Source organism: Deltaproteobacteria bacterium, from assembly GCA_016235345.1.
Lineage (GTDB): Bacteria > Desulfobacterota > Desulfobacteria > Desulfobacterales > Desulfatibacillaceae > JACRLG01.
Genome location: JACRLG010000014.1, coordinates 1 through 57,671 on the forward strand (window position 1 = coordinate 1; position 57,671 = coordinate 57,671).

A 57,671-nucleotide genomic window follows, 5' to 3' on the forward strand; every position below is an offset into this window, starting at 1 on the left:
GGACATGGAGGCCGACCTTGGAATCGACTCGATAAAGCGCGTGGAAATCCTGGGAGCCATGCGGGAGCGCTTCCCCCACCTTCCGGAGTTGGAAGCGGCCGAGCTTGCCGAGTTGAAGACTTTGGGGCAGGTTGCGTCAAGGCTTTCGGGCGGCGTAACGGACGCGCCGGGGAAACTTTCCGTTCCCACGCCATCGCCTGCGCCATCTGAAATGAAATCCGCAAGCCTTCCGGAAAATCTGGTCTCCGTGGCAGTCGCGCGTGAGCTTCCCTCGCCTGACCGGATTTTTCCCGATTTTCCCCAGGGCGGAATCGTCATCGTAAGCGACGACGGAACCGGGCTCGCCGGAGCCTTGGGGGCGTCCCTTGAAGGGCTTGGCCTTGCCCCGGTGATCCTCTCATGCGCCCCGCCGGTCAACGGAAAGCGCCGGATTGAATGGAACGGCGAATCCGAAGACGACCTTGCGCAAATCATCGCCGGTCTTGCCGGAAACGGCGGGATAATCTCCGGCTGCGTGTTCGCCATGCCGCCAGACCGAGCAAAATCAACCTATGGCCCCATGTCGGCCTTTCTCCTGGCCAAGCACCTTGCGCCTTTCCTCAATATTAAGGACACGGCGGGCAGGCGCTTTTTCGTGACGGTGAGCCGCATGGACGGCTGCCTTGGAACAGGCGGTGCGGACTTCGATTCCATCCACGGCTGCCTTTCCGGCCTTGCCAAGACGGCGGGCCTGGAGTGGGAAAACGTGTTCTGCAGGGCCATCGACATCGAACCGGGGCTTGACCTGTCCCTTGAAGCAGAATTCATCTCCGGGGAAATCCTGGACCCCGACCTTCGGATAACGGAAACCGGACGCGGAACACGCGGGCGGATGACCCTGGATTTCCGCCCGGCGGTTCTTTCCGACACGGCCTCGATGCCCGCTCCCGAAAACCCTGTGTTTTTGGTTTCAGGCGGGGCGCGGGGGGTGACGGCGGCCTGCGTCACCGCCCTGGCGCAAAAATGGGGCGGGCGCTACATACTGGCCGGGCGCTCGCAACATTTTACGACCGAGCCTGACTGGGCGCAAAACGCATCAAGTGAAGGGCAACTGAAGGAAGCCGCCGTCCGCCACCTTCAAGGCACGGGTGAAAAGCCCTCCCCCAAGGCGGTAACGGCCCTGGTTCGCGAGGTTTCAGCCTCCCGCGAGATAAGCCGCACCCTTTCCGAAATCAGACGGGCAGGAGGCGAGGCTATCTATATCAAGGCCGACGCAACCGATCCAGCCGCGCTCGCCTCCGCACTGGCCCCCATAACAGCAGAAACCGGCCCCATTACAGGGCTGATTCACGGAGCGGGCGTTATCCACGACAAGCCCTTGCACCAGAAGGACGCCGCCGATTTCATCAAGGTTTTCAAAACCAAGACCGACGGCCTTGCCGCGCTGATGAACTGCGTGGACCCCGCCAGTCTGAAGCATCTTGTAACGTTCTCGTCCGCAGCGGGCTTTTTCGGCAACCCCGGCCAGTGCGATTATTCAATGGCCAACGAGGCCCTGAACAAGGCTGCTCTCGCCTTTTCCAAAAAACATCCCGGCTGCCGCGTGGTCTCCTTCAACTGGGGGCCGATAGACGGCGGCATGGTGGGTCCCGAACTCAAGAGCCACTTTGAAAAGCGCGGCGTTGATGTGGTTCCTCTGGCCCATTGCACCGAAATCTTCACCCGCGCGCTTTCGGGCGGAAACGAAACCGGAATCCAGCTTTTGGTTGGAAGCTCCATGCAGGAGGCCGATTCAAACCGCGAAATCGTGGGAGAACACCGGGCAGTGGCGACCTTTGGCCTTGCAGCAGCACCCTTTCTGGCCGACCATGCCATAGGCGAAAAGCCGGTGCTTCCCACGGTGTGCGCCATATCGGTTCTGGCCGAGGCCTGCGAGCGGCTTTACCCCGGCTTCCACGCGGCGAAGGTCTCGGACTACCGTCTGTTTACGGGAGTCACGCTTGACCCGTCCAAAAACTCCGCCCTGGAAGTGTCCGTGCGGCAGACATCCAAAAACGGCAACGGGCTTGCCTTTGACGTCTCCGTAACAGGAACCAACGGGAAAAAAGGCGTTAACCATTACGGGGCCACGGTAAAACTGCTTCCAGGCCGCCCGGAGCCGCCCACGTACCTGCATTTCGTGAGCATTCCTCAAAACGCAGAGAACGGAACGGTTTTCTACCAGGATAAAACCCTTTTCCACGGCCCGCGCTTCCGGGTGGTGGAAAAGGTCATCCACCGCAGCGAAAAAAAACTCACCGCCCTGTGCCGGGCTCCCAGGGTCTGCGCTTCCGAGCTTGGCCGGTTTGCAACGGATTCCATGAACCCCTTTGCGGCGGACGCCCTTTTGCAATGCCTTCTTGTATGGATAAGGCGCACCCTTTCCCTTCCAAGCCTTCCAACCGCAGCGGCCTGCGTGGAAAACTTCCGGCCCGTAAAACCCGGCGACGCCTTTTACGTGTCCTTGGACGTCACCCGCGCCGAGCTTCCCACGGTCACCGCCGACATAACAGCCCACGACGAGGACGGCCTCGTGCTATTCCGCATTTCGGGCGCGCAGGCCACGGCTTCCGAAAGCCTGAACAAGCATTTTTAGATGAATGGGGAAAGGCTTTGCGGGGGAGGGAGGGGAAACCTTTTGTTCACAAAAGGTTTCCCCTCCCTCCCCTTCCAAAAAACTTTATGACTTTTATTTTTTATCTTATAATTACAAATAATTATACTTTTAAACCACCCGAACCGGCCAACCCGCGTGACTGAATCTATGGAACGAATTGCTATAGTTGGCCTCTCCTGCCTGCTTCCCGGAGCGCGGACCCCCGATGAGTTGTGGGACGCCCTCGAAAACGGCAAAGACCTGCGCCGGAAGGCGACCCTCGAAGAAATGGGGGCCAGCCCCGAAGATTATTTCAGCCCGGAAAAAGGCGTGGCCGACACCTGGTATGATTATCGTGGCGGCTACGTCGGGGAATTTTCCCCGGATTTGTCCGGCCTTCCGGTTCCCGAAAACGAGCTGAAAGGCCTCGACCCCGTGGCTCTGTGGCCCCTTCACGCCGCGAAAAACGCCCTTTTTGACGCGGGGATCAGGCCTGGCGACCCGGCGCTATCCCGATGCGGCTTCGTGTGCGGCAACCTGTCCTTTCCCACCCGCTCGTCCAACCGCATTTTCCTGCCCATGTATCACAAAGCCGTTGAAGAAGGCTTGAGACGCGGCACGGACTCGCCGGATTTCAGGCTTCCACCCTTTTCACAATCACTTGAAACAAGCTGGGAAAACGGAATCATTTCAAGCCTTCCCGCAATGGTGGCGACCCGCGCTCTGGGGCTCTCCGGCCCCTGCCTTTGTCTCGACGCCGCCTGCGCCTCCACCCACTACGCAATAGCCTTGGGCTCCCTTTTTCTTCAAACCGGCAGGGCCAACATGGTTCTTGCTGGCGGGGTGAGCGCGGCGGACCCATTTTTCGTCACAATGGGCTTTTCCATTTTCCAGGCCCTTCCCGGCCTCAAAAAATCCTGCCTGCCCTTTTCAAAAAAATCCGGCGGGCTTTTTCCGGGCGAGGGCGCTGGATTTTTCGTGCTTAAACGCCTTTCCGACGCAAAAAGGGACGGCGACCGGATTCACGCGGTGATCGAAGGCGCGGGGCTGTCCAACGACGGCAGGGGTTCCTCCGTTCTAAGCCCCAACACGAGGGGACAGGCGCTGGCCCTCAAACGCGCCTGGGAGGCGGGCTGCGTAAACCCGCACGAAATCTCTTTCATTGAGTGTCACGCCACAGGCACCCCCCTTGGGGACAGGGTGGAGCTTGAAACCATCGATCGCTTGTACCGGGGGCAGGAGGAACGGCCCCTTCTGGGTTCCGCCAAGTCCAACTTCGGCCACCTTTTGACTGCGGCGGGCGTTCCGGGAGTTATGAAGGCGGTTTTTGCCATGCGAAAGGGCGAAATTCCAGGAACCTTCGGCCTGAATGAACCCGCCGACGGCCTTTTTGGGCCGGATCGTTTTCCCGCCAAAACCGTCCCCTGGCCGGAGCGGGGCAGGGAAAGGCTTGCGGGCGTCTCAGCCTTCGGTTTCGGCGGAACCGACGCCCACCTTGTGCTCTCGCTTTCCGGCAACACAACGAAAAAAGAGGATGCCCTCCCCGCGCGTGAGCCGCTGGCCATAGTTGGCATGGACGTCCACTTCGGCCCGGCCCAAAATCTTGGCGAATTTCTGCGAATGCTCGAAACCGGGAGCCAGTGCTTCACCCCGCTCCCCAAGGGCCGCTGGAAGGGCCTGGAAAACAACTTGGCCCTTATGAATGAAATCGGCCCTGACGGGCCGGAGTCCGTCAAAGGCTCTTTCATCACCGATTTTGATGCCGATTTTCTTCGCTACAAGATTCCGCCCAACCCCGACGACCGGCTCATCTGCCAGCAGGTCCTGGCCATGAAAACGGCGGATGGAGCGCTATCGGACGCAGGGGTCAAAGAAGGATCGAACACGGCGGTAATCATCGGCATGGAGACCGAGCTTTCCATCCACCGTTTCCGGGGACGGGTGAACCTTAAAACTCAGCTCGCCGGAAACGGCGAGGAACTGCCCGACGGCCTTGTGGCGGCATCGAAGGACTCGATCCACAACGCCGCAGGCGTCAACCAGTACACCAGTTTCATCGGAAACATAATGGCGGCCCGTGTGGCGGCGCTTTGGGACTTTTCCGGCCCCGCCTTCACCGTGTCCGCCGGGGAGAACTCCTTTTTCCGGGCCCTTGAAACAGCCTGGGCCATCCTTTCGGACAAGTCCGTGACAGCGGCCTGCGTGGGCGCGGTGGACCTTGCCGCAGGGCCGGAGCACGTGCTCTGGCGGGCGCAGAAAAATCCCGTCAACAAAGGGGCGGCCACGCTGTCGTTTGATGAATCCGTAAACGGCTGGATTCCCGGCGAAGGGGCCGGGGCCGTGGTGGTGAAAAGGCTGTCGGACGCGGTGAAGGCCGGGGACCGCATTTACTCCGTGATGGAGGCCGTGGAATTTTTCAGGGGGACCGATTCGGGCGCGGTGGCGGAGGCCGCCCGGAAAGCCCTCGACGCGGCGGGAGCCTCGCCCGAAAAAATCGGCGCGGTTGAAGCCTTCGCAAGCGGAATCGCGCAGGAGGACCAAGAGGAAACCAAGGGGCTTTTTGACGCCTATAGAGGGGCCGGAAGCCTTGAAATCTCCATTTCGGGAGCAAAGGCCAACATTGGCCACACCTTTGCGGCAAGCGGTGCGGCGGGTCTCGTAAAATCGGCACTGGGCCTTTTTCACCGGGCCTTTTACGGCGCGCCCAACTGGAAGGAGCCTAAGGAGCCCGAAGCCTGGAAGGGCTCGCCCTTTTTCATCCCCACCCAAACCCGGCCCTGGTTTTCCTCGTCGGAAAACCCCGTCCGCCGGGCCGCTATAAGCGGCATGGGGCTTGATGGATTTTCCTGCCACGCGGTTTTAAGGGAGCCTTTGGAATCCGAAAGAAACCCGGCGGGAAAAATGAGGGGAAAAACCCTTTCTCACCGCAGGCGGCCCCTTGAAACCGGCGTTTTCCTGATCCCCCTGTGCGGAAACGACGCAAAAGATGTGCTTTCGGCGCTTTCGGCCTTCAAAAAGGCCCTTTTGGACGGCGGTGAGCTTAAAAAGCTGGCGCGGGAGGCGTTTGAAACAAGCCGCAAGACCCCTGATGCGGACTTCGCCCTGGTGCTGGCCGGAAAAAGCCGGGAGGAACTCGCCTCACAGGCCCAAGCCGCAAAAAGCGCCGTGGAGCGGGCCTTTATAAGCGGGCTTGACTGGGCATCCCCCCAGGGCTCGTGCTTTTCCTCAAGGCCCGTGGGTCGCACCGGAAAGACCGCCATAGTCTTTCCGGGCGCGTTCAATTCCTATCCGGCAATGGGCGGGGACCTCTTCAATCTTCACCCGCAGCTTTTCGAGGACTTGATTTACCCGAAAGAAAGGCTTGGCGAGCTTTTCGCTGACCGGCTTGTATATCCCCGAAGCGTGGCCGCATTATCGGAAAAAGAACTTGCCAACGGACTTTCCGCCTTTCTGGAAAACCCCATCTCCGCCTTTGAAAGCGGAATCCTTTTCGGCATGGCAGCAACCGACGTTCTGCGAAATCGCCTTGGGGTGAAGCCCTCGGTGGCCCTTGGCTACAGCATGGGCGAGGTCACCATGATGTACGCCTTTTCTGTCTGGGAAAGAGGTTGCGCCATGAGCGACAGGCTCAGGGTATCCACGGTTTTCCGCACCGATCTCGCCGGCCCCATGACCACCATAAGGCGTGCCTTCGGCCTTGGCCCCGAAAAATCGACCGGGGAAAAAATCTGGTCCGCCTTCAATTTAAAAGCCACCGCCTCCGATCTTCTGGCCGCCATAGGGGAGGCGAATTTCGCTCCCGGCGCGCCCGCCTGCTTTCACACCTTCACCAATACCCCTTATGAGACGGCCATAGCGGGGCATCCTTTGGCCTGCGAAAAGATCATTCGGCGGCTTGGGTGCGAGGCTTTCGAGTCCCCCATGGGCGACGCCCTCCACTGCGAGCCGGTGCGGGCTGATTTTGACGAGATGACAAGGCTGCACACCCTTGCCGTGCGACCGGTCGAAGGCGTCACCTTCTACACGGCCACCACCTTTTCGCCCCTTGCGCTGGAGTCGGAAGCCATAGCCCGCAACATCGCCGAAATTTACTGCCGCGCGGTTGATTTCGTGCGCCTTGTGGAAAAGGCCTATGACGACGGTGTGCGGGTTTTCATCGAAACAGGCCCGCGCGAAAATCTGACCGGCCACATTCGGGAGATTCTCGGCCCCCGCCCCCACCTTGCCGTGAACCTGGACCGCAAGGGCGCGGATTTCGGGGCGAGCCTCGCCAAGGCCAGCGCCCGTCTCTTTTCCCACAGGGCGGAAATCGACCTTTCGGCTTTTTTCGGCGAGGCTCCGGCCCCTTCATCCAAAAAGAGTCTTGTGCTCTCTTTGACCACCACAGGAGCCGACATAAGCGAAACCGTGGAAAAGGCCGCGCGGGCGATGATCCCCGAAAAACCCGCGCCAGCGCCCATATCTACGCCAAAGCCTGAAAATCGCCCGGTTCCCAGGATTGAAACTTCAGAAGATCCAAATTTTTCCGCCGGAAAGAAAGCCGCCATGAAAACCGAGCCTCAATCAGCAGTCATTCCGCAGCCCCCGGTTCCCCCCGCAAGCGCGTCGCCTAAAAATACTGCCACACAGACTTATCCCGCGCCCCAGGTTTCGCCCCTAAACGGCCTTCCGCCCAAGTTCGTGGAAAACATAGGGCTTGCGGCGAGCGTTCATGTGAATTTTCTGGACCGCCAGAGGCAAGCGGCCCTGGATGTCGCCCGGCTGGTGTCAACCGCAACCCGGAGGTACGGTGAAAGCCTTGAGGCGGGCCTTCCGAAGGCCGCTGCGATGGATGCCCCGGAAAATCCGCCCGCGCCCTCCCCTGTTCTTCCTGCCCGGAGCCCAGCTAAAAAGGCGGTGTGGGACGAGGCCGATCTTCTGGAGTTCGCCGGGGGAAAAATCGCCAATGTTTTCGGCCCGGAATATGCGGTGATTGATACTTACCCAAGGCAGGTGAGGCTTCCTTTGCCTCCCTATCTTTTGGTCTCGCGGGTGACCGGAATCGACGCGAAACGCGGCGAATTCAGGCCTTCCCACATGACAACCGAGTACGACATCCCGGAAAACGCCTGGTACGCCATAGACGGGCAGGTTCCCTGGGCCGTGTGCGTGGAATCCGGCCAGTGCGATCTTCTTCTGATAAGCTATCTGGGCATCGATTTCGAGTGCAGGGGCGAGCGGGTGTACCGCCTTTTGGACTGCACCCTCACTTTTTCGGGCGAACTTCCCCGTGAAGGCAGTACGCTTCGCTACGACATCAGCATAGATTCCTTCGCCCGAAGCGGAAACAACCTTTTATTTTTCTTTCGCTACAACTGCTTTGCGGACGACCTTCCCATTCTCACCATGCGGGGCGGCTGCGCGGGTTTTTTCTCGGACGGGGAGCTTGCGGCGGGAAAGGGAATAATCGCCACCGAGGCCGAAATCTCGGCCCGGAAAAAAATCGTGAAGGTGCGTTTTCCGCCCCTTCTGGAATGCCCGAAGCGCTCCTTTTCGCGGGACGACCTTGTCTCCATCATAAAAGGCGACGTGGCCGCCTGCTTTGGCGAAAATTACAGGCAGGACGGGCGTAACCCGTCCCTCAGGTTCGCTGCCTCGGACATGCTGATGGCGGACCGGGTGGTTTCCGTGGACCCAACAGGCGGGGCCTGGGGGCTTGGGGAGATAGTCGCCGAAAAGGACCTTTCGCCCGATCACTGGTACTTTCCCTGCCACTTCAAGAACGACCCGGTGATGGCCGGAAGCCTCATGGCTGAAGGCTGCGTGCAGCTCCTGCAATTTTACACGCTATTTCTGGGTTTCCAGACCAAAACGGCGGACGCCCGTTTCCAGCCCGTGGCTGACCTGCCCCAGAAGGTGCGCTGCCGGGGCCAGGTGATACCGAAAGACAGCCTTCTCACCTACAAGGTGGAGGTGAAAAGGCTTGGGCTCGATCCCGAACCCTTTGCAGTGGCGGACGTGTCAATTCTGCTTGGCGACAAGATCGTGGTGGACTTCACCGACCTTGGGGTGAGGCTCGTTGAAAAGCGCCCGGATGATCCGTGGAAGGCCGGAATTTCGGCCAAAATTGCGGCGGCCCCGATTTTTTCCGCTCCGGTTCCGCCCAAAAAGCCGGTTTTCACCCAGGCGCATCTTACGGAATTCGCCGTGGGAAGCCTTGCCAAATGCTTCGGCAAAAGCTTTGAAATCTACGAAAACCGCCAGCCTCCGCGCACGCCCAACGGCGAGCTTCAGCTAATCAGCCGGGTGATGGAGGTAACGGGAACGCCTGGGGATTTCAAAAAACCCGCCACGGTTATCAGCGAATACGACGCGCCGGAAAACGCCTGGTTCGCGCAGCAGAGCGCCTGGCCCGGAACCGCGCCATACTCGGTTCTGATGGAGGTGGCGCTCCAGCCCTGCGGGTTCGTTTCAACCTGGATGGAAACCACCCAGATAACGCCCGCCACGGACTTTTTCTTCCGCAACCTGGACGGCGAGGGCAGGCTTCTGCGGGAGCCTGACTTGCGGAGCAAAACCATCACCAACGAGTCGCGGCTTCTCACCACTGCGGCGGCTGGGGGTTCCATAATCCAGAAGTTCACCTTTTTGCTTTCGGAATCAGGCTCGCCCTTTTACGAGGGCACCGCCGTTTTCGGATATTTCACCAAAGACGCCCTCGTAAACCAGGTGGGCCTTGATCAGGGCGCTGACAACAACCCGCTTTCAACGCGCAGATATCTGCCAGAAACGGGTGCTGAGGTTTTCGATCTGACCTCGCCGGAAACCATCAGGAGGTATTATTCTCCATCGCCGGACAAGCCCCATTATTGCGGAAACGGCCCCATGCTTAGATTCCTGGACCGGGTAACCCTGGCTCCTGATGGCGGAAAATTCGGCCTTGGCTACCTTGTGGCGGAAAAACTGGTGAACGCAAAAGACTGGTTCTTCCCCTGCCATTTCCACAACGACCCGGTCATGCCCGGAAGCCTGGGAGTTGAAGCGATACTTGAAATAATACGGCTTTTCGCTTTAAGATCAGGCATTGGCGCGAATTTCAAAAATCCCCGGTTCAGGCACGGTGAAAACATCGTCAAATGGAAGTACAGGGGCCAGATCACCCCGGCTAACCGCGCCATGACCATCGATGTCCACATCAAAAAAATCGAGCGGGGCGAGGGCAACATCACCGTGAAGGCGGACGCCAGTCTCTGGAAGGACAAAATCCGCATCTATGAAATTACGGACGCGGCCCTGGTTGTGGAAGAAGGCTTTGAATAAAATGGAAAACGGCGGAAACATGAATCAACACCTGAGTTTTTCCGGCAATGTCCCAATCGAACTTGACGGCCTTGGCGTCCGCCCGGAGGCGGTGACCTTTGACATGGAGGAGATCAGCGCCCGCCTCTCGGACATCTCACGCCCGGTGTGGGTGGCTGGCGGCCCGGAGCGCGTGGGGGTGGCCTTCGCGGAAAAAGGCTCGCTGGTTTCCGGCGGTTCCGGCCTTACGCTTCTTGCCTCGGCTCCGGCCCTTATGCCCGAAAGCCTTGGAGAGCCATCCTTTGCCGCCCATCACGGTGTAAGATACCCCCTTTACGGCGGGGCCATGGCCAACGGAATCGCCTCCGAGCGCATGGTTGCGGCTCTTGGCAGGGCCGGTTTTCTTGGGAGCTTCGGGGCGGCGGGACTGTCGCCCGCGCGGGTCCGGGAGGCCATAGGCGAAATCCGGCACGAGCTTCCGAACGGACCCTTTGCCATGAATCTCATCCACAGCCCCCTGGACCCGGCCCTTGAGGACGCCATTGTGCGCCTTTATCTGGAAACCGGCGTCAACTGCGTTGAAACCGCCGCCTACATGGACTTGACGCCCCACATCGTCCGGTTCAGGGCAAGCGGACTCCGTAAGGACGGCCACGGCCGAATTTCCTGCGAAAACCGCGTGATAGCCAAGGTTTCCAGGCGTGAGACCGCCGCGCACTTTCTGAAACCGGCTCCTGACCGGATTCTGGAAAAACTGGCGGCGGAGGGCCTCATAAGCCGGGATCAGTCGGAAATGGCGCGAAAGGTTCCGATGGCGGACGACATAACCGTCGAAGCCGACTCCGGCGGGCACACCGACAACCGCCCCCTGGTGGGCATCCTTCCCTCCATCATGGCCTTGCGGGACGAAATCTGCGCCCGATACGGCTACGAACGGCCCGTCCGGGTGGGGGCCGCCGGGGGCATGGCCACGCCCGCCGCCGTGCTTGCGGCTTTTTCAATGGGCGCGGCCTATGTTGTTACCGGCTCCGTCAATCAGTCCTGTATAGAGGCCGGAACCAGCCTTCACGTCAAAAAGCTCCTTTCCGAAGCCGATGTTGCCGATGTCGCCATGACCCCGGCCGCCGACATGTTCGAGATGGGCGGCAAGGTGCAAGTTTTGAGGCGCGGAAGCCTCTTCGCCCAGCGGGCCGCGAAACTTTATGAACTGTACAATCGGCTTGAGGGCATTGACGCCATTGACCCGGCTGAGCGGAAAAAACTCGAAACCCAGGTCTTTCAAAAGCCCCTGGAAGAGGTCTGGAGCGAAACCCGGCGCTTTTTCATGGAGCGTGACCCGGCGGCCCTGGAAAGGGCCGGAAACAACGGCAAGCTCATAATGGCCCTGATCTTCAAATGGTATCTTGGGCAGGCTTCCCGCTGGGCTGCGGCTGGCGTTAAGGGCCGTGAGATGGATTACCAGATATGGTGCGGCCCGGCCATGGGGGCCTTCAATGCCTGGGCCGCCGGGACCTGTCTTGCCGATTTCAATAATCGCCGGGTGGCCGACGTTGCCATGAACCTTCTTTGCGGCGCGGCCTATTTAATGCGCCTGCGCATCCTTTCCGCATCACGGGTAAGCCTTCCTCCCGCCCTTTTCCGGTGGGTTCCCCGCCAGTCCAACCTGCCGTGAAAGCCCTCAATGGGCCGCTTTCGGCAAAAAAGCCTTGATGTTTATCCTCCAAGAGGTTAGATTTTCCCCGACGAGCCGGTTCGACTCGCCAAATCCTCTGAGTAAAAATCAAGCGGGGAAAATCGGGCAGCGATGACCCGGTTTTTCCGCAATCTTCAAATTTTCGCTTCAAGGAAAGCAATCGATGCACACCGTATGGGCGCCCTGGCGCATGGAATACATCGTGGGGGAAAAACCGCCCGGCTGCGTTTTCTGCCTGGCCCGCACCACCAATACCGATCTGACCCTGTGGGTAACCGAACACGTGATGGTGGTGATGAACAAGTTTCCGTACATAAACGGGCATCTCCTGGTGGCCCCGGTGCGCCACGTTTCGGCGCTTTCGGACCTTACGATGAACGAGATGGCCCTTTTGACGAAAACCGTGGAGCAGGCCATAGGCATACTTAAAACTTCCATGAACCCCGACGGCTTCAACGTGGGGCTAAACCTCGGCAAGGTGGCCGGGGCGGGTGTGGAGGAGCACCTTCACTTCCACGTTGTTCCCCGCTGGTTCGGGGATGTGAACGCCCTCACGGTTTTTGCTGACGTGCGGGTGATTCCCGAACATATCCAGGCAACAGCAGAAAAGCTGAAACCGCTTTTCGCCGGACTTGACCCGTCATCCTGGGCGTAAAAATTCCACAGGAAGAAGGAGCGCCATGAGCACGAAAATGAAGCTGCAACTCGCAGCAAGCCTGATTTTCCTCATCATCCTGTCCATCGTGGTTTACCAGAACAGGGAGCTTCTCACCTACGGCTTCCCGCTCAATCTTTTCAGCTGGCACAGCGAAAAGGTCCCCAACGCGGTCTATCTCTTAAGCTTTTTCCTTCTGGGGGCGCTTTCGGTTTTCGTGGTTTCCCTCAGGAATTCGTTCCGGTCCAGGAGCACCATACAGTCGCTTCAGGATGAGCTCGCCGCCTTGAAGGGCTCCGCCGCCACGGGCGAGGCGACGCCTTCGGAAGCTTTAGCCGAAATTCCGCCCTCCGCCTGAAAAACAGTGAAGCGACATGCCAGACGAAGGAACAGCGAGGGGCGGAAACGGGGAAACCCCCATGTTCCGCCAATATTGGCAGATAAAGGAGAATTATCCTGACGCTCTCCTGTTCTTCCGCATGGGCGATTTTTACGAGATGTTCTTCGAGGACGCAAAAACCGCATCCGCCGCGCTTTCGTTAACTCTCACCTCCCGCAACAAAAACGACCCGGACCCCGTGCCCATGTGCGGGATTCCGCACCACAGCGCCGAACGCTACATAGCGCGCCTCCTGGCCCAAGGCCACAAGGTGGCCGTGTGCGACCAGGTGGAAGACCCGGCGCTTGCCAAGGGCATAGTGAAAAGGGACGTGGTGAGGGTGGTCACCCCCGGCACCATAACCGAGGACGCCTATCTTGCGGAAGGCTCGGAAAACCTGCTCACGGCGGTGGCAAGATGCCGCAAGACATGGGGGCTCGCCAGCCTTTCGGTTTCCACGGCGGATTTCCGGGTCACAGAACTGGGCTCCGCCCAAGAGGCGGCGGACGAACTGGCCCGCATAGCCCCCCAGGAGGTGCTGGTTTCGGAGGCCGACCGGCACCACGACGAGCTGAGGAGCGTTCTGGCCGCACTTCCCAACGCCGCGATTACCTGGCTTGACAAAGAGTTCTTCGATGCCAATAAGGGCCTTTCGCAGCTTTGCGGCCATTTCGGCACCCAAAACCTGGAAGGCTTCGGCTTAACCGGCATGAACGCCGGAATATCGGCGGCCTCGGCGGCCCTCGCTTACGCCTCCCGCACCCAGTGCAGGCAGGTTGCCCACGTAACCCGGATCACACCCTATTCCACCGGCGACTTCCTCTATCTCGACGCATCCTCCGTGCGAAACCTGGAGCTTTTCTCCAATATCGCCACCGGCTCCCGCGCCGGAAGCCTCATCCAGGTTCTGGATTTCTGCGCGACCCCCATGGGCTCCCGGCTCCTTTCCCGCTGGCTGAGGTATCCCTTAAGGGACATTTCGGAAATCGGTCTTCGCCAGGACGCAGTGGATGAGGCCAAAAGCGACCCGGTGGGCCGGGACGCCGTGCGCCGCAACCTTTCAGGCATGGGCGACCTTGAGCGCCTCAGAAGCCGCATAGTGCTGAATCGGGCCACCCCCCGCGACCTTCTGGCCCTGGGAAGGAGCCTGGCCGCGCTTCCCGATCTTTGGCTCCTGATGTCCCAGAGGTTCAAGTCCGGTCTTCTCGGCGGCGAGGTCCTGGGTGATGATCTTTCGGACATGGCCTCGGCCATCCTGGACGCCGTAAGGGACGACGCACCCCTTTCCGTGCGGGAGGGCGGCATTTTCCGAAGCGGCTACAACGCCGACCTTGATGAGGTTTCGGCACTCGAAGGAGACGCCCTGGGCTTTCTGGCGCGGCTTGAGGCGGCGGAAAAGGAACGCACGGGCATCTCCACTTTAAAGGTGCGCTTCAACAAGGTTTTCGGGTATTATATCGAGGTGCCCAAGAGCCAGGCCGAGCGCGTGCCCGCCCATTACGTGCGAAGGCAGACCTTGGTTAACGCCGAGCGCTTCATAACCGACGAGCTCAAAACCTTCGAGGAAAAGGTTCTGGGGGCCGGGGAACGCAAAAAAAGCCTGGAGTACGAGCTTTTCCAGGCCCTCCGGGAAAGGGTCGCGACAGAAGCCAGCCGAATCTGGGCTGCGGCTCTTCATCTTGCAAGGGTTGACACTCTTTTCGCCCTGGCCGAGGCTGCGGACAAAAACGGCTATAGAAGGCCCCTGGTCAACGGGTCGCAGAGGATCGAAATCACCGAGGGCAGGCACCCGGTGGTGGAAAAGACCCTGGAGGCCGGGCGCTACGTGCCCAACTCCATAATGCTCGACATGGCGGACTGCCAGGTGCTCATCATAACCGGCCCCAACATGGCTGGTAAATCCACTGTGCTGCGCCAGACTGCGGTGACCGCCATAATGGCCCAGATGGGCTCCTTCGTACCCGCCTCCAGGGCCGAGTTAGGGGTCTGCGACCGGATTTTCACAAGGGTTGGAGCCCTGGACAACCTAAGCCTCGGCCAGAGCACCTTCATGGTGGAAATGCAGGAAACCGCCAACATCTTAAACAACGCCACGAAAAACTCGCTGGTCATGGTGGACGAGATAGGCCGGGGCACCAGCACCTTCGACGGGCTTTCCATAGCCTGGGCGGTCGCCGAATATTTGCACGATCTGAAGGGAAGCGGGGTGAAAACCCTTTTCGCCACCCATTATCACGAGCTGACCGAGCTTTCCCAGTCCTGCCCGCGCGTGAAAAACTTCCACATCGCCGTGAAGGAGACGGCGGACGGCATAGTGTTTCTGCGCCGACTGGCTCCGGGAGGCACCAACAAGAGCCACGGAATAGCCGTGGCCCGGCTGGCCGGGGTGCCGGAACTGGTGGTGGAGCGGGCCGGGCAGATTCTTTCCGTGATAGAATCATCCGAGGCCGACCGGTTAAGGCGGGCCGTGCGCTCGCGAAAAATAGTGCGGAAAAGGCAGGGCAGTGTCCAGCTCACCCTGTTTTTCCCGGAAGCGGAAAACGGCCCTTCGGAGCCTTCGGAAACCGGCTCTGACAACGATTCCACCCCGGAGGCCGGGCAATGATTTCAACCGGTCGACCGGCGGCGTTTTTCCGGCTCAAAATGGCCTTTCTGGCCTCCATGATTCTGTGGGCGCTTTTCGCCTTTCCCGCCTGCGCCACGGCCCAGGGCATACCCGCCAAGGACATCTACCTGGAGGCCGAACGCTGCCGGGACAGGCTTTTTTCCGGGGAAAAGGACAGGGGACAAAGGGACAACTGGATTTCCTGCATTGTGCTTTTCAAAGACGTGGCCAAAACCGAGCCTGAAGGCCCCTGGGCTGCAGCAGGGCTTTTCTCCGCAGCCGAAATGTACCTGGAATTGAACCACACCTTAGGCGACCCCGAAGACCTTGCCAGCGCCCTTGACCTTTACGAAATCGTGGTTTCGGACTTTCCCAAAAGCTCCTACGCGATAAGGTCCAGAAAGGCCCTGGCCGCCGTAACCGTCAAGCGCTCGGTGAAAAAGAGGACCTTCCGGGAAACTGCTGCCCAAAAGGCCGATCAGCCCCCTCCCCCACCACCCGGACCGGCAGTACCCTCCGCGCCCAAGGGGTCGGCGGCCAGGGTTCCGCCCGGGGCCGTGTGCATGGAGCCAGCCCCCGTTACAGCCCCGTCCCAGGCCGGGCCGGTCACGGTTACCGGTATCCGGTTCTGGTCCAACTCGTCCTACACAAGGCTTGTGATCGACGCCACAAACGATGCGGCCTTCACCCAGAACCAGCTTCCGGCTGACCCGGCGGCCAACAAGCCGCCAAGGCTTTATTTCGACATTTTGAAGGCCAAGCTTTCCCCGTCGGTCTCGTCCGTGGTTCCGGTTAACGACGATCTTCTGATTTCAGTGCGGGCGGGCCAGAACAGCGCGGACACGGTGCGGGTGGTTGTGGACTGCAAGAGCGTCGCATCCTGCAAGACGTTCGCCCTTTCCAATCCTTTCAGGCTGGTGATCGACGTTATCGGTGAAAAGGAAACCGCAGTCGCCGTAAAGCCGCCTGCCCCCGATAAACCGCCAAAGGGCAAGCCCAAGCCAAAAAAACCGAAAAAAGCCCCAAAGCCAAAAAAACCTTCCGCAGACGATCTTGCGAGGCAGCTCGCCCTTGGCGTCCGAACCATAGTAATCGACGCTGGCCACGGCGGCAAGGACCCAGGAGCCGTAGGAACCGTAAAGGGCGTCCAGGAAAAGGAGCTGGTCCTAGACATGGCCAGAACCCTCGCCAAAAAGCTTAAGGCCAAAACCGGCTGCAACGTGATCCTCACCCGTACCGGAGACCGTTTCCTGTCCCTGGAGGAGCGCCCTGCCCAGGCCAACACCAAAAGGGGGGACCTGTTCATCTCCATCCACGCCAACGCCACCTGCAACGTGGAGGCAAACGGCATAGAGACCTATTTCCTGAACCTTGCCACGGACGAAGACGCCATAGCCCTGGCGGCCAGGGAAAACGCCACCAGCCAGAAGAGCATTAGCGATCTTCAGGGGATTTTGAAGGACCTTTTGCGGAACGCCAAGGTGGAGGAGTCAACCCGGCTGGCCAGAAGGGTGCAGGAAAGCATGGTGCGGGCGGTTTCGGAGAAGCATCCGAGGGTGGTGGACAAGGGGGTGAAGCAGGCCCCGTTCTACGTTCTTCTGGGCGCTCAGATGCCTGCGATCCTGGTAGAAACGGGTTTCATAACGAACGAGGAGGAATGCCGCCGCCTGATGGACGAAAAGTACCGGAACATGCTCTGCGAAGGAATAGCGGAAGGCGTGGCCGCTTATATCGAGGATCTGAAACCTTCAATTTCAAGGCGTCGTTGAGCCGTCCGCCCAGTCTATCCTCGCGCCCGCGCCCTCGTAAACCCTTCTTCGGTACTGCGGCGTCTTTTCTGTCACCTTGGGCCATGCTCCGGGCACGGGCTCGCTTCCCTCAAGGGCCTTGACTGAAGGACGGGCATCCCCCATCATCGGTTTTTTCCTAACGTCCACCCCGGCTACATTGGCGGAAAACTCGATGGGAATCCCGTTGGGGTCAAATGAATAGATGGATCGGATAAATCCGTGGTCAATGACCCCGGACACCGCAAATCCAGCCGCAGTAAGCCTGTCCTTTATTTCCCAGAGATCGTCCTCGGATTCCACTCCGAAGGAGACGTGGTCGAAAACAACCGGCCCGGCCACCGGAAAGCCGTGGTCCTTTTCCTCAACCGGCATGGCCTCCGGCCACTCGAAAAAGGCCAGGAGGTCGTTTTCGCTTATTTCGAAAAAATAGTGGCGGCTTCCCCCTCCCCCAAGCCCGGCCACCAGCCTCATTCCCAGGAGGTCGCGCCAGAAGCCGATGGTTTTGTCGATGTCCCTGGTGACCATGGCCAGATGGTTGATCCCGGTGTATCGCGGCATGTTGCATCCTTTCCATGAGCCTTCAACAGAGGATCGCCCTGTTCCGGCAACGCGTAATATGAGTCGCGGTCATAAAAGCCTTCGGGCCAGAAATTCCGGGAGCCCTGCCTTGATTATCTTGTCTGCGGCCTTCTGCGCGTCGTAGGGCACGAAGCGCACCTCAAGGCTGTTGGCCTCGGTGTCCCAGATCACGTATTTGGCGCTGTTGTCGCCATCCCTGGGCTGGCCCACCGATCCCACGTTCACTATGTATTTGCGGCCATTCAGGAAGGTTGTGCCTTTTTTCAGGGGGTAGGTCTTCACCTTTTCACCGTCAAAGGCAACAAGGCTCAGGATGTGGGTGTGGCCCACGAACACTATGCGCGATGGGATGGAATCGAAGCAGTCCGCCACCATTCTTTTGGTGGCCTCGAAAAGATAGGTGTGGACCGAGGCGGGCGGAAAACCGTGCACGCACCAGGCGGCGTCGAAGGGGATGAAGAGCGGCCAGCGGGAAATGCGCTCCATGGACTCGGCGCTCATCATTTCCCGCGTCCTTAAAATGGCGTCCGTGGCCTGGGGGTTGAACCACTCCAGGACCGAATCGTCGAAGAGCGCGTCCTCGTGGTTGCCGCGCACGGTGGGGATGTTCTCGTCCCAGATGCGCGAAAGCACCGCCTCGGAGTCCGCCCCGTAGCCCACGCAGTCGCCCAGGCAGATCACGTGTTCGGCCTGCCTGTCCGAAATGTCGGCAAGTGTGGCGTCAAGGGCCTCCAGGTTGCCGTGAATGTCTGAAATTATCGCTATGTTCACGTTTCGCCCGCGATTTTTGTTCTATTATCGGCGCTTAGCCGTCGCCACTTTTTGAAAAGAAGAGTATAGCCTGGATAAAAACGATGAAATGCAAGGAAGGCGAGAAGCGCGGGGAGGAATAATACTGGTCGTATATGACCGACCCGCGCTACGATGCCTGACACAGCAGTTCGCGTTTTTAGACGGGCTATTATCAGGCGGTCAGCCTGCGGTACTTGATCCGATGAGGCGTCTCGGCGGCCATGCCCAGGCGTTTTTTGCGGTCGGCCTCGTAATCGGAGAAATTGCCGTCGAAAAAGCTCACCTTCCCCTCGTCCTCAAAGGCCAGGATGTGTGTGCACACCCGGTCCAGGAACCAGCGGTCGTGGCTGACGATTATGGCGTTTCCGCCGAAGTTTTCAACCGCGTCTTCAAGGGCCCGTAGCGTGTTGACGTCAAGGTCGTTGGTGGGCTCATCCAGAAGGATCACGTTCGCGCCTTTGGTGAGCATCTTGGCAAGGTGCACCCGGTTGCGCTCGCCGCCGGAGAGGTTTTCCACCTTTTTCTGCTGGTCGGCCCCGGCGAAATTAAAGCTCGCCACGTAGGCGCGTGAATTCCTGGACCGCCCTCCGAGATTCAGGCTTTCCGCGCCGCCGGAAATTTCCTCCCACACGTTTTTCGTTGCGTCCAGGCTTTCCCTGCTCTGGTCCACGTAGGCCATGTTCACGGTCTGGCCGACTGTGACCTCGCCCTTATCGGGTTTTTCCTGGCTTGTGACAAGGCGCAGAAAGGTGGTCTTGCCCGCGCCGTTAGGGCCGATAACGCCCACTATGGAGCCCTTGGGGAGCTTTAAGGTAAGATCGTCTATCAGCACCCTGTCGCCGAAGCTCTTTGTCACGTGATCAAGTTCTATCACCTTGTCGCCAAGGCGGGGGCCGGGCGGGATGTAGATTTCCATATCGTCCCGGTGCGCCTCGAATTCCTGGCTAAGAAGGTTTTCGTAGGCGGTGACGCGGGCCTTGCCCTTGGCCTGGCGGGCCTTGGGGCTCATGCGTATCCACGCAAGTTCCCGCGCAAGGGTTTTCTGGCGCTTGGACTCGGACTTCTCCTCCTTGGCGAGGCGGTCCTTTTTCTGCTCAAGCCATGAGGAGTAATTGCCCTTCCAGGGGATTCCGTGGCCCCGGTCAAGCTCCAGAATCCAGCCCGCGACGTTGTCCAGAAAATACCGGTCATGGGTCACTGCTATGACGGTGCCCTTGTATTCCTGAAGATGCCTCTCCAGCCAGGCCACGCTTTCGGCGTCCAGGTGGTTGGTGGGCTCGTCAAGTAAAAGGATGTCCGGTTCGGTGAGAAGAAGGCGGCACAGGGCCACCCGGCGGCGCTCACCGCCCGAAAGCACGGAGACCTGAGTTTCCGAGGGCGGGCAGCGAAGGGCGTCCATGGCGATTTCGAGCCTGTTGTCGAGGTTCCAGGCGTCAAGCTCGTCGAGCTTTTCCTGGAGCTTTCCCTGCTCTTCCACCAGGGCGTCGATGTCAGCGTCCGGGTCGCCGAAGCTCTCGTTCACGACCTCAAAACGGGCCAGAAGGTCCATAAGGGGCTTCACCGCCTCGGAGACAACCTCCTTCACGGTCTTTTGGTCGTCAAGCACGGGTTCCTGCTCCAGAAGGCCCACGGAGTAGCCCTTGGAAAGCATGGTCTGGCCGGTGAAGGCGGTATCGACGCCAGCCATTATGCGCAAAAGGCTGCTTTTGCCCGCGCCGTTAAGGCCCAGAACGCCGATTTTCGCGCCGTAGTAAAAGCCTAAGGTGATGTCCCTCAGAATCTGGCGGTTGGGCGGGACGACCTTTCCCACCTTCACCATGGAATATATGACCTGCTTGTCGCCTGAGGGTGGATTGGGTTTTGCCACGGAAAAACCTCCTTGAAAGGCTGTCGTAAGGGAAAAATCCCGAAGGCCCCTGAAAGGCCCGGAGACGGATTCGGGTGAATGCTTTTTGCGGTATAGCGCATCGGCCCGTTTTTGAAAAGCAGGGCCAGTGCGAAAGATATTTTTGCCGCGCCGGACAATGAAAAGGCCGGAATCGCGGGAAAACCGCAGATCCGGCCTTGACTGAATTCCGGTGAAGGCGAAATGAAAAATGGTGGAGATGAGGGGGCTCGAACCCCTGGCCTCGGCGTTGCGAACGCCGCGCTCTCCCAGCTGAGCTACATCCCCACGAGCTTCCGTGAGGAAGGGTCTATAGAACGATGGCATTGCCAAGTCAACGTTTTTTTGACCGGCATGTCAAAAACAATGGCGCTTAAGGGCCTTTTGGCCGGTTGGCATCAAGAGCCGGGGGTTGGTTCGGTCTGCCCTGGGCGTTTTCTGCGCTTTAGTGTGCATCGAAAGCGTTGCAGGGCGCGGGCTGACCTTCCAGGATCAACGGAGATACGCCGTCAATCCGCAGAACGCCACCTGTTGACTCCCTGCCCTAATCCGCGTGCGCCACATTTATTTCTTACGATTCCTTGACACCTTAACCTGCCTGCCATATTATAAAATGATTTGAATTGGGTCTCGGCTCCCAATAAGCATCGGCATGGCATAGGCATGTCGATGGAAAAAATACACGTAATTTTTTGGCAATCATCAGGCGGCAAAAAAGGCGGCCACTTCGGCCAGCCCCATAGACGCGAAGCGCCCAGTAGAACCAAAACGACCGTTCCGGCAACTTTCGACCGCCGGACGGACAGACGTGTCCCCGGCGCTTCACGTTGAAAGGCATGGCCTCCGTTCCTTTTTAACCGGTTGCCGCCGTCGCGGCAGCCCGCCCTGCCACGCAGGCTTGCGCCAAAAAAGGCTTAAAGCCTTTTGAACGCAAGCCTGACTTTTTTCGGCTCTTTCCGGAATCGGGTTCAAAGGCGGTCCTCGTGCGCCATCCGCGCCGCCTCCGGCATTCACGGCGCGATGCTGGCGATGAAAGGGAGTCAAGGTGGGAACGAGCTTCGGAGATGACACGGTTTCACGTATCCGCAGCATGGCGGATATCGTGGAGGTGGTTTCCGGCCGCGTATCCCTCAAAAAGGCCGGGCGCAGCTTCCTGGGCCTGTGCCCCTTTCATTCGGAAAAGACCCCCTCGTTCACTGTTAACCCGGTCAAGCAGTTCTTTCACTGCTTCGGCTGCGGCGAGGGCGGGGACATCTTCGATTTCGTAATGAAAAGCGAGGGCTTAAGTTTTCCCGAAGCCGTGGCCAGCCTTGGCGAGCGCTACGGAATCCAGGTGGAGGCCTATTCGGGAGGCGCGGCCAAAACCGCCCGGTCAGAACGGGAGACCCTGTTTTCCGCCAACAGGCAGGCTGCGGATTTTTTCTCCGCGAGCCTCAAAGCCCCGGGCGGGGCAAAGGCATTGGAATACCTTGAAAAGCGCGGGGTGGGGCAAAGGGCCGTGGAAGCCTTCGGGCTTGGATTCGCTCCGGCGGGTTGGCACAACCTGGACCTCTATCTGAAAAACCGTGGAGTGTCGGAGAAGGTCATGGACCGGGCCGGGCTTTCCTCCAAAAGCGAGACCGGAAAGACCTACGACCGGTTCCGCGACCGGCTCATGTTTCCCATAACCGATCTTAGGGGCCAGATTACGGGTTTCGGCGGGCGCACCATGACCGACGAGACCCCCAAGTATTTGAACAGCCCCCAGACGCCGGTTTACGACAAGAAGCGCGTTCTTTATGGCATACGCCAGGCATCCGAGGCCGTGCGCCGAGAACGCGCCATATACGTGGTGGAAGGCTATCTCGACGTGATAGCCCTGTGGGAGGCCGGAATCGAGAACGCCGTGGCCACCTGCGGAACCGCCCTTTCCGCCGAGCACGTGAGGCAGCTGAAGCATCTGGCCGACAACATCGTCCTGGTCTTCGACGCCGACCGGGCCGGTATTTCAGCCGCCGTGCGGAGCCTTCCCATATTTTCTGCGGAAGGCGCCCAGGCCAGGGTGCTGGCCCTTGATCCCGGCCACGACCCGGACACCTTCGTGCGCGCACACGGGTCCGAAGCATTTCTGATCCTGGCCAAAAACGCGGTTGATCTGGTCCAGTTCATCATCAACGAGGCGGTCAACCGCCACGGTCTTTCCATCACCGGCAAAACCAGGACGGTGGAGGAGCTTGCGCCGTCCCTGGCCATGCTGGAGGACCCCGTGGCCCGCTCGCTCTACGTGCGGCACCTGTCCCAAAGGATAGGGGTCGACGAGGCCGCCATCCTTGCCCACGTAAAAGGATCGAAAAGTCAAACCCGGCGGCAGCCCGATGAAGCGACGGCCCAGGTCGAGGCCCGGCCCGCAGTATTGGAAGGCGAAAATTATAGAAGGGAAAAAGACATAATCAAGGCGATGCTTGTCAGTGAAGAATTTTTAGAAGAAGTAAAAGCATCATCTTTCATAGATGAATTTGAAAACGAAACCTTGAAGACCATCGGTAAAACCTTGATTTCGCTTGGGGCGGAAGCGTCCAGGAGCGACCTCATGAGTCTTTTCGAGACGCCCCAAGAGCGTTGCCTGCTGGCGGAAATCTTCGCCCAAAGCGTGGATGAACCTTGCCGCAACATTCTTGCCGGCTTTGAAAAAAGCTCTATAAAAATGCGCCTCAGGCGGCTTACGGCCGCAATAATCGAAGCCTGCGAAAGGGGCGACGAAGAAGCCCGGCTCAACCTTACCGGCGAACAGAACAGGCTGAAAAAAAGCCTTCGATTTCAACAATAAGAACTTATCCGCATGAGAAGGCGGGGGCCTTGTCCCTGCCCAATGCTCAACAACCGGATTCCGGCAAAGGTCCAACACATGGCGAAAGATCAGAAACCGAAGACTCCCGTAGACACGGAATCAAAGCCCGCCGAACTTGAGGAACTCATTACCAGGGGCAAGAAACAGGGTTACCTCACCTACGACGATCTGAACGAGGTCCTGCCGGAGGACATGGTTTCCTCCGACCAGATAGATGAGACCCTCATGATGTTCGATGAAATGGACATCGAAATCCTTGACGGCAAAAGGGTCAGCGTGGCCGAGGCCGCCAAGTCCGCCGACGACGAAAAGATTCTGGACGAGGACGCGCGGGACAGCCTGGACGTGGGCGGAAGCTCGGACCCGGTCAAGCTCTATCTGCGGGAAATGGGCATGGTGTCCCTTCTTTCGCGGGAGGGCGAGATAGACATCGCCAAAAAGATAGAGGAAGGCGAGCAGGAGGTTTTGAAAGCGCTCCTGGAAACCACCATGGGCGTCGAACACCTCCTTGTCCTGGGCGATGGCCTTGCCTCCGGCGGCCTGCGCATGAAGGACCTTTTCCGGGACGTTGACGAAGGCGAGAACTTCCAGGAAGAGCCTGAAAAGCTGGAAAAGATCTGCGCCGCCATAGCCGAGATGAAGACCCTGCACGATGAGAACCAGGGGCTTCGGGAGAGGCTCTTCTCCGAGGGCCAGAGCTTGAACGCCGAAGACCGCCGCAAGATGCGCCGATCCATCAACCGCAGAAACAGGCGCATATTCGCCATTCTCAAGGACTGGCGGCTTGAAAACCGCCTCCTTTCGGACATTGAGGAACGCATCTATAACGAAATTGGCTGGTTCGAGGCAATGCAGGCCAAGCTTGCCATGTGCGCCGAAAACCTGGGCGTAAACGTCATGGACCTCCGCTCCGCATGTGAAAACGAGGAGGAGTTCTGCCAGAAGGTCTCAAAGACCTGCGGCATGGACGAGGAAATGATAGGCGAGCACTTAGCCCTGGTGCGCGAGGTCCAGGCTTTTATCAGGGAGCGCGAGTGCCTCTTAAAAAGCAACATCCTGGGCATGAAGCGCGTAAGGGCCTGCGTGGAAACCGGTCGCGGCAAGGCCAAGGAGGCCAAGGCCGAGCTGATCCGCGCCAACCTCCGGCTCGTTGTGTCCATAGCCAAAAAGTACACCAACCGGGGCCTCCAGTTTCTCGATCTCATCCAGGAGGGCAACATCGGCCTCATGAAGGCCGTTGACAAGTTCGAGTACAGACGCGGCTACAAGTTCTCCACCTATGCCACGTGGTGGATACGCCAGGCCATAACCCGCGCCATAGCCGACCAGGCCCGCACCATAAGAATCCCGGTGCATATGATCGAGACCATCAACAAGCTCATCCGCACGTCCCGCTACCTTGTTCAGGAGCTTGGCCGCGAGCCGAGCCCGGAGGAAATCGCCGAAAAGATGGAGTTCCCCCTGGAGAAAGTGCGCCGGGTGCTCAAAATCGCCAAGGAGCCCATCAGCCTGGAAACTCCCATCGGCGAGGAGGAGGACAGCCATTTGGGCGATTTCATTGAGGACAAGAAATTCCTGCTGCCCTCCGAGGCCGCCATAAGCATCAACCTTGCCGAGCAGACCAGGAAGGTCCTGGCCACCCTCACCCCCCGCGAGGAAAAGGTTCTTCGGATGCGCTTCGGCATAGGGGAAAAGGCGGACCACACCCTCGAAGAAGTGGGCAAGGACTTCCAGGTGACCCGCGAGCGCATACGCCAGATAGAGGCCAAGGCCCTAAGAAAGCTGCGCCACCCCAGCCGCAGCCAGAAGCTCAAAAGCTTCATCGAAAACTGAAACACTTTAAAGGCGGCTTCATTACGGCCTTTACCTGGCGCGTCGTGGCCAGAGCTTTTCGGATGCGCACACGGCCCCTACAGGCCGCAACAGGTGGTATGGGCCTGGGGAGGTGAAAACTTTTCCCCAGGCCTAAATTTTTCTTCATCAAGATGGTTGACATCCGGTGCAGGAACATGTTTCATAGAAAGATTCGCTTGGCGGGAAGCGGTCTCTTTCAAGGGCGCTTCCTGATGCTGAACGTTAAAGGATAGAAGGGCCTATAGCTCAATTGGTAGAGCCACCGGCTCATAACCGGTCGGTCCCTGGTTCGAATCCAGGTGGGCCCATCCCATTTTTCCCCAAGGCGCTTTACGGAAGGCATCCTGAAGCGCCCGGAAGCATCCCGGAAACGGACCCAAATGCCGCTTAAAGTTTCAGACATCGTGGCCCTAATGGAAGAGACCGCGCATCCCCGTCTCGCCCTGGCCTGGGACAACGTTGGGCTTTTGATGGGGAGGGCCGACCGAACGGTCACAAAGGTAAGCATGGCCCTCGACCCCTCTCCCATTGTAGTGAAGGAGGCGGTCGCAGCAGGGTCCCAGATGCTCATAACCCACCACCCCCTCTTCCTCCGCCCCATAAAGCGCCTCGATTTTTCAAGCCCCCTGGGCAACCTCATAGAAACCGCCACCAAAAATGACCTCGCCATCTACGCGGCCCACACCAACCTGGACAGAGCCAGGGGCGGCGTTAATGAAATCCTTGCCGAAAAACTGGGCATGTCCGAAATCAGGGCAATGGAAGCCGACGCGAACGACCCCTCCGACTTCGGCCTTGGGTTCACCGGCCTGTTGCCGCGCCCGTTCGATTTCGACGGCCTGTGCCGCCACGTGGCCAAGCGCCTTGGCATCGGCTGGCTGAGGGCCGCAGGCGATCCCGGCATTCCCGTATCCAGGGTCGCCGTGTGTTCGGGCGGCGGTCGCAGCATGGTGGGGGCCTTTCTGGACTCCGACGCAACGGTTTTCATCACCGGAGACCTTGGCCATCACGACGCCAGGGAAATCGCAGACCATGGCCGCGCATGCATTGACGCCGGCCATTTCGCAACCGAACACCCGGTGGTGGAGGCCCTTGCAAGGCGTCTTTCACCGGCACTCGCAGCAAATGGAGTGGAAATCATGCTCCACCCCTCGGAAAAGGACCCGTTCCGGCCGGTGATCATCACCGTCTGAAACGTATGACCGAATACTCATGACACGGAGGAATCGTGAAGGATCAGATCCTCAAACTGGTGGAAATCCAGGGTATAGACGATGAGACCGAAAAGGTCCGGGCCGACGTGGCCCGATGTCAAAAAAGGGTGGCTGAAACCGAGGAAAAACTCGAATACATACTTCAGCACCTGGAAAGGGAAAGAGAGACCAAGGCCCAGCTTGAAAAGAGCCAGAGGGAACTCAATTCCGAGGCCAACGACATTCGGGCCCTGTCAAAGAAGAGCCAGGAACGGCTCAACAACATCAAGAACAACCGCGAACTGAAGGCCCTGCAGAAGGAAATAGCGGACGGCAAGCGCCGGATCGCCGAAATCGACGACGAGACCATCGCCTGCATAGAAAAAATCGAGGAACTGGACAAGACCATCGCCGGTCTTGAGGACGAGGAAAAGGCCCTTTTACAGGCCGTGGAGCAGGAAAGGGAGTGCGCCTGCACGCTGGCAAGCGAAAGCGACGCCAGGCTGGCCGCTCTGTGCGAATCCCGCTCAAAGGCAGCCGAAGCCCTCCAGCCCGATCTTTTCACCCGTTACCAGCTAATCCTTAAGGCAGCAGGCGGCACGGCCGTGGTTGCAGTCCAGAGCGCGGTATGCCTCGGCTGCAACATGAAGGTGCCGCCCCAGGCCTACAACGAGCTTCAACGCTGTGAAGACATAAGGCAGTGCCCGCACTGCGAAAGGATAATCTACTGGAAGCAGGAAGAGTGATATTGAAATAGAGCGGGCAATGATTAGATTATAAGATTAAGCGGAGTGAGCCTGCCCCGGCTCGTCGCCGAAAACCCGGAGGACGCATTTCCGGGCCTTTAAAGCGACGCAGGGGATCATGCCGACCGTTTACGACAGCCTTGAAAAAGGCAGGATTCAGGCATTTTGAAGCGGATCCATTCACTTGGACGCTTTTTTGAGACGGATCATTTTTCCCGGCCAGGCCGGGATTTTTGATTTTTGCGGGGACAGGAGAACAGGCGGCCGCTGACGGGCTTTTCGCCCGTTGGAGGAAAGTCCGAACACCACAGGGCAGGGTGCTCCGTAACGCGGAGTCGCGGCGACGCGAAGGAAAGTGCAACAGAGAGCAGACCGCCTTGCGGCTTTAAGCCGCAGGGTAAGGGTGAAACGGTGCGGTAAGAGCGCACCAGTTCTCCGGGCGACCGGGGAAGCTAGGTAAACCCCACCCGGTGCAAGACCAAATAGGAGGGCGTCACGAGGCCGGCCCGGCCCATGCCCTCGGGTAGGTCGCAAGAGGCTCGCGGGCAACCGCAGTCCAAGATGAATGGCCGCCGCCCGCTTCACGCGGGAACAGAATTCGGCTTACGTTCCCCTGTCCCCCTTTTTTGAAACGGCCCCCTTGAGGCGATGCCTCAAGGGGTCTCGTTTCTTGTCAGACGGCCTAAAAACGCGAATAGCTGTGTCAGGGTGGCTTGGCCGGCTCGTTATGTACATTTAGTACACGGCCTCCCCGGCCAAGCCACCCTTCCTTGCTCTTCATCGTTTTTAGGCCGTCTGACACCCCGACTTGATATGGGACTTTTTCAGAAGGCTGCCATGCAAGGGGCTTGCTGAAGGGAGGCCCTGCCGGAGATGCGAATGGCCAGAAAATTCGATCCGATGCTCGCTCCTTTCATGGAAAAGGCCAACATCTTTTCCGAAGAGTATCTGATGTGCCTGAAGTACCTGGATACGGTGGAGCCGGGGCGGGAAACCCTCACCAAGAAATTCTACGTCCACGCGGGCTCATCGGCCCAGTTGCTGGAAGATCTGCTGGACTTTCACGGGGCCAAGGAAAACCGCGACTGGTATTACTACCGCGAGCTTTCCGCCGCCGTGAGGCATCTTTCCAAGGCGGCCAACGCCCAGAAACACATCTTCAACCGATTTCCCCATTACGGCCTGGACGACCTGGAAAACTTCAACAGTCAGGGTCACCGCACCCACGACTACCTTGCAAGGGTGCTCAAAAAATTCGCCCCGGAAATCCTTTCCGAGGCAAGGCGGCTTTCCATCCGCATCCCCAGAAAATGCTACAAGCCCCAGAATTTCCCGCGCATCTCAACCCCCTCCCTGCTTCCGGCGGACGTTGACGGCCCGGAAAAATTCGAGGACACCAGGAACATCGTGAAGGTGACGGGAAATTTTCTCGGGGTGGTGGATTCCTTCGACGAGATCGGCATAGCCCAGAAACTGTCTTGCGAGGAAATCGAGGCTCTAGTGCCGGAGCAGGTGAACGAGGTGGAAGTCCGCCGCCACGCAATGGTGGTGCACGGCCTTCAGTCCACCTTCGACAGCTACATAATAAGGGGCGCCACCAAGGACCCGAAGAAGCTTCGGAAATTCCGGGGCTACTTCTCGGTGGTCCTGCACCTTCTGGACCTCACCGGCTCGCTTCTGCACTTTCACGAGCGCCATTTGCGCGACATGGGGGTCAAGGACGTCCACAAAAAGGTGAGGGAGCGCCTGGCCAACATCATCGGCCCGGAGGAGCTTTTGGATCGCACCATAAATTACGGCCTCTACTACGCCTCCATTTATCTCAAAGACGGCCAGAAACTCGCCGAACAAATCCGCGAAGAACACATAGTGCTGGACCGCATAGTGGTTTCGGTTCCCCGCGACCGGGGCTTCCACACCCGCCCCAGCCTTCTGGTGTCCAAGATAGTGGAGAGGCACGGCGGAGGCGTGAAGATGGTTGTGGGCGACATGACCTACGACGCTTCCCGCCCCATCATGCTTCAATACGGAGGCGGCGAGGTCAAGCGCAGAAATTTTTCAGAAGTCGTTTTCGAGGGCAACAGCATGGCCCTTGCCGACATAAGGATTCTGGCGGGCGTAAACTACGGGGAGGACCTTATCGGGCGCGACATCCCCCTTCCCAGGGAGCTTTCCTACCTTCTTGCAAAATGAACGCGTGATGAAATGGTGACAGCAATAATTGTCGCCGCAGGCGGAGGAACCCGGCTGGGCGGCGCGACTCCCAAGCAGTACCGTGATCTTTGTGGCAAGCCCCTTCTCTGCCACAGCCTTTCCGTCTTCGACGATGCGGACTGGGTGGACAGGCTGGTCCTGGTGACGCCCAAGGAGGAGAGGCTCGCGGTTATCCGGCCCATAATCGCCGCCAACCCGGTGAAAAAGCCCCTGGCCCTTGCGCTTGGCGGAGACCACCGCCAGGGCTCGGTGTTTAACGGGCTTTTGGCCTGCGATCCCTCAACCGAAATCGTGCTCATTCACGACGCGGCAAGGCCCTTTGTGACCGGCGACGAAATCCGCCGCTGCGTTGAAGCCGCCCGCGTTCACGGGGCCGCCGTTCTTGGCCATCCTGCAACCGACACCATAAAGCGGGCCGACGGACGCGGTTTCGCCGTGGAGACTCCCGACCGGTCGGCGCTGTGGCAGGTCCAGACCCCCCAGGCATTCTTGTATAACCTTATTTTGAGCGCCCATCGAAAAGCCCTGTACGACGGATTTGTCGGCACCGACGACGCGGCCCTGGCGGAGCGCGCGGGCCAAAAAGTATTTCTTGAGCGGGGCAGCCGCTGGAACATCAAGATCACCGAGCCCATCGATCTCGAAATCGCCCGGGCCGTCATGGAGCAAATCACGCAAAAAGCCGCAAGGGGGACGAGTGTCCCAGGATAGCATCGTCATAAGGGGGGCCAGGGAGCACAACCTAAAAAACGTGGACGTTACCCTGCCCCGCAACCGCCTCGTTGTGGTGACCGGGCTTTCGGGCTCAGGGAAATCCACACTCGCCTTCGACACCCTCTACGCGGAGGGCGAGCGCCGCTACGTCGAGTCCCTGTCCACCTACGCCCGCCAGTTCCTGGAGCGCATGGACAAGCCCGACGTGGACGTGATCGAGGGGCTTTCCCCCGCCATCGCCATAGAGCAGAAGACCGCCAGCCACAACCCGCGCTCAACAGTGGGCACGGTGACGGAAATCTACGATTACCTGCGTCTTCTATACGCTCGCATAGGGCTACCCCACTGCCCGAAATGCGGCAGGTCCATCAGCTCTCTTTCCATAGACCAGATGGTGGACCGGGTTCTGGCCCTTCCCGAAGGCACCAAGCTGGAAATTCTGGCCCCGCTCGTCACCGACCGCAAGGGCGCGCAGGAAAAGCTCTTCGCCCGTCTTCAGAAAGACGGCTTCGCGCGGGTGGTTGTCAACGGCAAGACCTACGAGCTTGAGAACCCGCCGGAGCTTTCCAAGACCAAGAAGCACGACATCTCGGTGATGGTGGACCGGCTTGCGGTGAAGCCGTCCATCAGAAACCGCCTGTCCGACTCCCTGGAGCTTGCCCTGGCCCAGGGCGCGGGCTTCGTCACCCTTCGTTCGCCTGGCCGCGAGCCCATACTATTTTCGGAAAAATCCGCCTGCGCCGTGTGCGGCATAAGCTTTCCCGATCTTTCCCCGGCCTCCTTTTCCTTCAATTCCCCCCAGGGAGCCTGCACCAAGTGTTCGGGCCTTGGGGCCTCCATGGAGATCGACCCGGAGCTTGTGATACCCAACCAGGAGCTTTCCCTGCGCGAAGGGGCCGTGGCTCCCTGGGCCAACCGCAACTCCATGATCTTTTTCGAGTTCCTGGACGCCCTCACCACCCATTACCAGGTGGACATAAGAACCCCCTTCAGGCTCCTTCCCGAATTCTTCAAAAAGGCGCTCCTGTACGGCTCCGAAGGCCAGCCCATAACCTTTTATTTCGAGAAGAACGGCCAGCGCTTCACATACAAAAAGCCCTTCGAAGGCATCATCAACAAGCTAAGGCGTCGCTACACCGAAACCGGCAGCCAGTGGAGCCGGGATGAAATCGAGCGCTACATGACCTTCGCGCCCTGCGCCGACTGCGGGGGAACGAGGCTCTCCCAGGCCTCCCGCGCCGTGACCGTGGGCGAAAAAGCCATATTCGAGGCCACCGCACTTTCGGTGAAAGGGGCGTATGATTTTTTCGAGTCCCTTAATCTCTCGCTTCGGGAGCGGGCCATAGCCGGGCGGATATTGAAGGAAATCCGCGAGCGCCTGGGGTTTCTCTCCAACGTGGGCCTGGATTACCTCACCCTGGACCGGGCCGCATCCACACTTTCAGGCGGCGAGGGACAGAGAATCAGACTCGCCACCCAGATAGGATCGGGCCTGACGGGCGTCCTCTACGTGCTGGACGAGCCTTCCATAGGCCTTCACCAGCGGGACAACCAGAGGCTTTTAGACACCCTGGTGCGCCTCCGGGACCTCGGAAACACGGTGCTTGTGGTGGAGCACGACGCGGACACCATAATGGCCGCCGACTTCGTGGTGGACATGGGGCCGGGCGCGGGCGAGGCAGGCGGCCACGTGGTTTTTTCGGGCACGCCCCAGAATATCCTGGAAGATGAAAAATCCCTCACCGGCCTCTATCTTTCGGGCAAGAAATCCATCCCGGTGCCGGAAACGAGGCGCAGGCCCCCAAGGGGAAGCCTCATCATAAGGGGGGCATCCGCCAACAACCTGAAAAACATCGAGGCGGAATTCCCCTTGGGCCGGCTCATCTGCGTCACCGGCGTTTCAGGATCGGGAAAATCAACGCTCGTTATCGAGACCCTGTACAAGGCCCTGTCACGGCATCTTTACCGGCATCGCATAAGCTCCGGGGCCTACTCCGAAATTCTTGGCTTGAAAGATGTGGACAAAGTCATCCACATAGACCAGGCCCCCATAGGCCGCACCCCGCGATCCAATCCGGCCACCTACACCGGGCTTTTCACCCACATACGCGAGCTTTTTTCCCGCACCCAGGACGCCCGGGCCAGGGGCTACAAGGCCGGGCGCTTTTCCTTCAACGTGAAGGGCGGGCGCTGCGAGGCCTGCGCCGGGGACGGCATCATAAAAATCGAGATGCATTTTCTGCCGGATGTCTACGTTGCCTGCGACGTCTGCCAGGCCCAGCGCTACAACCGGGAAACCCTGGAGGTGCGCTACAAGGGCAAAAACATCGCCCAGGTCCTGGACATGACGGTGGACCAGGCCCTGGCTTTCTACGACCGGGTGGGGGCCATTCGCGAAAAACTTGCCACCCTCTCGGACGTGGGCCTTGGCTACGTTCGCCTGGGCCAGAGCGCCACCACGCTTTCTGGCGGCGAGGCACAGCGCATAAAGCTCGCCCGCGAGCTAAGCAAGCGCGGAACCGGCCAGACCGTCTACATCCTGGACGAGCCCACCACCGGCCTTCACTTCGCGGATGTCGAAAGGCTCTTAACCGTCATCAACCGGCTTGTGGACCTGGGAAACACCGTGGTGGTTATCGAGCACAACCTGGACGTGATAAAATCCGCAGACTGGCTGATCGACTTGGGCCCCGAAGGGGGAGACGGCGGGGGCCAGATAGTTGCGGAGGGAACGCCCGAGGAAGTGGCGAAAAACCCGAAAAGCCACACGGGGAAATATCTGAAAACCGTTTTATGATTTTTTCAGGACGGGTTTCAAAGTTCGCTTTTTCCTAAAAGCCTATTACCTTTCCGGCTTCCTGGAAGGCGTAGCGCAGAAGAAGAAAGTTCATGTTATAGATTACGTCCTTTCCGAAGGACGCCGCGTAGTAGGGCCGGAAGTAAATTTTCCGCATCATCTTTTTCACCATGTCATCTAGCACCCGCTTTTCATTCGCCCAGGGCAGGCGCACCCAGGGGAAATCAACCGCGTCCGGGCTCCATTCCCCCACAAGGGAGCCTTCATCCCTTGCGATAAGATAGGCGGGAGTCTGCGGGTAGGGCCTCAAGACCGCCACGTTGGCTGTGGTGGGCGTGAGTTTCACTATGAAATCCGTCGTCTCGGCCACTGTTTCCGGGGTCTCGCCGGGATAGCCCACAACCCAGCTCGAATGAGCCGCCATTCCGTAAATTTTGCACAGGCTCCGCGCAGTGGCGCACTGCTCCTTCGTGATGCGCTTTTCCATGATGTCCAGCATCCGCTGGCTGCCGCTCTCCATGCCGAAGGCCACAAGATACACGCCGGCCTTCTTCGCCTCCGCCGCCAGCCTTTCGGTGAATACGTCCACACGGCTTTTTATTCTAAAGGATACGTCAAGGCGCTCCTTTTGGATGAGGCGGAAAATCTCAAGAGCCCGGTCCTCGTTTACCGTGAAGGTGTCGTCGCAGACCTCCACGTCCCTTATCCCCGATTCCCGGATTTTCACCAGCTCGTTCACAACGTCGAAGGGCTCCCGCGCCCGATAATTGTGCCTGAAATTGTAGCAGAACCCGCATTTGAAGGGGCAGCCCCGGCTTGAAAACAGGGTGTCCACGGGTTTTTTGCGCACAAGGATCGAGTAGTAGAGCTTTTCATCGTAGGCCCTTTTTAGGAGATGCTTGGCCGGGCGGGGAAGGCCCTTCACGTCGGGCAGCCTGTGGGGAGGGCCGGATGTGATGCGCCCTGCATCATTCCAAAAATAAGCGCCGGGAACGTCGGCGGGAGGCGAGTTCCCAAGAATTTTCCCGCAGAGGAGGGGAAGGGATTCCTCGGCCTCGCCTGAAAGGAGGAAATCGGCTTCGGGAAACTGGACCAGGGTGGTTTCGGGAACAGCCGTTGCGTGGGGGCCTCCAAGAACTATCCGGGCATCCGGCGCGGCTTTCCGGGCAAGGCGGCAGAGCAGGCGCACCTGGGGCAGAATCTCCGAATAGACCGAAAAGCCCACCAGAAAAGGCCGGGCGGCGCGAATTTCCGCTGATATTTGATCGTCCGAAAGGCCGAAGGCGTTGGCGTCGATCACCGTAACGGAGTACCCGGCCTCAATGAGGGCTGCTGCCAGATACAGAAGGCTTGCGGGCGGATAGCATTTCTGGGCGATCTCGTTAAAGTAGGTAGCGCGGGGGTTCACAAGCACCACTGTATTTTTTCCCGTCACGGCTCGCTCCTTTTGGCCATCAGCCGCCCGAAAAACCACAGGGCCCATGGCGCGCCAACCAGCATGGGGATGACGTGCACGAAAAGGGTGAGCAAAAGCCCCACGGAAAAAAGCACCGGCTGGGGGGCCGAGCCCGCCAGAAAGAGCATGATGGCGGCCTCCCTGGGCCCCATTCCCGAAACCGACGGAGCGTGTCCGGCGAAAATTGCGATGGATGTCCCGGCGATCACCGTTGCGGAGTCGGGCGAATAACCGAACGCCTTGAGCAAAAACCAGCACACCCACAGGCTTCTTGTCTGGAAAACCACGCCGTAGGCCGCGAAAAAGAGCTTTCTCCGGGCCGGGCAGCTTGCGAAAGGCCCAAGAACCGCAGACGCGACCCGCCCGAAAGACGGCCTGAAATCGCGGGCCGATTTTATCAGACGCTGGTGCAGGGGAGTCGAGAAAAAAAACACCGCGTACAGGAGGCCGAAGGAGACGGCCGCGACAACCCTGGAAAAGCCCTGGGGCGCGCCGGTCAGAACCAGGCCGAACCCTAGCCAGAACGAGGCCCCGATAAGATTCAAGCCGCTTTCAAAGGCGACCGCCCCGGCGGCGGTGTCCGCGCCTTCCCCCCTGCCCCGCCAAAGGTACAGAACGTCGAAGACCTCGCCGGAATCCACGGGCAGAATCACCCTCATGGGCCCTGAACCCAGCCGCCACTTGAGTATCTCCCGAAATGGGACGAAAAGGCCCAGGGATTTCAGGACCCGGTACATTTTATCCGCGCCCATAAAAACGTGCCACGCAACCGACGCCGCAAGCACCCCGAAAAGAAGGCCGGTATCAGCCGATCTGAATGCGGCGCGGATTTCCTCCGGGCGAAGTCCGGCGGCCCTCCATGCAAGGGCCAGGAAGGCCGCGCTGGCCAGAAGGGCCAGAAAAACGCTGGCGGACTTTCCGGAAAGCGTTTTTCCGATAAAATTACGCATTGCCGAGCCTTTCGGCCAGAACCTTCAAAATCAGCGCGGGATAGTTTTTCAGATAGACCAGAAATCGCAGGTCGCCGGTTTTGAGAGCCGCAAGCCCCATAAAGGCGGCCATCGCGGGCCTGGGGATTCTGCCCGGAACAAGCGGACGCAACGACAGCCGCCCGGCAAGGCCTTCCGGCAGGAGGGGCAATAGCTTGTACAACGCGGCCCATCCCCGAACCAGGGCGCGCTGGTTTTCGGGCAGGCTTGCCGGATCGTAGAAATCGCAAGGCCCGCCCTGCCCCGCTCCCGCCAGAGCGATCGATTCCGGCGCGTGGGCAGATATCGGGGCCTTGGGAAGATACACGAGAGAATGCACCTTGACCCGGTTTACGCCCCTCAATTTCCGGTATTCCTCTAAGCCTTTCCGGTGATCGGCCTCGGTTTCGCCCGGAAGGCCGAACATGTGGTCGATGTCATAGGCCAGCCCTATTTTAGAGCAGATTTCGAAAACCATGCGGGCGTCAATGTTTGTTTCCCGGCGGTTTAAAACGTTTTTCCTTATGCCCTCGTTCCAGGTCTGGAGCCCGAACTCCACGCAGTAGCAGCCGCCCTGCTTCAGAAGCCGCGCCGTCTTATCGTCGAACCCGGTAATGGTGGCAAAGCACTTGAACGGAACCCCGATTTCATTTTTGAAGCGCCCCATGAGCGATGACAGCCAGGCCTCGTCGCCGGTTAGATACGAGTCCTTGAAAATGACCTCTTTGAAACCGGATTCGCGTTTTCCTGCAAGAAGTTCCTCCATCACCGATTCCACGCTTTTCCTGCGGAAATAGCCCGGCCCGTAAAGGGCCTTCATGCAGGTTTCCTCGCAAAAGGAGCACGAAAAAGGGCAGCCCCTGCTCACCATGGCGGCGTAGCTGGATTTTTGGGAAACGTAAGGCGAAAAGAGATTCTTGTCGGGCGGAGGCAGGGAATCAAGGTCAACGGGCGGCGCTTTTTCGGTGCGGAAAAGCCCGCCGCCGCAACGAAAAAGGAGGTTGGTAACGGCCTCCATCCGGGCGGAATCGCCGAATCCGCCTTTTGCGATGACATCCAGAAGCGGAGGTAGCGCCGGTTCCGCTTCGCCCTCCATCACGAGGTCAACCGCCTCAACCTTCATCACCTCTTCCGCCGCAAGGCTCGGAAAAAGGCCCAGAAAAATGATGGGGACGCCGGATTTCGCCTTCACCAGCCGTGCGGTTTCGGAAAGAGCGCCGAAGGTTGCGGGAAGAACCGAAAAGAGAACCGCATCGGGCTTTCGGGCCAGAATTTTCCGGGCGATTCTTTCTGGAGAAGAAAGACGCCGCGCAAGGGCTGGAAACTGGAGAACGTTGTCTGTGACGCCGAAAAGGTCGGGGTCGTAAACGAGGCTCACCCCATGCCCCGCACCCCGAATGAGGGCGGCCAGGGTTTCCAGCTCCAGCGCCTGCCTCACAAGGTAGCGCCCGCGATAGACCAGGGTGATGTTCATGTGGCGGATTGTTGTTTTTTGTTTTTGGGTGCCATCCCGTTTCGCTTCATAAGGACAGAAAATCAGTGATAAACGCCAGATGTTTCCGTACCGGTCATTTCTCGCCTCCTTTTTTTTTGTACTTCTCCCTCTTGCGCTCGTTTTCCGCGTAGGCCGAAAAATGCTCGTCTTTCCGGGAGACCTTCTCCTGGCTGAACTGCATGGAAAGCCAGGCGAAGAACTTGCGCCTGAACTCGTCGAAACTTTTCACCGCAAGGGCGTGTTTCAATAGGAAAAACGGCCTGGAATGGAACCTCTGGTAGGCCATGCGGGTAAGCTCGTCCACCTCGTCGTTGGTAAGGGCCGTCCAGGGGCGGGGAAGCTGGGCTTCAACGGCGTTTCCAAGAATGTATTCCTTCCAGTAGTCGTAGCCGGATTCCTGGACAAGATCGAACCAGAGCTGTGACAAAGGTTTGGCGGTGGTCTTGGAAAACTGCACGTAATCGAGCCCAAGACTCATGGCGAATTTCACGGTCTTTTCCACCGTGGCTCGCGTTTCGCCCGGAAGCCCTGTCATGAAAAAGCCTAAGGTCTTTATTCCGTGGGATTTTGTCAATTTGACCGCGTGCCGCACCTGATCTAGGGTTATTCCCTTGTTCACCCGGTCCAGCATCTGCTGGTCGCCAGCCTCAAGGCCCATGTAGATGCGCCCGCAGCCAGCGGCCTTCATTTTTTTAAGCAGTTCCTCCGACACGCTGTCTATCCGGGCCCGGCAGGCCCAGAGAATGTCTATCTTCCGCTCGATAATGCCGTCGAAAATGCCCTCCGCGCGCTTCCGGTCTATCAGAAACTCGTAGTCGAAAAAATCGATCTCGCGGATTCCGTGAATGTTCACGCATTCCTCTATCTCGTTCAGCACCGTTTCCACGCTACGCGGGTTGTATGTAGTGCGCCTGGCCTCGCAGAAGAGGCAGTTCATGGGGCAGCCCTTGGAGGTTACCATGACGGTGAAATTCTTGCGCTCGGTGGGGAACTCCGCGTAAAGCTCGTTGGGCAGAAGGTGGCGGGCCGGGTTGGGGTAGAGGTCGAAATCCGGGTCTTCGCCGTAAACGGTTTCGATCACCTTGCCGTTTTTCTTGTAGATGAGGCCCGGTACATCATCCAGCGGCGTGTTGTTCTCAAGGGCCGCAAGCAGGGCCGGAAACATGTTGTAGGCCGAGTTGAAACAGCCGTAGTCGATCTCGTCCGGCATCACCGATTCTTTGGGATAGACCCTCAGATTGTACCCGCCCACCACTATCCGCACCTTGGGAAGCCCGGCCTTCACCGCCCTTATCCATTCGAGGGTTTCCCGAAACATGTAGGTGGTCATCATGAAGCCCACGATGTCCGGCTTGAATATGCGAAGGCGCGCCACCACCTCGTCGGGCGTAAGGGCCAGGGTCCGGGCGTCGATAAAGGCCACGTCGTGCCCGGCTTTTTCGGCTATTGCCGCCACCCAACTCATCGAAAGGGGCGGAAAAAGGCCGAAATAACGCTGGACTATACGAAGGTTTTCCTCGTGAATCTTGTAGGCGAAGGGGTTGAACACAAAGGCTGCGCGCATGTTTGAAAAGGCTTTCGGGTATCGGCCGGTACGCTTTTCGGCCTTGATGGATGCGGATTCAAAAAACAGGCGTTCGGACCGTTTAAAATAGCACACGCCACTACAGTATGCAATCCAAGCCTGAAAAAGCAGTTGCCCGTTTCGGATGAGGCATGAACTTCCGCACACCGTTTTTATAGTCTTCGACTGCAATTTTACCCTTCGTGCGGCAAGTTTTGGAAATTTGGGCGGAAGTTTGGGTTGCAAATGGCCGGTTCGCAAGCCATAATGAGCGCCTTAAAAAATAAATTTAGGACGGGAAATCGGCATGAAAAAAAATTACCGCTTGCGGAAAATACTGTTTGCCCTTGCCGCTGCCGGGGCGGGATTCCTGGTGCTTGGCCTTCTTATGGAAATGGTGCTGGCGGCTGGGCTTTTCGACGGGCGCTCATCTCCGAGCCCGGTGTACATTCCCAAAAAATTCAAGGCCATGGATTTTGCCATCAACCGCGACAACCACCTCATAGCCAAAAACAATCCCCATTATTTCAACGATATTCCAAGAAACCTGTCTAAGCCCGAAAAAACCCTTCGCATAGCGGTCATCGGCGATTCCTTCATTTTCGGCGACGGCGCGCCCTACGACACCATCTGGAGCCACAAGCTGGAGCGCATCATCTCGAACAACTACGAAAACGTCGAGGTCGTAAGCTGGGGCCGGAACGGCTGGAGCACCCAGGATGAATTGAATTTTCTCGCAGCCCAGGGTTTTCAGTACAAGCCGGACGTTGTTGTGGTGGGATGCTTTTCCAATGACCTTGCAAGCTATTTTCACGCCGATCTTCGGTTTTTCTGGCAGGGCGGGCGGGTTGAAAATTTCGTCAAAACTTTCTTTCCCAGGAGCGTCGATTTTTTCAACAGCTATCTCAAGCGCTTTTACGAGGTAAGCATAGACAGCCGCTATGATTACGCTTCGGCCCTTTCCGCCCTGTACACCGCCGAAAACCTGGACCGTTTCGAGAAAACGGTAAAGGCCATGAAGCGCCTTAGCGACCAGAACAGCGCGGCCCTGGTTTTCGTGCTTACTCCTGATTCGCCATCCTCCGAAAACAGGGAGTTTCTGGGAAAGCTCGGAGACATCTTCCTGAAATCTGCGGTCACGTGCCTTGATCTTTTTCCGGCGGTGGACGCCAAATTTTCCGAAACCAATCCGAGGACCCTTTGGGCCAACCCGGCCAACCGCCATCCGGGTGACCTTCTTACCCAGCTTTTCGCGGACGAGGTCTTTCGCTTTTTGAAAAAGAACCACTTTCTGGCAGGGGCAAAAAAGGGTAAAAGGCATTACGCGGACGGCAGGGAGGCGCTTTCAAAACCGCCGGCCTCGGACACGCGGCCCCTGGACTTTATCGAAAAAACGGGAAAATCCGGCGTCTCGCTCCTTTTAACCGCCGACCTTGTGGCGGCTTCCCAGAGCAGAGGGGTTTCCGGCGTGCATCTCTATGAAAACGACAAGGCCCTTGGCCGGGTGTATGAAGCCGGGGAAGCCGCCAACGGAGCCGGGCTTTTCTGCGTGTCGGGCTTGAACCTCATTTTTTCCTCATCCGACCGTTCAGACCCCCTCACCAACGGAAGGGTCTACAGCCTGTCGTTTCCCGAAAAACGGTTTTCCCTTTTTATCCACATAAGGGACAAGCCGGAGGCCCTGCGCCTTGTCCAGGGGCGGCTTCAATACGAAGGCCGGGACCCCGCCCTCGTACAAAAAGCAGAAGCCCTGGCAGCCGAAGTGGCCGCGTCCGCCCGTTCAAACTGAACGCAAACGGCGTCATTCGCCGTCACCCCAACACAGAAATGAAAATGAACGCAACCCTTATAATCCTTGGCCTGGCAGTCGTATTTGTCATGCTTACCTTTGTTTCCATTCTGGACGCCGCCCGCCGGGACTTTGCCGAGCCCTACATGAAGGCCCTGTGGATACTGATATCAGCCATACCGGTTTTGGGCTTCATCGCCTGGTTTTCCCTTGGCCGGAAAAAATCCCTGCCCCCTTCCGCCAGGACTGTTCCGCCCGAATAAATACCCGGAAAATTTTTTTAGTGGAGCAGGCCGGGATTATAGTGTATTGTGAATCACTATTCTTTTTTCGGGAGCCGCCATGCGCGCACGAAAGCTGGACACGCTGAAACGAAAGGGGCAGATCGCCCGCGCGGCCCTGGACCTTCTGGGAAGGGACGGGCTGGAAAGCCTTTCCATCGCAGCAGTGGCCGAAAAGGTTGGCATAGTGCCATCCGCCGTGTACCGGCACTTCGCCAGCAAGGATGCCATTCTGGACGCCATTCTGGACCTTCTTAACACTTTCTTCAAAGACATAGTCACCGATTCGCGCAATCAGTATCCCGATCCCCTGGGCAGGTTGTGCGAAATCATCAGGCGGCACGCGAAATTCCTCACCGAAAACCAGGGGCTTCCGGCCATAGTGGCCGCTGAAATCATTTTCGGCGAGCAGCCCAAGCGCAAGGCGAGATTCCACAAGGTATTCACAGCCTACCTGGAAGACATCGAAACCATCATCAGAGAGGGGCAGGCCGGGGGGCTCATCCGCCCGGACGTCTCTCCCAGGGCCGCGTCCCTCCTGCTCCTGGGAATCGACGCGCCCGCTGCGGCCCTGTGGAAGGCCAGCGATGGGGCCTACGACATGCTGGCCCACGTTGAAGAAGCTCTGCCCATCTATCTTGCCGGAATATCGGTCAGGCCCCAAACGGATGGCTCAAAAGGCTCAAGTTCATGAAAAAGAAGAAGCTGCTCCCCCTCATCCCCTTGGTCCTCATCGCCGGTTTTCTCCTCTACCGCTCCCTGGGCGGGGAAAAAATCACTCCCGGCGCCGTGCTGGTTTCCGGCAACATAGAGGTCATCCAGGTAGAGCTTGGGTTCAAGATTCCGGGCCGCCTTTCGGAGCGCCCGGCCTCCGAAGGGGCATCCATTGCCAAAGGCGACGTGGTGGCGCTTCTGGATGATTCCGACCTTCAACAGGACCTTGCGGCTCAATCGGCCTCCCTAAAGCTCGCCCAGGCCGCCCTGGCCGAGTTGACTGCGGGAACGAGGCCGGAGGAGATCGCGCGCGCGCGGGCCGCTGTGAAACGCTCGGAAGCTGCCCTGGCCGATCTCGAAGCCGGGTCGCGCCCCCAGGAGATAGCCGCTGCAAGGGCAAGGGTTGATCAGGCCCAGGCCGCCGAAACCTACGCCAAAAAGGAACACGACCGGGTAAAAAGCCTTGCCGAAAGCCGGATAGTGGCCCAGCGCGACTACGATCAGGCAAAATCCGCCTGGGTCCAGGCTGAGGAAGCCTTGAACGTGGCCCGTCAGTCACTGAAACTGGCCCAGGAGGGCGCGCGCAAGGATCAGGTTGGCCAGGCCCGCGCGGCGGTGTCCGAAACGCGAGAGGGCTTGCGGCTCGCGGAAAACGGCCCGCGCAAGGAAACCATAGCCCAGGCTTCCGCCAGGGTGGAACAGGCCGAGGCGGCTGTTGCGCTTTCCAAAACGCGGCTTTCGTACGCCACCCTTTTATCCCCTCTTTCGGGCGTCATCCTGTCTGAAAACGCCGAGCCGGGCGAGTATCTTTCAGCGGGAACCCCGGTGGTCACGGTGGCCGGCCTGGAAAAGGTCTATCTTCGCGCCTACATAGCGGAAACCGACTTAGGCCGCGTGAAGGTGGGCCAGAAGGTGAAAGTCACTGCGGACACCTATCCGGGCAAGGTCTACCAGGGCAGGATTTCCTTCATCGCCTCCGAGGCCGAGTTCACCCCGAAGAACGTGCAGACCCAAAAGGAACGCGTGAAACTGGTCTATAGGGTTAAAATCACCCTCGATAACCCGAAAATGGAGTTGAAGCCCGGAATGCCAGCCGACGCCGAGATACTCACCGGCAAGGAAGAATGACCGGCTGCTCTGAATCCCGCCTTCACCCGGACGCTCTCTTATGACGGCCTTTGCACTTAATTCGGAAAACCTGAAAAAGAGCTTCGGAAACGTGAAGGCCGTGGACGGGCTTTCGCTATCGGTTGAGCCGGGGGAAATCTACGCCCTGGTAGGGCCGGACGGTGCGGGCAAGACCACCACCATGAGGCTTTTGGCGTCCATCATGGACCCCGATTCAGGCCATGCATGGGTCAACGGGCATGACACCGTTACCGAAGCCGAAAAAGTCAAGGAATCAATCGGGTACATGAGCCAGCGCTTCGGCCTTTACCCTGACCTCACCGTGCGGGAAAACCTGGTTTTTTACGCGGACATCCAAGGCGTTTCCAAAAAGGTGAGAAAGGAGCGCATGGAGCGCCTCCTTGGCTTCTCCAACCTTACTCCCTTCAAGGACCGGCTGGCCGGAAACCTTTCGGGCGGAATGAAGCAAAAACTGGGCCTTGCCTGCGCCCTCATACACTCCCCAAGGGTGCTTCTTCTCGATGAGCCCACCAACGGCGTCGACCCTGTTAGCCGCCGGGATTTCTGGCGAATCCTCTACCAGCTTTTAAAGGAGGGCGTCACGGTTTTCGTCTCAACCGCCTATCTCGACGAGGCCGAACGGGCCAACCGGGTTGGCCTCATCCACCGGGGCCGACTTCTGGCCACCGGCACCCCGGCTGAAGTAAAGGGCCTCATGGAGGGCGAAATACTTGAAGTCACCGCCGCAGTGCCGCGCAGGGCCGCCGCCCTCATGCGGGAAAAATTCAGCCATAACTCGGTGAGCCTTTTCGGGGACAGGGTCCATCTGGTGACAAAAAGCCTTTCAGATGACAGTCGGCAGGTGAAAAGCCTCTTAAACGGCGAGGGCATGGAGATTGTCTCCATGAAGAAAATCGAACCGGGGCTTGAGGACGTATTTGTTTCGGTTCTGGCGAAAATGGATGAGGCCTGACATGGAAAGTCCCTCAAACGATTTCGCCGTCACCGTGGACGGCCTTGAAAAGCGCTTCGGTGATTTCGTGGCAGTGAACAAGGTGAGCTTTTCGGTTCAAAAGGGCGAAATCTTTGGGTTTCTGGGCCCCAACGGGGCGGGAAAATCCACCACCATAAAAATGCTCTGCGGCATACTGGCCCCAACCACCGGCACAGGGACGGTTGCTGGGTTCGACGTTTTTTCCGAGGCCGAGAAAATCAAGAACCACATCGGCTACATGAGCCAGAAATTCAGCCTGTACGAGGACCTCACCGTTGAGGAGAACATAGATTTCTACTCCGGCATCTACCGCATTCCCAAGGCTAAAAAAGCGGAGCGCAAGGAATGGGTGATAGAAATGGCCGGTCTTTCGCGCCACCGGAAAAGCCTCACCTCCATTCTTTCGGGCGGCTGGAAACAGCGCCTGGCCCTTGGCTGCGCCGTGATCCACGAGCCGCCCATCATTTTCCTGGACGAGCCAACAAGCGGCGTGGACCCGGTTTCCAGGCGAAGGTTCTGGGATTTGATCTACGATCTGGCGGGAAAGGGGGTCACCATCTTCGTCACCACCCATTACATGGACGAGGCCGAATACTGCGACCGGCTGGGCTTCATCTACAGGGGGGAACTGGTGGCCTTGGGCTCCCCGGAAACGCTGAAGGGCCGCTTCACGGCGGGCGACATTTACGACGTGCGCACCGACCGCCCCCAGGACGCTATTTCGGTGGCTGAAAACATGGACGGAGTGCGGGAGGTAGCCCTTTTCGGCAGGGGCCTTCACGTGGTGGCTGCCGGGGATAAGGTAACGGCGAAATCCCTGGCGGGCGGTCTCGCTACGGCGGGGTTTAAAGTGGAAGCCGTGGAAAGGATCACGCCCTCCCTGGAAGACGTGTTCGTGTCCCTTATCGAGGAGCGCGACGCCAGGGACTCCGGGGCGGAAAGCGCGTGACCGGAGGGACGGATTCTGAAGCCTAACAGCCTGTTAAAAAGGCTGGATATGCAGCCTGGATACCAGTCTGCATATTGGCGATGAAATGCTAAGGTTGGCGAACGGCGCGGGAGCAAGCGTACCCGCCCAAGAAATCGCAGAGTTCTTTGGCTAAATCAGGATGTTCGTACGTGGCGGACCGCGCCGTGAAGCCTGGCACAGCAGTTCGCTTTTTTAGACAGGCTGCTAAGGGCCGCCTGGGAGAAAGTCTGCAGTCGGCCCTTTTTTCGGGCATCAGAAAAGGGTGTAGATAAAAGGAGCCACCGCGCTGCCCTGGGTAAAGACTATAAGAAGGCTCAGGGTGAGTAAAACTATCACTATGGGCAAAAGCCAGTAGCGCTTGCGGTGCTTGACGAATTCCCAGAATTCCGCAGCAAGGCTCAAGTTGGTCTCGTCGGGCAGGTTTTGGTCCTTGTCTTTATCTTCCATGGTTTCCTCACATCATCAGTAACGTTTTAAAAACTGTTTCCTGCTCTGGGCTGGCTCGCTCCGGCGCACCCAGTAGGTTTCGGCATCAGGGCTTCCCCGCATGTTAAGAACGCGCTCTTCCGGCTTTAACAGCCGCCGGAGAAGGCCAATGGGAACCACCGCCAAAAAAAAGACCGAAGACAGGATTATGGTGTTGACGGCCACGTTCATGGCCCCGGCGACTTTCAACCACCCCAGGTAAACGGGCCTCATTATGGAGGGCGCTCCGATGAAAAGGAGCATGAGGAACAGGAGGCCGCCGAAAACGCCAAGCATCACGGGCCGGTCCCGCCAAAGGGCAACGCCCGCCAGCGCACCGAAGAAAACAAGCCCGATGGCTCCGAATTTTCGGATGTCTTTAGGTTCAGTCGGGTGAAAATTCATTTCGCCAGTCGCCTTTCTCGGCCCATTCCGGTTGATCCTCCTTGAAGAGCATGGCGTTTTCAAGCACCAGAACGTCCATTTCGGTTCTCATGAAGCAGCGGTAGGCGTCTTCGGGCGTGCACACTATGGGCTCGCCCCGCACGTTGAAACTCGTATTCACAAGAACCGCGCAGCCGGTGATATCCTCGAAGGCTTTCAACACCGCATGGTATTCGGGGGAGTCATCGGCGTTCACGGACTGGACCCTGGCCGAGTAGTCAAGATGCGTTACTGCGGGAATGCTGGAGCGCTTCTCGTTGACCCGCTCCAGCATATTTTCGCTTGGGCCGCCCGAGCACGGAATGCACAGCTCGTCTTTCACCCTGGCCACCAGGAGCATGTAAGGGCTTTCGCAGGAAAGGTCGAAGTAATCGCCGGTGCGCTCCGCCATGACGGAGGGCGCAAAGGGCCGGAAACTCTCCCTGTATTTGATCTTGAGATTCATCACCCGCTGGGTGTCCGGGCTCCTTGGGTCTCCCAAAATACTGCGCCCGCCAAGGGCTCGCGGGCCAAACTCCATGCGCCCGCAAAAATGCCCAACTATCTTTCCTTCGGCGATTTTTTCCGCTATGGCCCGCGCCCTGTTTTCAGGCGAAAGCGCCACGTAAGGATACTTGTTGAGGGAAAGAAACTCCTCGATGCGGCCTGCGCCGAATGATGGCCCAAGCCTTGACGCCTGCTGGCGGTCGCGCCCGAAGGGGCCGGGCCGGTCCTTGCCAAGATAGCGGTGCCACACCGAAAGGGCCGCGCCCAGGGCCCCTCCTGCGTCGCCCGCCGCTGGCTGTATCCAGATTTTCTCGAACGGCCCGTTTTTCAGTATTTTTCCGTTGGCCACGCAGTTTAAGGCCACGCCGCCTGCCATGCACAGATTTTTTTGCCCGGTTTCCCTGTGCACGTGAACGGCCATCTTTGAGATGATCTCCTCGGTGACCGCCTGGATGCTGGCGGCTATGTCCATCTCCCTTTTCGTGATGGGCGATTCGGGTTTTCGGGGAGGGCCGCCGAACAGGGCGTCAAAACGGGCGTTGGTCATGGTGAGCCCGCCAGGAAAATCGAAGTAGTCAAGATTCAGGCGCATGGAGCCATCCGGCTTTACGTCCACCAGGTTCCGAAGAATCAGGTCTTTGTATACCGGCTCGCCGTAGGGAGCCAGGCCCATGAGCTTGTATTCGCCGGAGTTGATCTTGAACCCTGTGAAATAGGTGAACGCGGAATACAGAAGGCCCACCGAGTCGGGAAAATGAAGCTCGGCAAGAAGGTTGATGTCTTTCCCGACACCCGTCCCGTAGCTTGCCGTGGCCCACTCTCCCACTCCGTCCACCGTGAGTATGGCCGCAGATTCAAAGGGCGAGGGGTAAAAGGCCGAGGCCGCGTGGCTCTCGTGATGCTCGGTGTAGAGCACGACCCCCTCGTAGCCGATTTCCCTTTTGATCTCCTTTTTCACGTGGAGGTTGCGGGAAAGCCAGACCGTCATTGCCTTCAGAAATGAGCGAAGTCCCCTTGGCGCGGTTTCCAGGTAGGTCATCAAAAGCCGCTCGAAGGTGAGAAAAGGCTTATCGTAAAAGACCACGTAATTGAGTTCGCTTACGTTTATCCCGCCCTCTGCCAGGCAATATTTCACCGCGTTCACCGGAAAACCGGGGTCGTGCTTTTTGCGGGTAAAGCGCTCCTCCTGGGCGGCGGCGATTATTTTGCCGTCGCTTACAAGGGCCGCCGCCGAATCGTGATAAAAACAGGAGATACCCAGTATGTTCATTAAATTCTTCGCTTGCCGGGGATGAGGAAGTGTTTTGAAGTGAAGGGGGACTTATTCCATAAATTGGGGCGCGTCAACGAATTAACGAGCCGACCCTGCCGCAAGCGATGCGTACAATTTTTCATATCGGTCAACAACACTTGCGATGGAATACCTTGTTTCGATGCGTTTCCGGGCCGCCTGCCCCAAAAGGAGGCGCGATTCTTCGGGCATTTCAAGCAGGCGCGAAAGGCTATCGGCCATTTCCTCCGGGGATCCGGGCGGGACCGTGAAGCCGGTGTCCCCGACCACCTCCCGGCAGTCCCCGACGTCGGTTACAACGCACGGCACGCCTGAACTCATGGCCTCGCCCACCACGTTGGGAAAGCCCTCCCCCAACGAAGGCGAGCACAGAAGGTCCAGCCCAGGATAGAGGCCCGGCATGTCGGAGCGCGGCCCCAGGAGCACGCAGGCGCGGTCAAGCCCGTTTTCCCGGATTCGGGCGGATACTTCCGGGTTTTCCGGGGTAACCCCCTGGCCGCAGAGCACGAAGTGGACCGCCGGCATTTTTCGAGAAAGAATTCCCGCCGCCCGGAAAAAATCCCCGTGCCCCTTCATTGGGTCGAACCTTGCGAAAAGCCCGACAACCGGGGCGTCGTCAGAGATGCCCCACGCGGCGCGGGCGAGTTTTCGTGCTTCAACGTCAGGCCTGAAAAGAGATGTGTCAAAGCCGTTTTCGATGATTTCGGTACGTCTTGGCCGATAGCCCAGTTGACGGTGCATGAGAAGGCCCGCGCTGGAATTGGCCACCACCACGCTTGGGATGAAGGAGAAAAGCGCGTTGGCTTTAACCACCCGCCCGGTGAGCGGCGCGTAGCGGGAAAAATCCATGTTGGCGCACCGAAGGTTCCAGGCCAGGGCGGTTTTTGGGAAAAAGGGCCTGGAAAGAGCGCCAAGAAGGTCGGCGTGATAGAGCCAGGTCATCATGACGTGTGGCCGAAACTCGCGGCAGATTCTGAGAAACCGCCCAAGGCCGGAAATGGCAGCCCTGCCCCGCTGAAGTTCCAGGCTTTCGACGGGTATTCCGGCGTCTTCCATCATGCGGCCCACCTCGCCTGCGGGCAGGAGGCTCACCACGCGGGTGTCGAAGCGTGAGCGGTCAAGGCCGGAAACGACCTTTAAGAGCATCATTTCAGCCCCCCCGACGTCAAGGGAGGTGATGAGGTTCAGGACCCTTGTCATCATGCTTTTACACTGCCGGCAAGGCGGTTTGCAGCAATTTCGGAAGCAGCCTCCATGTAGCGGCGCATTTTGGGAGCCCAGTCCATGCGCGTTTCGGCAAAGCCCCGCATGGCTCCCGAAATGTCCGTGCGCGATGCCTTTTCGGCCATGTCGGCGGCGAAGGCTATAAGGCTTTCGGCGAAAACCGGTGTATCCGCGTTTTCGAGTTTTCTGCAAAAGGGGGAATCGTTCGGCAGGTCCGGGTCGTCGTAGGCATAAACAAAGGGAAGCCCACGAGCCATGTATTCACGGGTCTTTAACGAACAGGCCTCGTTCATGTTCTTGCGGAAAAGAGCCAGGGTGCTTACCCCAAGGCTCATGCGGCCCATGACCCTGTCCAGGGCTTTCCCGGTGAGAACTCCATGAAACCGCAAGCCTACGCGAGGATTGACGAGATTCACGCTTTCGGGCGGGATGTCTCCGATAACGTGCAGGTTGACCCGGACCGCGCCCTCGTAATGGGAGAGCCCGGCGGCCAGGCGATCCAGGCCGTGCCAGGGTTGGAGGGTGCTGGCTATGAAGGCCACGTTCACAACCTGGCCGTCAAAGGGCGCAAATCCGGTCTGTTTCACCTCGTCCACCGTAATGCCGTTGGGTATCACGAAGACCGGGCGGGTTTTCGGATAACCGTGGGCGATTTCATCTTCCGCGATTTCGCCCGTCATGCACACCATCCCCTCGCTTAGGTCCATGCACATGCGGGAGCTTGCCTTTGATACGGCCCAGGCCAGTTTTCTTCCGGCCCCCCAGAGTTCGTCGAAGAGCTTGGTGTGATGCTCGGTCACAAGGGCGAACCTTCGGTTTCTGAACGCCAGCCAGTAAAGGGGCGTGCGGGCCAGGGAGCGAAGGATCACTACGTCGTAACCCGAGAGGGTGTCCGCTATGCATCTGCCCTGGCGTGCGAGTTTTCCGGCCTTGCCCTTTGGAAGATCGAGAAGATGGAAAAAGACGCCTTCCGGCAGGCCCTCGTTTTCATGGTAGGAAAACAGGTGGAAGTGAAGGTCGATCTCAGCCTTGCGGCAGGCCGCGTACTGGGCCGCCACCTTTCGGGTGACGCCGCTTAGCTTGGCGGGATCTTCGATTACGTTGGCGTAGGCGACCTTCATCTAAGTGGCGGACTCACCCAAGAAGTTTTCGGATCGTGGAAAGGAACAGTTCCTGGTTCCTTTCGCCGGCAACCAGGGGGGCCGCTTCGTGGGAACGGCTTTTGAAGGTTGCTATGTCTTCGGCTGACAGCCCGTTTAGGGCCGTCGCCATTGATTCAACCGAAAAATCGCCGGAGACCACGCCGTTCCGGTGCTCCTCAACAAGCCCGCCCATCTCCGGCGCTGGCCACACCGCAAGGGCAAGTCGCGCCTGGATGAACTCGAACACCTTGTTGGGCAGGGCCATTTTCGCATTAAAGCCCGCCGGATACAACAAATAAAGACCCACGTCGTAAGGGTTTATGGTTGAAACGATCTTTTCCAAGGGGACCGGGGGCAAAAACGAGATGCGGGGATTATTGCGGGCCATCTTGCGAAGTTCAGCCCCGTAATCGCTTTCCATGCCCACGAGAAAAAAATCCAGGCTGAATCTTTCATCCAGAAGGCCAATCAGGCTGATCATGTTGTGAAGCCTGCGCTCCTTGTCAGCCGAGCCGTGGTGGACCATACGGACGCGCCCGTCAACGGGTTTCGACGGTGAAAGATCGGCGAAAAAAGGGGCGTTGGTGATGATCCCGCATTTCACGCCGTAATTTTTCTCGTATTCCTTGGCCAAACCCCGGCACACCGTGGTCATTGCCTGGGCGCGCGGAAGGTAAGCGCGGCAGATGTAATCCCAGAAACCGGCCCAGAAGAAGCGGAACGAAAACTTGTCGTCGTACTCGCGGGGGCTGAATTCGTGGGCGTCGTAAAAAAAAGCTGCCCCGCCGGTTTTTGCGAGGCGGGCGGCAATGGGCAGCATCCAGGCGTCGTTGCCGATGACGAGGTCCGCCGGAAGGCCTTCCAGGTCTTCAAGGGCCGCCATCACAAGGGGATGCGTCCAGTAAAAGGACTCGTACATGCGGGCCTTGAGCTTTACTGCGGAGAGCACCCGCCCGGCCCGGCTTCTTGCAAGGTTGGGAAGCCTGATAAAGTCCACTCCCTTTACCGTGGGCGGCGAAAAACCAGCCGCAGTCACCCGGTATTTGCCCGAAAGCCACGAAAGCTGACGGTGGACGCGGGGGTCCCGGTCAAGGTGGGAAAAGGAGAGCACCAGGACCCTTTTTTCGCTCATGGCCCCATGACTCCGCCCGGCATGTTCGCCTTGTGGCGCTCCATGCAGGTTTCGATGAATTTAAGATTTTGAAGGGTCCAGGCGATGGTTTTCGAAAGGCCGTCGGCAAGGCTTATTTTGGCTGAAAAACCGAGGGTTTCACTTGCCTTCCGGGTTGAGCCGAAGCGCTTGCCGCTCCGGTCCCAGTCCCTCTTGGGCAGAAGAACAGGCGGCGTCGGATTTTTCGCCATCAGGTTGATGGTTTCCGCAAGCTCCCGAATGGAGGTTTCCACCCCGCTGGCAAGGTTATAGACACCAGTTGGCTCGCCCTTCAAGGCGCAGAGCAAAAGGCCCTCCACGATGTCGTCCACGTAGATGAAATCCCTGGTGGCGATACCCTCGTTTTCAAGGGTGAGGGGCCATTGCCTGATGGCCCTGTAAATGAAGGTGGGGGTGACGTTGCGCCACACCGTGGCCGGGGTGCCCCGCCATTTTCCAGCGCCCAGCACCTCGCCCGGCCCGTACACGTTCTGGAAACGCGCCTTGACAGCCGGGAGCCCGTGGCGGGCGTGATAATAATTGCAATAAAACTCGCCGATCACTTTCGATATCTGGTAGGGGCTGTCGAGGTAGAGCGAGACCGGGGCGTCCTCCTGGGTGGCCGAGGCCGCCTCGAAGGTCTTTTCCGCCACAGTGCAGCCTGCCGAGGAATAGACGAATTTCTTGATCCGCTTGAAATTCTTCACCCGCTCGCAGAGTTTCAAGGTGGTTAAGGTGTTGTTCTCGTGGTCGGCCAGGGGGTCGGCCATGGAGCTCTGGTTTCCGTGATAGGTGGCCAGATGGAACACGTAGTCCCACTCGTCGGAAAGGCCGCCAAGAATGGAGTCATCGGTGATGGAGCCGGTGACCAGGGTGAGCCTGTCGTCTAAAGGCAGGTTTTCCGGTTCTGAGGAAAGGAGGTTGTCCACCACCAAAACGCAGCTTGCCTCGCTGTTCAAAAGGGCCTTCACGAGGTTCGCCCCCACGAAACCCGCGCCGCCCACCACCAGCACCTTCGAGCCTTCAAAATTTTGCATTTCGCTTCCGTTTGACTTTGGTTTTTATGGATTTCGCCGCAATTTCAAAAGCCGTTTCCCGCCTTTCGCAGCCAGCCTCCAGAACACACACACCGGTCTGCATGAAAAGCCCCAGGGCCGCCAAGAATGCGGGAATGGCCCAGATCAGACAATACCGCCTTTGCTCCTCGACATACTTTCTGGCGTCATGGTTGAATAGCCAGTCTCGCCACCGGGTAGCGATATCGAAATCCCATACCTCATTCTTATCCGGTCCGTAAACATCTTTCAGGCGGCTTATCTCGCCGTCCCCGAAACCAGCCTTTTTATAATATGGTGCGATGATTTCCGGTTTTTTTTCGATCTCGGAAATGTCGTAAGGAATTCCGACCCCGTAATCGGGGTCCAGCACCAGCCATTTCGATGGGTTAACCCTTGCCCTCACCACCACGTGGCCCCCGAGCTTTATGACCTGGGCTTCGATTCCCGCCATTTTCAGGAAGCCATAGAGAGCGAGGGATTCCTGGGAGCAGAACCCGACGCCCCTTTCCACGGCCTTGTACGGGTCTTTGAACTCGTATCTTGGGTCGGTCTCGTCAGACTGATCGAGCCAAATGAGCCAGTTTTCCCTTGCGGAGAGCACGATGTTGAACTTTTCCGGGTCCGGCCCGTCCCAGTAATGGGCCATTGCCTGATTCACGAGGCGATTCAGTTGGACCGCGTAATTTTCGTCGCCCTCCCCTGCCCTTCTCGGTAAGCGTTTCAGAAATTCTTTATAGGTCAGGCTCACGCCAAAGGGCGTGCCCTTGTTCAAGTCATAAATTTCGGGATTTCTGAGGCTGAGATTCCGGCCCGAAAGCGCAAGCAGAAAAAGGCCCGCCCCCGCGAGAATCAGCACAAGGCCCGTCACTCTTTTGAATGGGCTTATGGAGCGCGGTTGGGCGGTCATGATCCCCTTTCAGGGCCAAAAATTGGAACAGGCGCAAAAAAAATCAGCCGGAGGGATGTTCCCCCCCGGCTGACTACCATTTTTCACGGAGTTTTGGCAATACGTCAAAAATCGGACACAGGCCGATCACAAGCGATGAGCCACAAGGCGCGCAAGCGGGTGGCGGCGGAGCGTGCTTCATGCACGTGAGCACGCCGCCCGCGTGGCGCAACACAGTGGGATCGCGCTTGTGGACGGCCTCTTGGACGGACGGTTAAGGGGCCTCTATGCCGAGACGAGCGAGGGTCCCCGCCGTGGGTATGCCCGTGCGGTCGTCCCATCCGAACTCGGCCCAGTAGTTTGACGCAAGGGTCTCCAGGGGAACACTGCGCCCAGCGTTGGCCCCTTCAGTCTGGGGCGGGCGTCCGAGAGCGCGGTTGTTGATTTTGACATCGGCAGGCATCACCTTGTGACGCACGTTGAAGGCCTGGCGTATGGTCTGGATGCGCTCGCCTATTTCTATGTATTCCTCCGGGGTCTTGTTCCAGCCCGTGGCCGCGTTCAGCCAGTCAAAGAAGCGGATGCGTTTGGCCCCGATAAAGGAGCCGAAAAGGCAGCCGCCCGCCCCGTTGATCACGTTCATGTAGCTGGAGCACATCTTGCTCATCACGGCCTGATCCTTGCCGCTCCGGTACTTTAAGCTCTTGGGGTAGAAGAGCCAGGGCTTGGGGAGGCCCTTTATCACCTTCCAGAGCTGGAACATCTCATAATAGAGGTAGGAACCTATGGTGTGCTTGCCCGGCGCGGGTTCGGCAACATAGGCAAGGCCGAACCCCGGATCGTTCCTGGAATCATGCATGGGAAGCTCCTGGCCGCCAGCGCAGACGGCGTAGTCATCGGAGCATTTGCCCAGCTTCCGGGCTGCGGCGGCTGAGCCGTCGGCCAGAAGGTCGCCTATGCCCTCGCGCTTCACCATCATCTCCACCAGGGACTTTATGGCTTCGGTCTTGCCCCAGCCCAGGACGAGGCCGTCGGTGTCCTTTTCGTTTATGATGCCCCGCTCGAAGCATTCTATGGCGAATGCCACAGCCCCGCCGCAGGAGATGGTGTCCATGCCCGCGCGGTTCAAAACCTCGTTCAGATAGAAGATGCTTTCCGCGTCCTCGTTCATGAGAAGGCCGCCAAGGGCCAGCACGGTTTCGTATTCGGGCTTGTGGGTATGGGTGAATTTGCCCGTCATGGAGCAAATTCCGCCGCAGCCCAAGGGGCAGGAAAAGCAGTGGTACTTTTTCGTCTCGCGGGCCGTGAACACGTCCGGGTTGACCGAAAAGGATTTGAGCGCCCCGAAATCCTTGTTGGAGCCCTTCCAGTTCTTGATTGGGCTGTCGCCCATTTCGATGGACACCTGGTTCATGGCCACGGTGCCCCATTTTTTGAGCATGACCTTGTAGAGCATTCCGTCCTGGGCCATGCCGGTGGGAAGGATGCGAAGGAGAGCGCCCACCGGGAAGGTTGCGGTTCCCGGCAGAAAGGGCGGCTGAAACTGCACCCACTTGTTGGTGGCGGCGGAAAGGGCCTTCATTTTTTCCTTGTCAGCCGCCTCGATCTTGGCAGTGCCGGAAACCACCACGGCCTTCAATTTCTTGGAGCCCATCACGGCACCCAGGCCGGAGCGGGCCGCCATGCGTCCGCCGTCGTTGGAAACCCCCGCGATGAGCGAGAGCTTCTCGCCAGCAGGGCCGATGCAGGCCACCTTGGGCTTCTTGTTGCCGGTTGCCCTGGACTGAAGGGCTTCCTCGGTCTCAACAGTGTCCTTGCCCCAGAGGTCGGAGGCGTCCTTCAAGGCCGCCTTGCCGCCGGAGACTTCGAGATACACTGGCTTTTTGCTGATGCCGGTGAAGAAGAAGCCGTCGTAGCCGCTCCGCTTTATGGCCGGTGAAAAATCTCCGCCGCAGTTGGCGTCGCCCCATCCGCCCGTGAGCGGGCTTTTGCCAACCACCATCCAGCGGCCCGTGAAAAGGCTTCCGGTGCCCGTAAGAAGCCCGGAGACGATGCCCAGCATGTTGTCCGGGCCAAGCGGATCCGCGCCCGCCGGGATGTTCTTATAAAGCATGTAAGCGCCAAGGCCCATGCCGGAAAGGTAGTTTTCGTAAACCTCGTCTGGAATGATCTCGTCTTTGATCTCGCCGGTGGTTAGATTCACCACTAAAACCTTGCCCATGTATCCCTTGGCCATGACCTGCCCCCTTCTTTAAGGTTAATTATTTGAAAACAGTCCGGTAAAAAATTGTATGACTATAAATCTTAGCACAAATATCGAAAAAGTCCATGAAACAGTTGATGTGCAAGAATCGATTTTTTCAGGGGAAGTCAATATGTTGCAAAAGGCATAACAACCGGAGGGCGAACGGGAGGGGGGGCTAATTTTGGTTTGAATCTTCATTGTCAAGCAAGTCTGCTACCTTTGCAATCAGTCTCTCCTTCAAGTTCTTGCAGGTTGAATATTCTTCATAGCCAATTTGAGCATGAATAACATCCGCTTCAGTAAACGTTCTGGGAATTTCCCCTTTAATCCACCTTTCAATCTGGTTTTGTGCTCTTTCATGCAAGGCTTCCCTGCTAGACAGGGCCTCCCGCTTTTTATACATTTGGCCTGCACTGAGCGGTAGCGGGTAGCGCCCAGCCCATACGGAGCACTTTTCAAGAATCCCGCAATAGAATTCTTCCTGATCTGATAATGTAAAATGCGCATCCTTCGCCAATTTCACCAGACAATGTCCAATGATATTTTTTGGCACTTCAGTTGCGTATGGATTGGAAAGTTTGAATTCAGCAAGGATTATACACTTCAGCAGGTTCTCAAAACCATAAGCCCATAGCATCCTTTGGACACGGAAATTAAAGCAACCCCGTTTTACCAAGTCATCAGAGAAGAGTGCAGTCAGTTGTTCGTCGGAATGAAAAATATTTACCATCTTGCGCTGTTCAAAATGATAGAGTACCTCCGCGCTGTAGAAAAGATTTAGCGCTTCATTCCGCCAGACCTTGAGGTTTTGCAGGCAAAAAGTTTTCTCAAAATTGAATGAGTCTGACTTGTCTTCGTATTTACACATAATAGTTCCAGCCCCAGTTTAAGGGTTTATTCATAAATGTGGACATGAACTATATTTACAGCAGGGGAATTCTTCCTGGGAGCGCGGGCGTCCCGCCCGCTTTTACAATACAATGCGGGCGGGACGCCCGCGCTCCCAGGGGGATAAGTTCCCCCTCAATTTTATGTAAAAGCTAAAAATAGATGTACTTCCGCAGCTAAACGGAACGCCCCAAGGTTACGGCGTGATGACGATTTTTCCCATGGCGCGGCCTTCTTGCAGATGGAGCAAGGCTTCCGGGACCCGGTCAAGGGTAAAGGTGCGGTCGATGACGGGGGTGAGCTTTCCTTCTTCAAGGAGCTTCGCAAGATGGGCCATCGCCTCCCCCTTGCCGGGCATGGGAGCGCGAAAGTCCGGCAGGTGGCGGTCGAACCGCGAAAGGAAAAGGAGTTTGAAGGCCCTTGGCACGCTTCCAAAAACACGGCCGGTCGCCTTGCCGTAATGATCGTGGCCTATGAAGATGTATTTCCCGGCGGGTTTCAGAGCGCGTTTGCAGGCTTTAAGCGTCAGGTTGGAGGCCACGTCTAATATGATGTCGAAGCGCTCACCGCTTTGGGTGAAGTCCTCCCTGTTGTAATCAATGACGCGGTCTGCGCCGAGAGAGCGGATCATCGAAAGTTTTTCGCCCTTATCCACCCCGGTCACCCGCGCTCCCCAAGCCTTGGCAAGTTGCAGGGCAATGGAGCCCACGCCGCCGCCCGCACCGTTGACCAAGACGCTCTGCCCCGGCCGGACCGGCCCGCCCATAAGGAGGTTCAAAAAGGCGATGTAGCCGGAAGTCGGAACGGATGCGGCCTGTTCAAAGGTTATGCCTTCAGGCTTTTTCGCCAGGGCGTCCTGGGGAACGGACACGTACTCGGCATAGGCTCCGCCGTTTTTCCACTGGAACTCCATGCTGGTCTCGCCAAAAATCTCGTCGCCCAACCCGAACCGGTCGACACCTTTACCCACAGACTCCACAACCCCGGCCATGTCGATTCCCGGGACCGGATTTTTGGGCCGAAGCACCCCTCCGCCCATGAGGCGAAGGACCCAGGGCCTGCCGGTCACCGCGTGCCACACGTCAGGATTTACCGAAGCGGCGCGAACCCGCACCAAGACCTCGCCATCCCCCGCGACCGGCCTGTCGATCTCCCGGATGCGCAGAACCTCGGCTGGCGGGCCGTACTTGTCCTGAACAACAGCCTTCATCCTATTCCCTTTTGAATGCTTAAGACATGGAAGGCAGACGGGCCTTTCGGCAACGGCCCGTTTTGAAACGGGAACAATGCCATATATTGCGGCCCGTCAAAACGGCCAACATCGATTTTTATCAAGCTCTGCCCGGCTACCTGCGATCATGCGAAGCAAGCGGGGTGCGCCATTTCTCGCCGTTGAAGCTCCACTTGCCGGGGATGCCCGAACGGCGGGTGTGGACCGGGTTTTTCACCCATTCCAGAAGCTCGGTGTAGGCATCGTAAACCCGGCGGAAGGTTGCGGCGTCGCCGTCGGCGTCCGGGTGGTGCTTCAAGGCCTGCTTTCTAAAGGCCGTCTTCACTGCGGAAAGCGGGTCCGGGCCTGAAAGGGCGTCCCTGTCTATGCACAGCACGGTGAGGAGCCTCGATCCCACCCTTGGGGAACTCTTCCTTATCGGAAGGACTCCGGCAAGGTTTTTCGACTGGAACTCCGCCCGCTCAAGCACCACCTGGGCCGCGTGGACCCTGCACCGGCGTTTGTCGTGCTCCTTCCACCAGGCCCGGCCAAGGTGCTCGTTCATGGAGATAAGGTCGGTGGCCGGGTCAAGCCCCGGCGTCCTTTGCCAGAAGTAGGTGAAAACCCGGTCCTGGCCCCACACCACGACGTTCAAGACAAGTGTCGTGCCCGTGAAGGAGAAGGACGCGCAGCGAGTGTTCATTGCCCTTAAAAGGCAGGCTGTTACCGTGAGCTTGTCCATAAGGCGGCGGCGGCAGTCCATGTCGCAGTAACGCCGCCTGCTCTTTTCGATCACCGCCCCGCAGGACCGGCACCGCCTTGGGCCGGTTTCGGGCCGAAATGGCGCCAGGGGGCGCAGAACCTGTTCTGGCGGTTTCATCGTATCGGTTGCGGCGCTCCCTGGGGAAACTGTGAGGGCGCGGGCGGCCCTGAGGGGCGGATGGGGGCGGCCATGGCTCCGGGAATTCCCCTGGCGGCGTTTTGGGGAACCATGTTGGGATCGAGCTGAATGGCTTTCTGGATGTGCCACGCGCCTTTCTGCGGCTCGTTCAGATACTTGGCCAGTATGAGCCCAAGCTCCTTGTGGGCCACGGCCCAGTCGGGCTTTAAAGCCAGGGCCTTTTCGAGGGAAGCCCTGGCAAGGCGGAAATTATTGGTCTGCTCGGCCATCTTGGCAACGTTGAAATGAATGAGGGGGCTGTCCGGGT

Annotated in this window: 40 protein-coding genes, 2 tRNA genes and 1 other RNA gene (1 of these 43 running past the window's edge); 22 read left to right on the plus strand and 21 right to left on the minus strand. The window is 58.5% G+C overall.

Features of this window, described 5'->3' with window-relative positions; translation table 11 throughout:
- The 7 genes from HZB23_06940 to HZB23_06970 all read left to right on the plus strand — a co-directional run.
- Positions 1-2,614, plus strand: a 2,614-nt coding sequence (locus tag HZB23_06940) for an SDR family NAD(P)-dependent oxidoreductase (protein MBI5844387.1), incomplete at its 5' end; no start/stop codon positions are given.
- 168 nt (positions 2,615-2,782) lie between these two features.
- Positions 2,783-9,913, plus strand: coding sequence for a hypothetical protein (locus HZB23_06945; GenBank protein ID MBI5844388.1), 7,131 nt, complete (start codon positions 2,783-2,785; stop codon positions 9,911-9,913).
- 19 nt (positions 9,914-9,932) lie between these two features.
- Complete coding sequence (locus tag HZB23_06950; protein MBI5844389.1) at positions 9,933-11,564, plus strand: PfaD family polyunsaturated fatty acid/polyketide biosynthesis protein; 1,632 nt, start codon at positions 9,933-9,935, stop codon at positions 11,562-11,564.
- 184 nt (positions 11,565-11,748) lie between these two features.
- A complete protein-coding gene (locus HZB23_06955) occupies positions 11,749-12,240 on the plus strand; it encodes an HIT domain-containing protein (protein MBI5844390.1) in 492 nt (163 codons plus the stop codon).
- Positions 12,241-12,265: 25 nt separating this feature from the next.
- Positions 12,266-12,598: a LapA family protein gene (locus tag HZB23_06960; GenBank protein ID MBI5844391.1), complete on the plus strand. Its 333-nt coding sequence runs from the start codon at positions 12,266-12,268 to the stop codon at positions 12,596-12,598.
- A 61-nt stretch (positions 12,599-12,659) separates the two neighbouring features.
- Positions 12,660-15,224 (plus strand): DNA mismatch repair protein MutS, encoded by a 2,565-nt coding sequence (mutS, locus tag HZB23_06965; GenBank protein ID MBI5844392.1) that lies wholly within the window; start codon positions 12,660-12,662, stop codon positions 15,222-15,224.
- Entirely contained in the window at positions 15,221-16,993 is a 1,773-nt protein-coding gene (locus tag HZB23_06970; GenBank protein MBI5844393.1) for an N-acetylmuramoyl-L-alanine amidase, read from the plus strand. The genes mutS and HZB23_06970 overlap by 4 nt, the downstream gene beginning before the upstream one ends.
- On the opposite strand, the gene HZB23_06975 is transcribed toward HZB23_06970, so the two are convergent.
- The 4 genes from HZB23_06975 to HZB23_06990 form a co-directional block, all read right to left on the minus strand.
- Positions 16,979-17,572, minus strand: coding sequence for a VOC family protein (locus tag HZB23_06975; GenBank protein MBI5844394.1), 594 nt, complete (start codon positions 17,570-17,572; stop codon positions 16,979-16,981). The genes HZB23_06970 and HZB23_06975 overlap by 15 nt on opposite strands.
- Before the next feature lie 69 nt (positions 17,573-17,641).
- A complete protein-coding gene (locus HZB23_06980) occupies positions 17,642-18,364 on the minus strand; it encodes a metallophosphoesterase family protein (protein MBI5844395.1) in 723 nt (240 codons plus the stop codon).
- A 193-nt stretch (positions 18,365-18,557) separates the two neighbouring features.
- Entirely contained in the window at positions 18,558-20,252 is a 1,695-nt protein-coding gene (ettA, locus tag HZB23_06985) for an energy-dependent translational throttle protein EttA (GenBank protein MBI5844396.1), read from the minus strand.
- 230 nt (positions 20,253-20,482) lie between these two features.
- Positions 20,483-20,558, minus strand: a tRNA-Ala gene (locus tag HZB23_06990).
- 757 nt (positions 20,559-21,315) lie between these two features.
- Here HZB23_06990 and HZB23_06995 point away from each other — a divergent pair.
- The 9 genes from HZB23_06995 (at position 21,316) to uvrA (ending at position 32,615) form a co-directional block, all read left to right on the plus strand.
- The gene (locus HZB23_06995; GenBank protein ID MBI5844397.1) at positions 21,316-23,076 is read left to right on the plus strand and encodes a DNA primase; all 1,761 of its coding nucleotides are present in this window, start codon (positions 21,316-21,318) and stop codon (positions 23,074-23,076) included.
- Positions 23,077-23,154: 78 nt separating this feature from the next.
- On the plus strand, positions 23,155-24,930 hold the full coding sequence (gene rpoD, locus HZB23_07000; GenBank protein MBI5844398.1) for an RNA polymerase sigma factor RpoD: 1,776 nt from the start codon (positions 23,155-23,157) through the stop codon (positions 24,928-24,930).
- A gap of 256 nt (positions 24,931-25,186) precedes the next feature.
- Positions 25,187-25,259: transfer RNA gene (locus tag HZB23_07005), tRNA-Ile, on the plus strand.
- Between the two features lie 72 nt (positions 25,260-25,331).
- Positions 25,332-26,144, plus strand: coding sequence for a Nif3-like dinuclear metal center hexameric protein (locus HZB23_07010; GenBank protein MBI5844399.1), 813 nt, complete (start codon positions 25,332-25,334; stop codon positions 26,142-26,144).
- A 35-nt stretch (positions 26,145-26,179) separates the two neighbouring features.
- A complete protein-coding gene (locus HZB23_07015; protein ID MBI5844400.1) occupies positions 26,180-26,890 on the plus strand; it encodes a hypothetical protein in 711 nt (236 codons plus the stop codon).
- Positions 26,891-27,138: 248 nt separating this feature from the next.
- Positions 27,139-27,511, plus strand: an RNA gene (gene rnpB, locus HZB23_07020) — RNase P RNA component class A.
- A gap of 279 nt (positions 27,512-27,790) precedes the next feature.
- Positions 27,791-29,083, plus strand: coding sequence for an HPr family phosphocarrier protein (locus HZB23_07025; protein MBI5844401.1), 1,293 nt, complete (start codon positions 27,791-27,793; stop codon positions 29,081-29,083).
- A 12-nt stretch (positions 29,084-29,095) separates the two neighbouring features.
- A complete protein-coding gene (ispD, locus tag HZB23_07030) occupies positions 29,096-29,815 on the plus strand; it encodes a 2-C-methyl-D-erythritol 4-phosphate cytidylyltransferase (GenBank protein ID MBI5844402.1) in 720 nt (239 codons plus the stop codon).
- Complete coding sequence (gene uvrA, locus HZB23_07035; protein ID MBI5844403.1) at positions 29,802-32,615, plus strand: excinuclease ABC subunit UvrA; 2,814 nt, start codon at positions 29,802-29,804, stop codon at positions 32,613-32,615. Before ispD ends, uvrA begins: the two co-directional genes overlap by 14 nt.
- A gap of 34 nt (positions 32,616-32,649) precedes the next feature.
- Here the strand turns inward: uvrA and HZB23_07040 are convergent, their stop codons facing one another.
- The 4 genes from HZB23_07040 to HZB23_07055 form a co-directional block, all read right to left on the minus strand.
- Entirely contained in the window at positions 32,650-34,050 is a 1,401-nt protein-coding gene (locus HZB23_07040) for a cobalamin B12-binding domain-containing protein (GenBank protein ID MBI5844404.1), read from the minus strand.
- Positions 34,047-35,021, minus strand: a complete 975-nt coding sequence (locus HZB23_07045) for a flippase-like domain-containing protein (protein ID MBI5844405.1) — start codon at positions 35,019-35,021, stop codon at positions 34,047-34,049. Before HZB23_07045 ends, HZB23_07040 begins: the two co-directional genes overlap by 4 nt.
- A complete protein-coding gene (locus HZB23_07050) occupies positions 35,014-36,513 on the minus strand; it encodes a radical SAM protein (GenBank protein ID MBI5844406.1) in 1,500 nt (499 codons plus the stop codon). Before HZB23_07050 ends, HZB23_07045 begins: the two co-directional genes overlap by 8 nt.
- Positions 36,514-36,607: 94 nt before the next feature.
- Positions 36,608-38,098, minus strand: a complete 1,491-nt coding sequence (locus tag HZB23_07055; protein ID MBI5844407.1) for a B12-binding domain-containing radical SAM protein — start codon at positions 38,096-38,098, stop codon at positions 36,608-36,610.
- Positions 38,099-38,405: 307 nt separating this feature from the next.
- On the opposite strand from HZB23_07055, the gene HZB23_07060 reads away from it, so the two are divergent.
- The 6 genes from HZB23_07060 to HZB23_07085 all read left to right on the plus strand — a co-directional run bounded on the left by HZB23_07060 (position 38,406) and on the right by HZB23_07085 (position 43,953).
- Entirely contained in the window at positions 38,406-39,887 is a 1,482-nt protein-coding gene (locus HZB23_07060) for an SGNH/GDSL hydrolase family protein (protein MBI5844408.1), read from the plus strand.
- 44 nt (positions 39,888-39,931) lie between these two features.
- Complete coding sequence (locus tag HZB23_07065; GenBank protein ID MBI5844409.1) at positions 39,932-40,150, plus strand: PLDc N-terminal domain-containing protein; 219 nt, start codon at positions 39,932-39,934, stop codon at positions 40,148-40,150.
- Positions 40,151-40,229: 79 nt separating this feature from the next.
- Entirely contained in the window at positions 40,230-40,862 is a 633-nt protein-coding gene (locus HZB23_07070) for a TetR/AcrR family transcriptional regulator (GenBank protein MBI5844410.1), read from the plus strand.
- Positions 40,859-42,010: an HlyD family efflux transporter periplasmic adaptor subunit gene (locus tag HZB23_07075; GenBank protein MBI5844411.1), complete on the plus strand. Its 1,152-nt coding sequence runs from the start codon at positions 40,859-40,861 to the stop codon at positions 42,008-42,010. The genes HZB23_07070 and HZB23_07075 overlap by 4 nt, the downstream gene beginning before the upstream one ends.
- 40 nt (positions 42,011-42,050) lie before the next feature.
- Positions 42,051-42,983: an ABC transporter ATP-binding protein gene (locus HZB23_07080; GenBank protein MBI5844412.1), complete on the plus strand. Its 933-nt coding sequence runs from the start codon at positions 42,051-42,053 to the stop codon at positions 42,981-42,983.
- Between the two features lies 1 nt (position 42,984).
- On the plus strand, positions 42,985-43,953 hold the full coding sequence (locus HZB23_07085) for an ABC transporter ATP-binding protein (GenBank protein MBI5844413.1): 969 nt from the start codon (positions 42,985-42,987) through the stop codon (positions 43,951-43,953).
- A 273-nt stretch (positions 43,954-44,226) separates the two neighbouring features.
- Here HZB23_07085 and HZB23_07090 read toward each other — a convergent pair whose 3' ends face one another.
- The 13 genes from HZB23_07090 to HZB23_07150 form a co-directional block, all read right to left on the minus strand.
- Positions 44,227-44,421: a hypothetical protein gene (locus HZB23_07090; GenBank protein ID MBI5844414.1), complete on the minus strand. Its 195-nt coding sequence runs from the start codon at positions 44,419-44,421 to the stop codon at positions 44,227-44,229.
- A 15-nt stretch (positions 44,422-44,436) separates the two neighbouring features.
- Positions 44,437-44,844, minus strand: coding sequence for a hypothetical protein (locus tag HZB23_07095; protein MBI5844415.1), 408 nt, complete (start codon positions 44,842-44,844; stop codon positions 44,437-44,439).
- On the minus strand, positions 44,825-46,639 hold the full coding sequence (locus HZB23_07100) for a carbamoyltransferase (GenBank protein ID MBI5844416.1): 1,815 nt from the start codon (positions 46,637-46,639) through the stop codon (positions 44,825-44,827). Before HZB23_07100 ends, HZB23_07095 begins: the two co-directional genes overlap by 20 nt.
- An 81-nt stretch (positions 46,640-46,720) precedes the next feature.
- A complete protein-coding gene (locus HZB23_07105; protein ID MBI5844417.1) occupies positions 46,721-47,863 on the minus strand; it encodes a glycosyltransferase in 1,143 nt (380 codons plus the stop codon).
- Positions 47,860-49,005 (minus strand): glycosyltransferase family 4 protein, encoded by a 1,146-nt coding sequence (locus tag HZB23_07110; protein MBI5844418.1) that lies wholly within the window; start codon positions 49,003-49,005, stop codon positions 47,860-47,862. The genes HZB23_07105 and HZB23_07110 overlap by 4 nt, the downstream gene beginning before the upstream one ends.
- 13 nt (positions 49,006-49,018) lie before the next feature.
- Positions 49,019-50,158 carry a glycosyltransferase gene (locus HZB23_07115; protein ID MBI5844419.1) on the minus strand — a complete coding sequence of 380 codons (1,140 nt, stop codon included), beginning with the start codon at positions 50,156-50,158 and terminating at the stop codon, positions 49,019-49,021.
- Positions 50,155-51,213, minus strand: a complete 1,059-nt coding sequence (locus HZB23_07120; protein ID MBI5844420.1) for an NAD-dependent epimerase/dehydratase family protein — start codon at positions 51,211-51,213, stop codon at positions 50,155-50,157. Before HZB23_07120 ends, HZB23_07115 begins: the two co-directional genes overlap by 4 nt.
- The gene (locus HZB23_07125) at positions 51,200-52,141 is read right to left on the minus strand and encodes a transglutaminase domain-containing protein (protein MBI5844421.1); all 942 of its coding nucleotides are present in this window, start codon (positions 52,139-52,141) and stop codon (positions 51,200-51,202) included. The genes HZB23_07120 and HZB23_07125 overlap by 14 nt, the downstream gene beginning before the upstream one ends.
- A 253-nt stretch (positions 52,142-52,394) precedes the next feature.
- The gene (locus tag HZB23_07130; protein MBI5844422.1) at positions 52,395-54,356 is read right to left on the minus strand and encodes an aldehyde ferredoxin oxidoreductase family protein; all 1,962 of its coding nucleotides are present in this window, start codon (positions 54,354-54,356) and stop codon (positions 52,395-52,397) included.
- 184 nt (positions 54,357-54,540) lie between these two features.
- On the minus strand, positions 54,541-55,233 hold the full coding sequence (locus HZB23_07135) for a hypothetical protein (protein MBI5844423.1): 693 nt from the start codon (positions 55,231-55,233) through the stop codon (positions 54,541-54,543).
- A gap of 216 nt (positions 55,234-55,449) precedes the next feature.
- Entirely contained in the window at positions 55,450-56,463 is a 1,014-nt protein-coding gene (locus HZB23_07140) for an NAD(P)-dependent alcohol dehydrogenase (protein ID MBI5844424.1), read from the minus strand.
- Positions 56,464-56,599: 136 nt separating this feature from the next.
- On the minus strand, positions 56,600-57,343 hold the full coding sequence (locus HZB23_07145; protein ID MBI5844425.1) for a J domain-containing protein: 744 nt from the start codon (positions 57,341-57,343) through the stop codon (positions 56,600-56,602).
- A protein-coding gene (locus HZB23_07150; GenBank protein ID MBI5844426.1) for a tetratricopeptide repeat protein crosses the window boundary here: on the minus strand, positions 57,340-57,671 show its end. It continues 2,170 nt past the right edge of the window; 332 of the gene's 2,502 nt are visible here — the last part of the coding sequence; its start codon lies beyond the right edge, outside the window — the gene reads right to left on this strand; it ends in the stop codon at positions 57,340-57,342. The genes HZB23_07145 and HZB23_07150 overlap by 4 nt, the downstream gene beginning before the upstream one ends.

Excerpts from the sequence above, each read along its gene's own strand:
- HZB23_06945 (MBI5844388.1), top strand. The coding sequence starts at position 2,783 with ATGGAACGAATTGCTATAGTTGGCCTCTCCTGCCTGCTTCCCGGAGCG.
- HZB23_06950 (MBI5844389.1), top strand. The coding sequence starts at position 9,933 with ATGAATCAACACCTGAGTTTTTCCGGCAATGTCCCAATCGAACTTGAC.
- HZB23_06955 (MBI5844390.1), top strand. The coding sequence starts at position 11,749 with ATGCACACCGTATGGGCGCCCTGGCGCATGGAATACATCGTGGGGGAA.
- HZB23_06960 (MBI5844391.1), top strand. The coding sequence starts at position 12,266 with ATGAGCACGAAAATGAAGCTGCAACTCGCAGCAAGCCTGATTTTCCTC.
- mutS (MBI5844392.1), top strand. The coding sequence starts at position 12,660 with ATGTTCCGCCAATATTGGCAGATAAAGGAGAATTATCCTGACGCTCTC.
- HZB23_06970 (MBI5844393.1), top strand. The coding sequence starts at position 15,221 with ATGATTTCAACCGGTCGACCGGCGGCGTTTTTCCGGCTCAAAATGGCC.
- HZB23_06975 (MBI5844394.1), bottom strand. The coding sequence starts at position 17,572 with ATGCCGCGATACACCGGGATCAACCATCTGGCCATGGTCACCAGGGAC.
- rpoD (MBI5844398.1), top strand. The coding sequence starts at position 23,155 with ATGGCGAAAGATCAGAAACCGAAGACTCCCGTAGACACGGAATCAAAG.
- HZB23_07010 (MBI5844399.1), top strand. The coding sequence starts at position 25,332 with ATGCCGCTTAAAGTTTCAGACATCGTGGCCCTAATGGAAGAGACCGCG.
- HZB23_07025 (MBI5844401.1), top strand. The coding sequence starts at position 27,791 with ATGCTCGCTCCTTTCATGGAAAAGGCCAACATCTTTTCCGAAGAGTAT.
- ispD (MBI5844402.1), top strand. The coding sequence starts at position 29,096 with ATGGTGACAGCAATAATTGTCGCCGCAGGCGGAGGAACCCGGCTGGGC.
- HZB23_07045 (MBI5844405.1), bottom strand. The coding sequence starts at position 35,021 with ATGCGTAATTTTATCGGAAAAACGCTTTCCGGAAAGTCCGCCAGCGTT.
- HZB23_07050 (MBI5844406.1), bottom strand. The coding sequence starts at position 36,513 with ATGAACATCACCCTGGTCTATCGCGGGCGCTACCTTGTGAGGCAGGCG.
- HZB23_07055 (MBI5844407.1), bottom strand. The coding sequence starts at position 38,098 with ATGCGCGCAGCCTTTGTGTTCAACCCCTTCGCCTACAAGATTCACGAG.
- HZB23_07060 (MBI5844408.1), top strand. The coding sequence starts at position 38,406 with ATGAAAAAAAATTACCGCTTGCGGAAAATACTGTTTGCCCTTGCCGCT.
- HZB23_07065 (MBI5844409.1), top strand. The coding sequence starts at position 39,932 with ATGAACGCAACCCTTATAATCCTTGGCCTGGCAGTCGTATTTGTCATG.
- HZB23_07070 (MBI5844410.1), top strand. The coding sequence starts at position 40,230 with ATGCGCGCACGAAAGCTGGACACGCTGAAACGAAAGGGGCAGATCGCC.
- HZB23_07075 (MBI5844411.1), top strand. The coding sequence starts at position 40,859 with ATGAAAAAGAAGAAGCTGCTCCCCCTCATCCCCTTGGTCCTCATCGCC.
- HZB23_07080 (MBI5844412.1), top strand. The coding sequence starts at position 42,051 with ATGACGGCCTTTGCACTTAATTCGGAAAACCTGAAAAAGAGCTTCGGA.
- HZB23_07085 (MBI5844413.1), top strand. The coding sequence starts at position 42,985 with ATGGAAAGTCCCTCAAACGATTTCGCCGTCACCGTGGACGGCCTTGAA.
- HZB23_07090 (MBI5844414.1), bottom strand. The coding sequence starts at position 44,421 with ATGGAAGATAAAGACAAGGACCAAAACCTGCCCGACGAGACCAACTTG.
- HZB23_07095 (MBI5844415.1), bottom strand. The coding sequence starts at position 44,844 with ATGAATTTTCACCCGACTGAACCTAAAGACATCCGAAAATTCGGAGCC.
- HZB23_07100 (MBI5844416.1), bottom strand. The coding sequence starts at position 46,639 with ATGAACATACTGGGTATCTCCTGTTTTTATCACGATTCGGCGGCGGCC.
- HZB23_07105 (MBI5844417.1), bottom strand. The coding sequence starts at position 47,863 with ATGATGACAAGGGTCCTGAACCTCATCACCTCCCTTGACGTCGGGGGG.
- HZB23_07110 (MBI5844418.1), bottom strand. The coding sequence starts at position 49,005 with ATGAAGGTCGCCTACGCCAACGTAATCGAAGATCCCGCCAAGCTAAGC.
- HZB23_07115 (MBI5844419.1), bottom strand. The coding sequence starts at position 50,158 with ATGAGCGAAAAAAGGGTCCTGGTGCTCTCCTTTTCCCACCTTGACCGG.
- HZB23_07120 (MBI5844420.1), bottom strand. The coding sequence starts at position 51,213 with ATGCAAAATTTTGAAGGCTCGAAGGTGCTGGTGGTGGGCGGCGCGGGT.
- HZB23_07125 (MBI5844421.1), bottom strand. The coding sequence starts at position 52,141 with ATGACCGCCCAACCGCGCTCCATAAGCCCATTCAAAAGAGTGACGGGC.
- HZB23_07130 (MBI5844422.1), bottom strand. The coding sequence starts at position 54,356 with ATGGCCAAGGGATACATGGGCAAGGTTTTAGTGGTGAATCTAACCACC.
- HZB23_07135 (MBI5844423.1), bottom strand. The coding sequence starts at position 55,233 with ATGTGTAAATACGAAGACAAGTCAGACTCATTCAATTTTGAGAAAACT.
- HZB23_07140 (MBI5844424.1), bottom strand. The coding sequence starts at position 56,463 with ATGAAGGCTGTTGTTCAGGACAAGTACGGCCCGCCAGCCGAGGTTCTG.
- HZB23_07145 (MBI5844425.1), bottom strand. The coding sequence starts at position 57,343 with ATGAAACCGCCAGAACAGGTTCTGCGCCCCCTGGCGCCATTTCGGCCC.